The 57,671-nt window shown below is 44.6% G+C and carries 57 protein-coding genes and 1 tRNA gene (2 of these 58 cut by a window edge); 37 read left to right on the top strand and 21 right to left on the bottom strand.

Annotated elements, in window-relative coordinates; genetic code table 11:
* The 6 genes from aroB to C8D97_RS12980 form a co-directional block, all read left to right on the top strand.
* A protein-coding gene (gene aroB / locus C8D97_RS13005; RefSeq protein WP_109764222.1) for a 3-dehydroquinate synthase crosses the window boundary here: on the top strand, window positions 1-368 show its 3' end. 715 nt of this gene lie to the left of the window's left edge; only the last 368 of its 1,083 coding nucleotides appear in the window; the start codon falls outside the window, past its left edge; it ends in the stop codon at window positions 366-368.
* A complete protein-coding gene (locus tag C8D97_RS13000; protein ID WP_109764221.1) occupies window positions 368-2,104 on the top strand; it encodes an SPOR domain-containing protein in 1,737 nt (578 codons plus the stop codon). Before aroB ends, C8D97_RS13000 begins: the two co-directional genes overlap by 1 nt.
* Before the next feature lie 92 nt (window positions 2,105-2,196).
* Window positions 2,197-3,267 carry a uroporphyrinogen decarboxylase gene (hemE, locus tag C8D97_RS12995; RefSeq protein ID WP_109764220.1) on the top strand — a complete coding sequence of 357 codons (1,071 nt, stop codon included), beginning with the start codon at window positions 2,197-2,199 and terminating at the stop codon, window positions 3,265-3,267.
* A 13-nt stretch (window positions 3,268-3,280) separates the two neighbouring features.
* Window positions 3,281-4,240 (top strand): hydrolase, encoded by a 960-nt coding sequence (locus tag C8D97_RS12990; protein ID WP_109764219.1) that lies wholly within the window; start codon window positions 3,281-3,283, stop codon window positions 4,238-4,240.
* A 136-nt stretch (window positions 4,241-4,376) separates the two neighbouring features.
* A complete protein-coding gene (gene coaD, locus C8D97_RS12985) occupies window positions 4,377-4,862 on the top strand; it encodes a pantetheine-phosphate adenylyltransferase (RefSeq protein ID WP_109764218.1) in 486 nt (161 codons plus the stop codon).
* An 88-nt stretch (window positions 4,863-4,950) separates the two neighbouring features.
* Window positions 4,951-5,211, top strand: coding sequence for a YfhL family 4Fe-4S dicluster ferredoxin (locus tag C8D97_RS12980; RefSeq protein WP_109764217.1), 261 nt, complete (start codon window positions 4,951-4,953; stop codon window positions 5,209-5,211).
* Between the two features lie 166 nt (window positions 5,212-5,377).
* Here the strand turns inward: C8D97_RS12980 and C8D97_RS12975 are convergent, their stop codons facing one another.
* From C8D97_RS12975 to argE, 10 genes are all read right to left on the bottom strand, one after another.
* Window positions 5,378-5,686, bottom strand: coding sequence for a DUF3301 domain-containing protein (locus C8D97_RS12975; protein WP_109764216.1), 309 nt, complete (start codon window positions 5,684-5,686; stop codon window positions 5,378-5,380).
* Window positions 5,687-5,750: 64 nt separating this feature from the next.
* Window positions 5,751-6,164, bottom strand: coding sequence for an ExbD/TolR family protein (locus tag C8D97_RS12970; RefSeq protein WP_109764215.1), 414 nt, complete (start codon window positions 6,162-6,164; stop codon window positions 5,751-5,753).
* Between the two features lie 196 nt (window positions 6,165-6,360).
* Entirely contained in the window at window positions 6,361-7,173 is an 813-nt protein-coding gene (gene mutM, locus C8D97_RS12965) for a bifunctional DNA-formamidopyrimidine glycosylase/DNA-(apurinic or apyrimidinic site) lyase (RefSeq protein ID WP_109764214.1), read from the bottom strand.
* 52 nt (window positions 7,174-7,225) lie between these two features.
* Entirely contained in the window at window positions 7,226-7,804 is a 579-nt protein-coding gene (locus tag C8D97_RS12960; RefSeq protein ID WP_109764213.1) for a hypothetical protein, read from the bottom strand.
* Entirely contained in the window at window positions 7,783-9,864 is a 2,082-nt protein-coding gene (locus tag C8D97_RS12955) for a motility-associated ABC transporter substrate-binding family protein (protein WP_170115249.1), read from the bottom strand. The genes C8D97_RS12960 and C8D97_RS12955 overlap by 22 nt, the downstream gene beginning before the upstream one ends.
* On the bottom strand, window positions 9,858-10,724 hold the full coding sequence (locus tag C8D97_RS12950) for an ATP-binding cassette domain-containing protein (RefSeq protein WP_109764211.1): 867 nt from the start codon (window positions 10,722-10,724) through the stop codon (window positions 9,858-9,860). Before C8D97_RS12950 ends, C8D97_RS12955 begins: the two co-directional genes overlap by 7 nt.
* Before the next feature lie 166 nt (window positions 10,725-10,890).
* Entirely contained in the window at window positions 10,891-12,117 is a 1,227-nt protein-coding gene (locus tag C8D97_RS12945) for an EAL and HDOD domain-containing protein (protein ID WP_109764210.1), read from the bottom strand.
* Window positions 12,118-12,247: 130 nt separating this feature from the next.
* Window positions 12,248-12,418: a 50S ribosomal protein L33 gene (gene rpmG / locus C8D97_RS12940; RefSeq protein ID WP_109764209.1), complete on the bottom strand. Its 171-nt coding sequence runs from the start codon at window positions 12,416-12,418 to the stop codon at window positions 12,248-12,250.
* Between the two features lie 12 nt (window positions 12,419-12,430).
* Window positions 12,431-12,667: a 50S ribosomal protein L28 gene (gene rpmB, locus C8D97_RS12935; RefSeq protein WP_109764208.1), complete on the bottom strand. Its 237-nt coding sequence runs from the start codon at window positions 12,665-12,667 to the stop codon at window positions 12,431-12,433.
* Between the two features lie 279 nt (window positions 12,668-12,946).
* A complete protein-coding gene (gene argE / locus C8D97_RS12930) occupies window positions 12,947-14,143 on the bottom strand; it encodes an acetylornithine deacetylase (protein ID WP_109764207.1) in 1,197 nt (398 codons plus the stop codon).
* Between the two features lie 100 nt (window positions 14,144-14,243).
* On the opposite strand from argE, the gene C8D97_RS12925 reads away from it, so the two are divergent.
* The 8 genes from C8D97_RS12925 to C8D97_RS12890 all read left to right on the top strand — a co-directional run bounded on the left by C8D97_RS12925 (window position 14,244) and on the right by C8D97_RS12890 (window position 24,606).
* Entirely contained in the window at window positions 14,244-14,690 is a 447-nt protein-coding gene (locus C8D97_RS12925) for an arginine repressor (RefSeq protein WP_109764206.1), read from the top strand.
* 41 nt (window positions 14,691-14,731) lie between these two features.
* The gene (gene argC, locus C8D97_RS12920) at window positions 14,732-16,009 is read left to right on the top strand and encodes an N-acetyl-gamma-glutamyl-phosphate reductase (RefSeq protein WP_109764205.1); all 1,278 of its coding nucleotides are present in this window, start codon (window positions 14,732-14,734) and stop codon (window positions 16,007-16,009) included.
* Between the two features lies 1 nt (window position 16,010).
* Window positions 16,011-16,931 (top strand): acetylglutamate kinase, encoded by a 921-nt coding sequence (gene argB, locus C8D97_RS12915; RefSeq protein ID WP_170115248.1) that lies wholly within the window; start codon window positions 16,011-16,013, stop codon window positions 16,929-16,931.
* Entirely contained in the window at window positions 16,928-17,854 is a 927-nt protein-coding gene (locus C8D97_RS12910; RefSeq protein ID WP_109764203.1) for a Rossmann-fold NAD(P)-binding domain-containing protein, read from the top strand. Before argB ends, C8D97_RS12910 begins: the two co-directional genes overlap by 4 nt.
* Window positions 17,854-19,194 carry an argininosuccinate synthase gene (locus C8D97_RS12905; protein ID WP_109764202.1) on the top strand — a complete coding sequence of 447 codons (1,341 nt, stop codon included), beginning with the start codon at window positions 17,854-17,856 and terminating at the stop codon, window positions 19,192-19,194. The genes C8D97_RS12910 and C8D97_RS12905 overlap by 1 nt, the downstream gene beginning before the upstream one ends.
* Window positions 19,195-21,003 (top strand): argininosuccinate lyase, encoded by a 1,809-nt coding sequence (gene argH / locus C8D97_RS12900; RefSeq protein WP_109764201.1) that lies wholly within the window; start codon window positions 19,195-19,197, stop codon window positions 21,001-21,003. It abuts the gene before it with no gap.
* Between the two features lie 356 nt (window positions 21,004-21,359).
* Window positions 21,360-22,532 carry a hypothetical protein gene (locus C8D97_RS12895; RefSeq protein WP_146196146.1) on the top strand — a complete coding sequence of 391 codons (1,173 nt, stop codon included), beginning with the start codon at window positions 21,360-21,362 and terminating at the stop codon, window positions 22,530-22,532.
* A 202-nt stretch (window positions 22,533-22,734) separates the two neighbouring features.
* Window positions 22,735-24,606 (top strand): TonB-dependent receptor plug domain-containing protein, encoded by a 1,872-nt coding sequence (locus tag C8D97_RS12890; RefSeq protein ID WP_109764199.1) that lies wholly within the window; start codon window positions 22,735-22,737, stop codon window positions 24,604-24,606.
* 18 nt (window positions 24,607-24,624) lie between these two features.
* On the opposite strand, the gene radC is transcribed toward C8D97_RS12890, so the two are convergent.
* Window positions 24,625-25,299 (bottom strand): RadC family protein, encoded by a 675-nt coding sequence (gene radC, locus C8D97_RS12885; RefSeq protein ID WP_109764198.1) that lies wholly within the window; start codon window positions 25,297-25,299, stop codon window positions 24,625-24,627.
* Between the two features lie 266 nt (window positions 25,300-25,565).
* Here radC and coaBC point away from each other — a divergent pair, with 266 nt between their 5' ends.
* The 4 genes from coaBC to C8D97_RS12865 all read left to right on the top strand — a co-directional run bounded on the left by coaBC (window position 25,566) and on the right by C8D97_RS12865 (window position 31,112).
* Window positions 25,566-26,744 (top strand): bifunctional phosphopantothenoylcysteine decarboxylase/phosphopantothenate--cysteine ligase CoaBC, encoded by a 1,179-nt coding sequence (gene coaBC, locus C8D97_RS12880; RefSeq protein ID WP_109764197.1) that lies wholly within the window; start codon window positions 25,566-25,568, stop codon window positions 26,742-26,744.
* Window positions 26,745-26,828: 84 nt separating this feature from the next.
* Window positions 26,829-29,402 carry a phosphomannomutase/phosphoglucomutase gene (locus C8D97_RS18520; protein ID WP_280951685.1) on the top strand — a complete coding sequence of 858 codons (2,574 nt, stop codon included), beginning with the start codon at window positions 26,829-26,831 and terminating at the stop codon, window positions 29,400-29,402.
* 25 nt (window positions 29,403-29,427) lie between these two features.
* Window positions 29,428-30,012 carry a nucleoid occlusion factor SlmA gene (gene slmA, locus C8D97_RS12870; RefSeq protein WP_109764196.1) on the top strand — a complete coding sequence of 195 codons (585 nt, stop codon included), beginning with the start codon at window positions 29,428-29,430 and terminating at the stop codon, window positions 30,010-30,012.
* Between the two features lie 383 nt (window positions 30,013-30,395).
* Window positions 30,396-31,112, top strand: a complete 717-nt coding sequence (locus C8D97_RS12865) for a zinc metallopeptidase (RefSeq protein ID WP_245411448.1) — start codon at window positions 30,396-30,398, stop codon at window positions 31,110-31,112.
* A 98-nt stretch (window positions 31,113-31,210) separates the two neighbouring features.
* Here the strand turns inward: C8D97_RS12865 and yhbY are convergent, their stop codons facing one another.
* The gene (gene yhbY, locus C8D97_RS12860; protein WP_109764194.1) at window positions 31,211-31,507 is read right to left on the bottom strand and encodes a ribosome assembly RNA-binding protein YhbY; all 297 of its coding nucleotides are present in this window, start codon (window positions 31,505-31,507) and stop codon (window positions 31,211-31,213) included.
* A 136-nt stretch (window positions 31,508-31,643) separates the two neighbouring features.
* On the opposite strand from yhbY, the gene rlmE reads away from it, so the two are divergent.
* The 5 genes from rlmE (at window position 31,644) to C8D97_RS12835 (ending at window position 37,753) form a co-directional block, all read left to right on the top strand.
* Window positions 31,644-32,264 carry a 23S rRNA (uridine(2552)-2'-O)-methyltransferase RlmE gene (gene rlmE, locus C8D97_RS12855; RefSeq protein ID WP_109764193.1) on the top strand — a complete coding sequence of 207 codons (621 nt, stop codon included), beginning with the start codon at window positions 31,644-31,646 and terminating at the stop codon, window positions 32,262-32,264.
* A 114-nt stretch (window positions 32,265-32,378) separates the two neighbouring features.
* Window positions 32,379-34,298, top strand: a complete 1,920-nt coding sequence (gene ftsH / locus C8D97_RS12850; RefSeq protein WP_210204941.1) for an ATP-dependent zinc metalloprotease FtsH — start codon at window positions 32,379-32,381, stop codon at window positions 34,296-34,298.
* Window positions 34,299-34,412: 114 nt separating this feature from the next.
* Window positions 34,413-35,228, top strand: a complete 816-nt coding sequence (folP, locus tag C8D97_RS12845) for a dihydropteroate synthase (RefSeq protein ID WP_109764191.1) — start codon at window positions 34,413-34,415, stop codon at window positions 35,226-35,228.
* A gap of 105 nt (window positions 35,229-35,333) precedes the next feature.
* Complete coding sequence (gene glmM / locus C8D97_RS12840; RefSeq protein ID WP_109764190.1) at window positions 35,334-36,677, top strand: phosphoglucosamine mutase; 1,344 nt, start codon at window positions 35,334-35,336, stop codon at window positions 36,675-36,677.
* Window positions 36,678-37,345: 668 nt separating this feature from the next.
* Window positions 37,346-37,753, top strand: a complete 408-nt coding sequence (locus C8D97_RS12835) for a CBS domain-containing protein (protein WP_109764189.1) — start codon at window positions 37,346-37,348, stop codon at window positions 37,751-37,753.
* A 125-nt stretch (window positions 37,754-37,878) separates the two neighbouring features.
* On the opposite strand, the gene nqrM is transcribed toward C8D97_RS12835, so the two are convergent.
* The 9 genes from nqrM to C8D97_RS12790 all read right to left on the bottom strand — a co-directional run bounded on the left by nqrM (window position 37,879) and on the right by C8D97_RS12790 (window position 45,797).
* On the bottom strand, window positions 37,879-38,109 hold the full coding sequence (gene nqrM / locus C8D97_RS12830; protein WP_109764188.1) for a (Na+)-NQR maturation NqrM: 231 nt from the start codon (window positions 38,107-38,109) through the stop codon (window positions 37,879-37,881).
* An 11-nt stretch (window positions 38,110-38,120) separates the two neighbouring features.
* The gene (locus C8D97_RS12825; RefSeq protein ID WP_109764187.1) at window positions 38,121-39,140 is read right to left on the bottom strand and encodes an FAD:protein FMN transferase; all 1,020 of its coding nucleotides are present in this window, start codon (window positions 39,138-39,140) and stop codon (window positions 38,121-38,123) included.
* Between the two features lie 12 nt (window positions 39,141-39,152).
* Entirely contained in the window at window positions 39,153-39,737 is a 585-nt protein-coding gene (locus tag C8D97_RS12820) for a GGDEF domain-containing protein (RefSeq protein ID WP_109764186.1), read from the bottom strand.
* 266 nt (window positions 39,738-40,003) lie between these two features.
* Window positions 40,004-41,230: an NADH:ubiquinone reductase (Na(+)-transporting) subunit F gene (nqrF, locus tag C8D97_RS12815; protein WP_109764185.1), complete on the bottom strand. Its 1,227-nt coding sequence runs from the start codon at window positions 41,228-41,230 to the stop codon at window positions 40,004-40,006.
* 19 nt (window positions 41,231-41,249) lie between these two features.
* Window positions 41,250-41,858 (bottom strand): NADH:ubiquinone reductase (Na(+)-transporting) subunit E, encoded by a 609-nt coding sequence (nqrE, locus tag C8D97_RS12810; protein ID WP_109764184.1) that lies wholly within the window; start codon window positions 41,856-41,858, stop codon window positions 41,250-41,252.
* Window positions 41,858-42,490 carry an NADH:ubiquinone reductase (Na(+)-transporting) subunit D gene (locus C8D97_RS12805; RefSeq protein ID WP_109764183.1) on the bottom strand — a complete coding sequence of 211 codons (633 nt, stop codon included), beginning with the start codon at window positions 42,488-42,490 and terminating at the stop codon, window positions 41,858-41,860. Before C8D97_RS12805 ends, nqrE begins: the two co-directional genes overlap by 1 nt.
* Entirely contained in the window at window positions 42,480-43,256 is a 777-nt protein-coding gene (locus C8D97_RS12800) for a Na(+)-translocating NADH-quinone reductase subunit C (RefSeq protein ID WP_109764182.1), read from the bottom strand. The genes C8D97_RS12805 and C8D97_RS12800 overlap by 11 nt, the downstream gene beginning before the upstream one ends.
* Window positions 43,246-44,454: an NADH:ubiquinone reductase (Na(+)-transporting) subunit B gene (locus C8D97_RS12795; protein WP_109764181.1), complete on the bottom strand. Its 1,209-nt coding sequence runs from the start codon at window positions 44,452-44,454 to the stop codon at window positions 43,246-43,248. The genes C8D97_RS12800 and C8D97_RS12795 overlap by 11 nt, the downstream gene beginning before the upstream one ends.
* Window positions 44,454-45,797 carry a Na(+)-translocating NADH-quinone reductase subunit A gene (locus C8D97_RS12790; RefSeq protein ID WP_109764180.1) on the bottom strand — a complete coding sequence of 448 codons (1,344 nt, stop codon included), beginning with the start codon at window positions 45,795-45,797 and terminating at the stop codon, window positions 44,454-44,456. Before C8D97_RS12790 ends, C8D97_RS12795 begins: the two co-directional genes overlap by 1 nt.
* A 548-nt stretch (window positions 45,798-46,345) precedes the next feature.
* On the opposite strand from C8D97_RS12790, the gene C8D97_RS12785 reads away from it, so the two are divergent.
* From C8D97_RS12785 to nuoG, 14 genes are all read left to right on the top strand, one after another.
* Window positions 46,346-46,909: a YfiR family protein gene (locus tag C8D97_RS12785; RefSeq protein WP_146196145.1), complete on the top strand. Its 564-nt coding sequence runs from the start codon at window positions 46,346-46,348 to the stop codon at window positions 46,907-46,909.
* Entirely contained in the window at window positions 46,909-49,002 is a 2,094-nt protein-coding gene (locus tag C8D97_RS12780; protein ID WP_109764178.1) for an EAL domain-containing protein, read from the top strand. The genes C8D97_RS12785 and C8D97_RS12780 overlap by 1 nt, the downstream gene beginning before the upstream one ends.
* A gap of 162 nt (window positions 49,003-49,164) precedes the next feature.
* A complete protein-coding gene (gene tpiA / locus C8D97_RS12775) occupies window positions 49,165-49,917 on the top strand; it encodes a triose-phosphate isomerase (protein ID WP_109764177.1) in 753 nt (250 codons plus the stop codon).
* Window positions 49,918-49,922: 5 nt separating this feature from the next.
* The gene (gene secG / locus C8D97_RS18545) at window positions 49,923-50,381 is read left to right on the top strand and encodes a preprotein translocase subunit SecG (protein ID WP_109764176.1); all 459 of its coding nucleotides are present in this window, start codon (window positions 49,923-49,925) and stop codon (window positions 50,379-50,381) included.
* A 7-nt stretch (window positions 50,382-50,388) separates the two neighbouring features.
* Window positions 50,389-50,474, top strand: a tRNA-Leu gene (locus C8D97_RS12765).
* Between the two features lie 78 nt (window positions 50,475-50,552).
* Window positions 50,553-50,891: an MGMT family protein gene (locus tag C8D97_RS12760; RefSeq protein WP_109764319.1), complete on the top strand. Its 339-nt coding sequence runs from the start codon at window positions 50,553-50,555 to the stop codon at window positions 50,889-50,891.
* Between the two features lie 4 nt (window positions 50,892-50,895).
* Window positions 50,896-51,432 carry a retropepsin-like aspartic protease family protein gene (locus C8D97_RS12755; protein ID WP_109764175.1) on the top strand — a complete coding sequence of 179 codons (537 nt, stop codon included), beginning with the start codon at window positions 50,896-50,898 and terminating at the stop codon, window positions 51,430-51,432.
* 339 nt (window positions 51,433-51,771) lie between these two features.
* Entirely contained in the window at window positions 51,772-52,128 is a 357-nt protein-coding gene (locus tag C8D97_RS12750; RefSeq protein WP_109764174.1) for an NADH-quinone oxidoreductase subunit A, read from the top strand.
* Window positions 52,119-52,595, top strand: a complete 477-nt coding sequence (locus C8D97_RS12745) for a NuoB/complex I 20 kDa subunit family protein (protein ID WP_109764173.1) — start codon at window positions 52,119-52,121, stop codon at window positions 52,593-52,595. Before C8D97_RS12750 ends, C8D97_RS12745 begins: the two co-directional genes overlap by 10 nt.
* An 8-nt stretch (window positions 52,596-52,603) precedes the next feature.
* Window positions 52,604-53,293 carry an NADH-quinone oxidoreductase subunit C gene (locus tag C8D97_RS12740; RefSeq protein WP_109764172.1) on the top strand — a complete coding sequence of 230 codons (690 nt, stop codon included), beginning with the start codon at window positions 52,604-52,606 and terminating at the stop codon, window positions 53,291-53,293.
* Entirely contained in the window at window positions 53,293-54,546 is a 1,254-nt protein-coding gene (locus C8D97_RS12735; RefSeq protein WP_109764171.1) for an NADH-quinone oxidoreductase subunit D, read from the top strand. Before C8D97_RS12740 ends, C8D97_RS12735 begins: the two co-directional genes overlap by 1 nt.
* Window positions 54,546-55,061 (top strand): NADH-quinone oxidoreductase subunit NuoE, encoded by a 516-nt coding sequence (nuoE, locus tag C8D97_RS12730; protein WP_109764170.1) that lies wholly within the window; start codon window positions 54,546-54,548, stop codon window positions 55,059-55,061. Before C8D97_RS12735 ends, nuoE begins: the two co-directional genes overlap by 1 nt.
* A 1-nt stretch (window position 55,062) precedes the next feature.
* Complete coding sequence (gene nuoF, locus C8D97_RS12725) at window positions 55,063-56,349, top strand: NADH-quinone oxidoreductase subunit NuoF (RefSeq protein ID WP_109764169.1); 1,287 nt, start codon at window positions 55,063-55,065, stop codon at window positions 56,347-56,349.
* A gap of 96 nt (window positions 56,350-56,445) precedes the next feature.
* Window positions 56,446-57,671: the 5' portion of an NADH-quinone oxidoreductase subunit NuoG gene (nuoG, locus tag C8D97_RS12720; protein ID WP_109764168.1), read on the top strand. It continues 1,066 nt past the right edge of the window; only the first 1,226 of its 2,292 coding nucleotides appear in the window; the start codon lies at window positions 56,446-56,448; its stop codon lies beyond the right edge, outside the window.

Below are 57,671 nucleotides of genomic sequence, written 5' to 3'. Positions count from 1 at the left end.
GTATTTTAAACCTTGGGCATACATTTGGCCATGCAGTAGAAAAAGCCGGTAACTATCAACGCTTTCTACATGGAGAAGCCGTTGCTATAGGAACATGTATGGCATTTGCTTTGGCAAAAAATGACGGGCAGATATCGAATGAATACTTTAATCGTGTCATTGATTTATTTCAGCAATATGATTTACCGACATTCTTAAGCGATGATTACTCAGTGGATGCGCTGATTGAAACAATGAAGCATGATAAAAAAAATAAAACTGAGAATATAACGCTTATTATTCCACTATCAGAAGGGGCTGTTGAAATTACAGAGCGTTATTCATTGGATGCGATTCGAAACGCTATATCGTCACGGCTTAAAAAATAATGTCACAGCCAGAAAGCTTTTTTCAGACACTAATAGACGCCAGCCAACAGGCCGAGCACAAGTCGTTATTGACCCTGAAAACACAGGCCATGATGCTGGAGCGACTTGAGCATTTTTCTCTCTATTCCGATCGGTTAGTATTTATTAGCGGTGAATCAGGTTCTGGCCGCTCTACATTACTTAAACTGTTTCAACAAAGAGTTCCGGATACTATTTCGGCAGTACATGTGGATTGTACGAAGCAAGACTGGTTTTCCGATGTGTTAACAAACTGTGGCTTGCATTCCAAAGCTGGCCAGCAAAGTTTTCAGTTCGGTTTATCGCAAATTAAGTCTGATAAAGAAGTTGCTTTGCTTCTGGATAATGCAGATGAACTGACCATCGATCAAATTGAGTTGCTGGCAGAAAAAGTAAAGTCGGATCATTTTCACTGTGTGTTAAGCGTCGATCAACACAGTAAAAACTTACAATGGGGCTATGAGTATCCTAAGCGGGTCGTTTTATTAAAAGCAGAACCATTAGCGATTGACGAAAGCCGCGAGTTGTTAGCTTCCTCAATAAACTTGCCCAGTTCGCAACTGGCTTTATTACTTCCCGATGATAAATTGAATGCTTTAATTAAACAGTCAAATGGCAATCCGGGAACACTGGTGACACAGGCTACTGAACTACTCGAGCAGTCCTCACAGACACGCATAACCAAAAAGAGTGCTCACAAGCCGTTAGTGTTAATGGGTTATGGATTATTAGCACTACTACTGATTTCTGTGCTTATCTTTCAACAGGAAATCAACCAGCTTATTTTTAGTGATGAAGTATCGACTTCCACTGCCGAGACCACAAGTTCTTTCGATACCAATAAAATAGTAAAGAACACTGAACAAGATAATATTGAAGCACTGACTGATGAACAACTTGCAGAGTCGTCATCGAAGGATGATGTTTTTGCATTAACCCCAGTTATCGAATCTACTTTAGATAATACTAAAGATAGCAAAGCTGGAGATACCAAAGCAGAAGATAGTAATAAAACTGAGATAGAACAATTTGAACAAGAACTTTTATTAGAGGCTGAGTCGGCACAAGCGGAGTTAAACAACACGATTCAGCAAACAGAAACAGAGTTGACCACATCAGATGAGAATAAAGTTCAAAATGAATCAGAGTCAACAGTGACTGAGAATAATCAAACTTCACCATTAAACGATTCTGTTTTAAATCGCACTGCCGAAAATAATTCAGCAAATGATAAAAGCTCAAAAAGTATTGAAGCCGCAAGCAATAAGCAATCAGTGAATAACTCAGTTACTTCGGATGCTGAAAATATAAATCAGAAGGCTGAGCCAGAAAAAGCAGGCGATGCAAATGAAGCTGAAATTAAGTCCACTGAGCAAGTGAAAGAAGTAAGCTTGGTGTCTGGCGAGACAAAACGTAGCTTCTCCGCTGAAGAAGCCTACTTGCTGTCACTGGATTCAAGTATGTGGGTGATTCAGCTATCGGGTTTTAGTTTGCTCGATAATGCGGCGGACTTTATGCAGCAGCATTTTAAAAGTGGCGAGCTGCATTTTTACCGCACTTTAAGGGATGATAAAGACTGGTATGTGGTCATTATGGGGCCGTTTTCTGATAAGGCTGAAGCCGCTCGTCAAAGAGCACAACTGCCAGACACTCTTGCAAAAACTCAACCCTGGTTAAAACCTATGAGCAGTGTAAAACGGGAAATACAAGCCAATTAAGCGTTAATAGCGGTATAATAGCCTGTAGAATGCTTTTAAATAATCAGCAGGGATAGTGTAAAATAGCCCCAAATTTATTTTGGAGCAATTTTGTGAGCCCGTTAAAGAATGATCGTTATATCCGAGCGGCATTAAAGCAGCCTGTCGATTACACTCCCGTCTGGATGATGCGCCAAGCTGGCCGTTATCTTCCCGAATATCGGGCGTTAAGAGCAGAAGCCGGAAGCTTTATGGCATTGGCCACCAATCCTGAATTGGCCTGTGAAGTGACTCTGCAACCGTTACGTCGTTTCGAGCTGGATGCAGCAATTCTATTTTCTGATATTTTGACCATTCCTGATGCGATGGGTTTAGGGCTTCATTTTGTCACAGGAGAAGGGCCAGCATTTGAGAAGCCTGTCAGAACAGAACGAGATGTAAACAACCTTTTTGTGCCTGATCCTGCCGATCAACTTAAATACGTCACCGACGCTGTTTCTACAATTCGTAAAGCTTTGAAGGGTGATGTGCCCCTGATCGGTTTTTCAGGAAGTCCATGGACATTGGCAACCTACATGATAGAAGGTGGGCCGACTAAGAATTTCTCCATCATTAAAAGCATGATGTATCAGTCCCCAGAATTACTGCATAAAGTTTTGGATGTGCTGGCTGATTCAGTCATTGTGTATCTTAATGCCCAAGTAGAAGCCGGAGCCCAGGCGTTGATGATATTTGATACCTGGGGCGGTGTATTAACGCCACGTGATTATCAGGCCTTTTCACTGCGTTACATGCAAAAAATAGTGGATGGTTTGCATCGTGAATACAATGGTGAAACGATCCCGGTTACCCTGTTTACTAAAAATGGCGGCGACTGGCTCGATAGCATGGCGAATACAGGATGCGATGCATTGGGCGTCGACTGGACTACCAACTTAGCGGATGCCAAAGTTACAACAGGTGGTAAAGTGGCCTTGCAAGGGAATATGGATCCTTCCATTCTGTATGGTTCTGCAGAGCGCATCCGTGAGGAAGTGGCAACCATTTTGGCCAGTTACGGCTCAGGGCCGGGGCATATCTTCAATCTGGGTCATGGTATCCATCAGACGGTTGAGCCTGAAAATGCCAAAGTGTTTGTCGATGCGGTTCATGAGCTTAGTCGTCCTTATCATAAGGCTCAGTAAAGTCCGTTATTGAATGATTATCGAGTCCGAATTTCAGCCGGCAAAAATGCTGGCTAATCGACATGTTCAAACATTGATTGGCCCGTTGCTGGTCTCAGTATCTCAGCAGCCGAAAAATTGGTCTGAAATAGCGTTGCCAGACGGCGATTTCATGGAAATTGCTTGGTTTGGTTCTGATAATGGCCCTTTGTTGCTGATCCTGCACGGACTTGAGGGCAGCTATCGATCACATTATATTCAACGGGTGATTAAGCCTTTTATTATCGCTGGTTGGCGTATCGCTGTTGCTCATTTTCGAGGCTGCGGTCGTAAAATTAATGCTCGCTCGCGCAGTTATCATTCTGGATCCAGCGATGATTTAACAGCAGCCATCGAACATTTGCAGCAGAGCAGACAGTTACCAACCGCTATATTGGGCTTTTCGCTCGGCGGCAATGTGTTACTGAAATGGCTTGGTGAAAATCCCGATCAGCAAGTGGTTAAACGGGCAATGGCGGTTTCGGTACCCTTTAAATTAGACGTTTGTGCAACGTCTATAGGACGTGGATTCAGTCGTACCTATCAGAAACATCTGATTGGCATATTAAAAAAGAAAACGCGAGAAAAACTGTTACTTCAGCTGCCGGGTCATCAAATTGATGAGCCTGACTGGCGATCCATCAATAATTTCTGGCAGTTTGATCATTTGGTCACGGCACCCTTGAATGGCTTTAATGGTGTTAATGACTACTATCAACAAGCATCTAGTTACCAATTTTTGCCGATGATCAAAACGCCAACATTGATATTGCAAGCGCTTGACGATCCTTTTATGAGTCCAGAGGTACTGCCTGAAGAGGCTCAGTTAGGCCCGGGTATAACGCTGGAACTTAGCCAGTTCGGAGGCCATGTTGGCTTTTTCGATCAACTTCCTCCACACAAGCAGCCCTGTTTTCTGGGGCAAAAGGCGTTTGCGTTTTTAACCTGCCAGTGATATCCATATAAATGCATTGATATGCACTAGAGCGTGTTTATCTTTCGTTCTTTGAGATGCAGTTGAATAGCGACTGGAAACCATCTGCTGCAAGCAGCTACAATTTAAGCGAGTCGGATAAGTTGGATACAGCCAAATGAAACGTACAATTTTATACCCGGGTACCTTCGATCCAATCACCAATGGTCATACCGATCTGGTTGAGCGAGCCACACGCCTGTTCGACAAGGTTATCGTTGCGATCGCAGAAAATCCGGGCAAGAGTCCTTTATTTTCATTAGAGCAACGGGTTGATATGGTACAACGGGCAACTGCCGGTATGGGAAATATAGAGGTTGTGGGATTCGATGGATTGCTAGTGAATTTTGCGGCCAAACATAAGGCAGATGCGCTACTAAGAGGTATACGCGCGGTGTCTGACTTTGAATATGAGTTTCAGCTGGCGAGTATGAACCGGCGACTAGCCCCTGATCTGGAAAGTGTATTTTTAACACCCGACGAAACCAATACCTTTATTTCTTCAACTCTGGTTCGCGAAGTCGCGCGCTATGGCGGTGATATAAAAGACTTTGTACCGCCTTATGTAGCTGAGTTATTGGCACAAACGTTTCGGAGTGACTAGGCTGAGAGTGTACGGGAGTTGCAATACGGCGTAAGCGAGTTACAATACGCGCCCGCCGGTGGTATGAATATAAATTGAGAGGGTTCTTATGTCCTTAGTAATTACTGATGAATGCATTAATTGTGACGTTTGTGAGCCCGAGTGTCCGAACGAAGCGATTTATCAGGGTGAAGAAATCTACGAGATCGATCCTGACAAGTGCACCGAGTGTGTAGGCCATTACGATGAGCCGCAGTGTCAGCAGGTGTGCCCGGTAGACTGTATTCCGCTTGATCCTAATAACAGCGAAACCAAAGATCAGTTGGTAGCCAAGTACGAAAAGTTGACCGGTGAAACATACGCGGAGTAACTTTTGTTATTTATCTCGAGTATGGATTGTTCTTTAGGTGTTGTATTTGGCTGAATATTCGATGATAAAAACACTAAATTAATGTAAAAAAGGCGGGTTCCCGCCTTTTTTATGACTGAAATTTTTTAATGAACTGAAAAATTTAATCAGCAGTTACAGCTTACCGTCAGTTGATATGAAACGGTTCCAGCTCAATATCCACCACATGAAAACCTGCCATGGTGATTAGGCCTTTATATCGGTGCTCGCGGGTTGAGGTAAACTCAAATTGAAAGTGGCGAAACCAATGCCAGTTGCCGAGTTTGTCTTTCGTTGGTCCTTGCTTAATTAGCGCAATAGAGCCATCCAGCAGCTCTACGTCGGATTCATAACAACGATTAAGCACCGCTTGATAGGCTTTGTCTTTAATTTGTTGGCTGCGCCACCAGACATAAGCCAGTAACACTGCACCCAATATAAAAAGCAGTTTACCCATTAAATAGAATTATTCAGGAAGAGTTGAACAGAACGCCAGTAAGACCGGCGTTCTGACAGGACAATTAGCGAGAACTTTCAGGAAGACGGGCAAGAACGGGTGTTTGAAAACCACCATCTCTCACACCATCAATCACCGCCATAACAACTTCGGTATTAGCTTGCTCGTGAGCTTGTACCACCACAACGGTTTTGGCGTTAGCGGCCATTTTTGCTTCGATGTTAGCACTCACCTGACGCGGATCAATGATACGGCCTTCAAAACGGATTTCACCAATGTCGGTAATTTCAATGGCGACCGGTGCGTTTTTGGAGTCGGTATTTTGAGTATTATTATTGGATGGACGCGTCATATCGAGGCCATCTTCTTTAGTAAAGGATGTTGTAACAATAAAGAAGATCAACATGATAAATACGATATCAAGCATGGGCGTCATATCGACATTTGCATCATCATCATCGTGGCGATGTCTACGCATTGGAGTACCTTTTTGTTTAAATATTACTCAATAGGAGTTATCTGTCTTCGAACTCCGCAATATAGCGGTTCCATCTGGTTAAGTCCAGATCAATCCAGTACAGCGGAGTGTGTTCTGGTCATTAATTCCGCTGTTTAGACCAGTCAGTCTGGGCAAGAATAAAACCATAAAACTTAGCTTATAACGGTATAAACGGTCAGGTTTGGCATCTGGGGCAATAAGCGGTGGCCCGTTGCTCCTGACGAATGCCCTTAATAACGCTTTTGCAGTTCCGGCATAACTCTCCCTCACGTCCGTAAACCATTAATTTTTGGGCAAAATATCCGGGTTTACCATCACTTTGGGTAAAGTCTTTGAGCGTTGTTCCGCCCTGTTTAATCGCAGCGCTTAATACTTGCTGGATTGTTTCAGATAAATGATTGATGCGCGGCTGGCTAATTCGATTGGCGGCTCGGGTTGGGTGGATCCCGGCTAAGAATAAAGATTCGGCAGCGTAGATATTACCCACGCCTACTACAACCTTGTTGTCCATTATCACCTGTTTAATGGCGGCTTTACGGGATTTGCACTGTTGATACAAATAATGACCGGTAAAGTCTGCTGACAGAGGTTCAGGGCCCAGGTTAGCCAGTAACTTTTGGGCAACCGGCTCATCGTGCCAGAAACAGCTGCCAAAGCGACGCGGATCGGTAAACCGTAACGCTTTGCCTGAGCTTAATACCATATCGATATGATCGTGTTTTTGTGCCGGTTCATGTTGATCAATAATTCGGATGCGGCCTGACATACCAAGGTGCAGCATTAGCTGCCCATGGTCAAAATTAATAAGTAGATATTTGGCGCGTCGCTCAACACTGTTGATGGTATAAGACACTACTTTTTGCACTAATGTGTCCGATACCGGCCAACGCAAACGACTGTCTCTAACATGAAATGCGGTGACCGTTTGTTGAATTAAATGCGGTTCAATACCGCGCCGTGTGGTTTCTACTTCTGGTAACTCTGGCATAGTAACTCTAGCATAATAACTCTGACATAGTGGATTCTATTGTTTACTGATTTTATTGAGGCAACCATTTGGTCAGTAGTGCACGGGGAAACAGTAAGCTTAATTGTTTATCCGTGAGCAATATATCATTGGTCATGGCATGCCCGGCTGTCGAATTCGGACTGTGCGTTTTATTTTTTTCTGTCTCGACAGCCTGGTAGGATAACTTGGGGCGATCAGCCAATTGCAGCTGCCAAAATTGTTGGTGATTTGATGGTTCCGTTTGCCGTGACTCCTGTAATTCCAATGGTTTAGGCTGCAGAGTGATAACAATGGATAGCACTACCGGTGAGTTTTTTTTCGATAGCCAGGCCGTTGGCTTAAATGATTGCCAGTGCTGTATTAATTCAAAACATTCACTTGTGCTGAGCAGTTGTTGACTTTGTTGGCACTGTTGATTGGTTTGTTTAACGTGCCAATTACCAATGCGAAGTTCTGTTAGATCCGCAAAAGGCGTTTCCACTGTGGCTGCCGGAGATTTATCTTCCATTAATTTACCGACCACGGTAAACAATAAAATCATAAATGCTGTAGCAATGATAATGACATTAAGCCACAACCGTTGCTGATTTACCTTTTTTGTTTGCGCCATAATATGACTCCTGATAATAACAGCAGTAATGGTAAAACGAACGGAATAAACCAACTTATTAAGTGGTGCGCCAGTGGCGTCAGTTTCAGATAGCGATCAACTGGCTCTACCAGCGTTGGCATTAATTCATCCGGTGTCTGGGTTAGCCAGTAAAAGATATTCAGTGCCAGCTGTTTATTATCGTAATTATTAATCGCCATGTCTGATAAAAAGTGGCTATCACCCGCAATAACCACTTTTTGTTGCCGAACACCCTGGTTTCGCTGTAAGGCAATTAATGTTTGAAACTCACCTTGCAGCTCACCCTGTTGTTCGTTAAAAGCCATGTTTTCCTGTTCAGGCTGAAACTCCGTCCAGCTATTAGGGTGGCTGGTGAGTAGTGTTTGCTGATGCCATTTAGTAGTACCTTTCGTCAGCGGAACAAGGGCACTGCTCCAGGGAAACGCAACCAATGTTTTTAGTGATTGATTAATCGGGTGATCCGTAAACGTATCGTGCAACACAATTGCCGGATGTGGTGTACCTTGCTGATAGCCTGCCGGATCAACAATCACACCGTCAAGTTTGGTAATACCCAGATAGGATTCCAGTTGCTCAAACGATATGTCTTCCGGATCGCGCAACCACAATAAATTACCGCCAGTTTGTAAATAGGTCATTAACGATTGACTGGCCGAATTCAGCCAGTCCTGACGTGAAGAGGCAATAACCAACAACGCAGTATTGTCAGGAATAGAGCCGGCTTGTTTTAGAGACAGCTGCGACAGTTGAAAACCTCTTGATTGCAATGCTTGGTTCAGTGTTGATAAATGTCGTTGTCCCTGTTGACTGATACTGGCTTCATCTTGCCCTTCAACAAATAATACCCAGTTGTCATTTCGGTGTTGCAGTACTGCCAGTGAACGCAACAAATAACGCTGCGGATGTTCAACAAAAGGGTAGTCGAGCCAAATGGTTTGTTGGTTAACGGCTGTGTTTAATCGCTGACCAGACTTGTCATTCGGGATATTGCCAATGGTAAATAAAACGCCACGGTTACTCTGACTATTGCGCTGCTGCTCTGACTGACGATTAAGAGGCTCGTGCGTAATTTTTGTTTCAGCAAAGCGGGATAAAACAGGCTGCAGCAATCGTAAATTTACTTCACGGCGAGCCGCTTCGTCGAGGCCATAGCTGGTTATTTTAATCGTTTCGGTTTGCGCCAATTGTTCCGCTAAAACGGGATGCAAAGAGTAGCGTTGATTACTCGTGGTATCGACATAATTAAGAGGAAATAAGCGTAGCGTAAACAGCAACAACAATGTTAATCCACAGGTCAGTAAAATAAACCTTGTTTTTTGTTGACTAAAACAATAACAGAGTACAATAAAACTTAAGTTAATAATCACAAAAGCCAAAATATCCTGAGCACTTAATAAACCCAGTGATAACCGATCAAACCAGTCAAACAGATTAATAACTTGAACAACATAAAAGTAATCTGGCCATTGTTGCAGTAGTTGAATGATCCAGAACAGAAACAACACACTGTAATGGATAACTAAACTGCTCAATAGTGAATTGGTTAATTGTTGCAATAACAAAAATAAGGTCATAAAACTTAATGACATTAACACCAGTGCTAACCAGTGCGTCAGGAACAGTGGCAAGTCGATGGTGGCACTGATTAATATTGGGAGTTGAATAAAAACTAGCGCTGCATAAAAAAACAGTAATAAAACCAACATGGCGTACCAGTCAGCCAGCCACAACTTAAACGATGATACCGGATAGCTACTTAATAGCCGCTGCAGGCCAGAGGCTATTCGACTCGGTCTTAACTGCAAAACAATCAAAGGTAACATCAGGAGTAATAAAAAAACGGCCAAATTATCCAGCGGCGAAAATAAAATGCCACTTAAACTTAATTGACTGGTATTGGAAGCTTGCAGCGTTATAAATTGAAAGCTGAACTGATTGCTGAATATGGCAATAACAAAACAGTAAATACTTAACAGTATTAGCCAGCGAGGGCTTTTTAACAGTTGTTTCAGTTGTAAGCGCGCGATGGATATTACCATTGCCATTCCCCACTAGCCTGATAACGAAATAATTCAGTCAAAACGGTTAACGTTTTACCCGACAATAAAATATTAGAGTCGTTCTGCAGTAGATATTGATTGAAGTTCTGCTCTTGCTGAAAACCAATAACTTTGTCATGCAGTAAAGCATCTGTTTCGTTAATTTTCGTATTGTTTATAATGGATGTATTGACCGCCATATATTTTATCGAGTCCAGATTAAGATCCAGAACCAGTCGGTGATCATCAATAAACAGCAAGCGCTGACAATGTTCAGCCAAGTCAACTAAATGATGACTGGCAATTAATGCACAGGTGTTATTCGTTTGCTGTTTTAATATTTGCCAAAACTGTTGTTGCTGAGTGGGATCGAGTCCATTCAGGGGTTCATCCATAATCAGGCATTCGGGTTGACTCAATAAAGCCTGTACCAGTGAAAGTCGTTGTTTTTGACCAAGAGACAATTGCTGTAATGATAACGGCAGCAATTCGCCAATGTTCAGTTGAGTTAATCCTTGATCGGCTAGTAAGTCATCCAGTGAGCGGGAAATATTTTTGCACGCTAATACCAGTGTTAAAAAGTCAGTAACCCGGTAGCCTTTATCATCAGGGAACTGATCAGGCACATAGCCTAGTTTGGATAAGTACTGTTGCGGCTGTCTGGTTAACGCACTGCCATTGATTGAGACTTCACCAGATTTTGCAGACAACTCACCGGCAATCAACTTAAGTAAAGTCGACTTGCCTGCACCGTTACGACCAATTAATCCGACACGCTGACCTTTAGTGAGTCGAAAATGATAGTGGCAATGTTGAGAAGTATTGTAGTGAAACTTAAGATCGGTGACCGTTAATGACACAGCGCAGCTTTCGGTTGGTTATTTTGCATCGATTGTCCGTAACTGATGATTAAAAATCAAGCTCGAATCCAGTCAGTGATCAACCGCACATAAAAAAGTTGACACAGGTTTAAGCAAAGAGTCATAAACAGCTTTTTAAATATACCGTAAAAATATCTTAAATATATCAATGCAAAGAGGCAGTCATTTTGTCGCACCACTTAATGGCTTCAAAATAGCACCGGTTAATTTGCTGCGCCGGAATATCGGGTGAAATGTTACCCCAATCGGCGTGCTCAAACTGAATCATGGTTTTTAAAATTAAACCGGCGTCGCCCTTATATTGCAAAATGGCTTGTTTAATGGTGTTGTCGAGTGGCAGGTCTTTGATAAGAAAATCGAGATCAACACCCATTAAAGAATCGATGCCCGAGAACAAACCTGTGGTGAAGAAAAGATCAGGCGATTGTTTTTTAAGACTTTCTGCCAATAGCTCACAGCTGCGACCTCTAATTAACAGGGTGCGTAATAATTCGGGAGGAGTATCGTCGTTTGATGAAAATGCCAGCAGTGCGATCCAGCGTTTAAGTTGATTCAAGCCTAAAAACACCACGGCTTCTTTAATGGATTTTATTTTTCTCGATAGACCATAGGCTGCTGAATTGATGATCCTTAATAGCCGATAGCTGAGTTCGGCATCTTGCGAAACCAGTTCGGCAATTTTATCGGGATCGGCATCTGGAGAATAAAGCTCACTGAGTAAACGCATCACCTGTTGTTTGTTACTGGAGAGCTGTTTTCCTCTTACCAGTTGTGGTCGTTCGAAAAAGTATCCCTGGAATAAATGGAACCCCAGTTCCATGCAACGGACATAACTGTCGTAATCTTCAACTTTTTCGGCAAGCAATTTGGCCGGACAGTTCTTTAATTGCGACAATTTACGTTCAATGAGCGACATATCGTACTCAAGAACATCCACTTTAATAAAATCGGCGTGTTGCAATAGGGGTTCAAAGTCTGCGGTAAAAGGATAGTCATCGAGGGCTATTTTGAAGCCTAACGAACGATAGCGAATAATGGCATCGATTAACGATTGATCCGGCACCACATTTTCCAGAATTTCCAGTACCACCTGCTCGGGTTGCACTGGCAGCAGTTCACTGGCCTTAATCAAATTCTCAGTAATATTAATAAAGGCTGGTACACGATGGTGCTCGGTGGCTTGTGACAGACTTGCATAATTATTCAGCAGTAATAAGGAGGTTGCGGTATCGCCACAGAGAAAGCTGGCATGGTCACTGTTGCTGCCCTGTCGATACAAGAGTTCATAGCCGTAGAGCTTGAGGTTACGATCGAATATGGGTTGGCGGGCCAATAAAATATCAGGAGCTATGATGGGTTCGTTTTGTCGCACAGCTTAAGCTCTACATCAGGGAGTTAATTAAACTTTAGCACAGGCTGACAGAAACAATAGTTAAAAAATCAGTAGGCATAAAAAAGCCCGGCAAAACCGGGCTTTTTTAGAATGCTTGGAGGCAGTTCAATTACTTAATTTTTGCTTCCTTATACATCACATGCTTACGAACCACAGGATCGTATTTTTTAAACTCCAGCTTGTTAGGAGTGTTACGCTTGTTCTTGTCAGTGGTGTAGTAGTGACCAGTTCCAGCGCTTGATACTAATTTGATTTTGTCGCGTGCACCATTTTTAGCCATGATCGATGCTCCTTACACTTTAACGCCGCGTGAGCGGATTTTTTCAAGCACAGTGTCGATACCTTGCTTATCGATGATGCGCATACCTTTTGCAGAAACACGAAGTTTTACAAAACGTTTTTCACTCTCAACCCAAAAACGGTGAGCGTGAAGGTTTGGTAAAAAGCGACGCTTGGTTCTGTTTTTCGCGTGAGAAACATTGTTTCCCACTGTTGGGCCTTTGCCCGTAACTTGACATACTCGTGACATAATTGCCTCCAAAACTACAAAAATTCGTTACTCTTCGCCTAATTCAAAGCTATATAACCGGCGAGCGAGGCATGCTTTTAACTGCATACCTGAGTCGTTAGAAAACGAGGGCGCACTTTATACCAGATGAGGAGTTTTTAAGCAATAAAAAGATCGTTTTTACCGCTCACTTGCCAGCGGCTGCTGTATTTTAAATGAGTCGGTCATTGCAAGTAAACAGAATATCCTTCTCTTTAATCTGTAAGAATTGATGTTAAGCATTGATATCCGTTTGAGCCTTCATTGAAAGCAATAGTCTTGCAACAATCTATGGTAGAGCTTGCTGGCTTGGCTCAGCTGTAGCAGGTTGATCGACTCGTTTGCCTGATGCGCCTGACGAATATCGCCCGGTCCCATCACCAATGAGGGGATCCCCAACTGTTCAAAAAAGGGCGCTTCAGTCACATAATTTGCAAAAGCATAGTTTGGATAAGAATCGTCTGCACAAGCTGAGTGATAATGTTGGCAGCCGTTAAACAGTGAGTGAGTACACGCACTGCTTGAAAAACTATTGACTGGCGGATACAGCGGCGAAAGTTGGGCTGATACCTGAAAGCATGACAATGCGGTGTCTATCGCCTGTTGTAACCAGAGTTCTATTTGCTCGGATTCAACCCCTGGTAGTGGTCTTATGTCGAGTTCCAGCGTGGCACTGGCACAGATACGGTTGACGGCATCGCCTGCGTTTAAGCTGCCGAGGTTAAGGGTTGAAACGGGCACTGAAAAACGTTCATCCTGACGCATTGTTTGCAGCTGGGTAGCCAGTTGTTGCAGTTGCAGGATTATCTCTGCCATGGCGTTTATGCAATTGGCTTGTTGCTGGTTCAGGCTGGAGTGACCGCCTTTACTACTCAGCGTTATACGATAAGCGAGGTATCCCTTGTGGCTGATCACTGGCTGCAGGCTGGTGGGCTCGCCAATAATGTTTAGTTGCGGAACACAAAGTTGTTCTGCCCGAAGCGCTCTGGCACCGACCATGGTGGTTTCTTCATCGGCGGTGATCACCAGTGAAATCGGTTGATGGTTATTTTGTGGTAACTGCTCCAGTGCCGTTATGACGGCGGCAAAAAAACCTTTCATATCGGTGACGCCAAGGCCATACAAATGGTCATTATGCCGCGTCAATTGCCAGGGATCCTGTTGCCATTGAGGCAGTTCGGCAGGTACGGTATCGCTGTGACCGCTTAACATCAGGCCACCTTGTTCGGACTTATGACCCGCACGACAAGCAATCAGATTCCACTTTTGTGGTTGCGTGTCATGGTTGTGTGTGGGCACCGCATAAAGCTGGCAATTAAAATTCAGCCTGTCCAACCGATCGGCAAGCAGCTCACAGTAAGCTTTATTACTCTGGTCAATCGCCGGATCATCGCTGCTGACAGTGTTATTGGCTATCATCTCTGTGAGGAAATTATGCGGTATTTGGCTGTTAAACATGGGTATAATACTCGTATATTCGAATTAATTAGAATAAATATGCATTTGATATTGCATATTTATTCTACGTCGTGTTACTTTAATTAGCAACGGGATCCTTATGTCTGAAAAACAGTTAAGGCAAACCGCCATTAGAGAGCTGATAGGCTCATCAATTGTTCCGAATCAGGAAAAGCTGGTTGAGCTATTGGCCGAACGAGGTTTGAAAGCAACGCAAACCACGCTTTCAAGAGATTTAAATGAACTTGGGATCTGGAAAGGACCTGAAGGTTATGTACTGGGTAACGAAGCTGCGCCCGTAAGGGCAACCAAAAGTGAACTTAAAAAAGTGGTGCAATCGTTAATGGTTTCGGCCGAATTGGCGAGCAATATGCTGGTGCTTAAAACGCAACCGGGACGAGCTCAGGCCATCGGTTATGAACTGGATAATATTAAGCTGCCTCTGGTGGTGGGGAATATATCCGGTGACGATACGATTTTTATTGCCACACGAAGTGAAGAAGACGCAATGCAATTAAAGCAAGAGCTGGAACAACTTAAAGGTTAACCTTGTGGGTCGAGACTCCCGCAGGGCGGGAGTTTTCGACCATGAAAAAATGTCTGATTATTGGCGCCAGTGGCTATACCGGCGCGCAATTAACGCAACTTATACTGCAACACCCCAATCTGAGCATAGCGGCGCTGGTGGTTTCGAACCACAGTTCGTTGCGCAACCAATTATTTGCCAGCGTATACCCACAATACGCTTATGCTTTTCCTCAAAACAATCTTATATTTCAGTCGATGGAAGATACTGGACTGACGCAAACATCGATTAATCCTAATCAGTCGTCATGCCATTGGTCCGATATCGATGTGGTGTTTTTAGCCACGCCTCACCAGGTGAGTGCTTCATTAGCGGAACAGTTTTTAAGCCATAATATTCAGGTGATTGATCTCTCTGGTGCGTTTCGTTTAACACAGGCGCATCAGTTTGCAGACTATTACGGTTTTGAACACCCGGCCAGCGCATTACTGTCGCAAGCGGTGTACGGTTTGCCGGAAATAAATCGACACTTATTAGCCGGCGCGAAACTTATTGCCGTTGCTGGCTGTTACCCCACCGCTGCGATCCTGAGCTTAATGCCATTGCTGGATCCTGCAAATGGATGGGTCGAGCAATTGACAGGCTTGCCAGTGATAAATGCCATCAGCGGTGTTAGTGGGGCTGGCCGCAAAGCATCTTTAACTTCGTCTTTTTGCGAAGTCAGCTTGCAGGCTTATGGTGTTGATGGTCATCGACATACACCCGAGATAGAGCAGGCATTAAGTCATGATGTGATTTTTACGCCACATTTGGGGGCTTTTAAGCGAGGGATCTACAGCACCGTTACCGTACCTATCAAACCAAAATCGGTTAAAGAGATAGCTACCAATAAAACCCCTGACAAAATGGAATTTACACAAGCGACTCTGGTAAACCTTTATCAGCGCTATTACGCCGACTCAGCGCTGGTGCAAATCAGTGACACAGTGCCAGCTTTATCCGATGTAGAACAAACGCCCATGGTTAAAATGTTTGTCAGACTGAATGCGGACAAAGGTTATCTGCAAATTTATACGGTGATCGATAATCTGTTAAAAGGTGCCGCGGTTAATGCGATCCAATGTTTCAATTTGTCTCATGGCTACCCGGAGACTGAAGGACTTTCACCGATTAATTCTGCCAATACAGCGATAGACGACAGCAAACAATTTCACGCCGAAAAACAAGATCCTCAACAAGCAAACTCGTACAAATCCAAAATTACGAATAACAAATCGTCAGTCTCTAAACCATCAGTTAATAAAATATCAGTGACAAGCAATGTCGCGGGAGGTGTTTAACATGAAATATTGTAATCATGGCGCCGATTATCCTGACGTAACTGTTTTTAAACTGTCCGGCAAGTTACTGCAGTCAGAGTCATTGTTGAGTGAAATTTTGCTGGTGATTAAAAGTTGGTGTCAGTCGACAGGACAACAGGCTGTTTTAGTTCACGGTGGCGGTCTTTATTGTGATCACTGGTGTAATGTTTTTCAGTTACCCAACAATAAACGCAACGGTATGCGGGTGACGGATCCGCAACAGTTGCCGGTGATCGCCGGAGCGCTTGCCGGTTATGCCCACACAAAAGTATTGTCAGCCTGCAAACAGGCCATGATTGATCCTGTGGGAATGACACCCACCACTGCCGATACCTTAAGTTGTCAGTTACATCCGGATCATACCGTGTTAGGGCGTGTGGGTAACGTTAGCGCAAATGATCCAACGCTGACGTTTCAATTATTGGCGCAAGGATTCTGGCCGGTGTTTCATTCTTTGGCGACTGATCAAAATGGCGAGTGTTTAAATGTTAACGCCGATGATATTGCTGTGGCATTGGCGGACTGTTTGTCTGCCAGCAAGTTGGTGCTGTTATCCGATACCAACGGATTGCTTGATGCCAAAGGCCAAACCATTCGGGCAATCACTGTTGATCAAATCAAGTCATTAACTGAGCAGCAATGGGTTTCAAAAGGAATGATCGCCAAACTGTTGGCGATTACTGAGCTGTTTTCGACCGAAGGAGGAAAGGTTGCACAGCGTTCATCGAATGTGTCTGAAGTGATTATAGCGTCAGGGCTATCACCGCATTTATTGAAAGACGCTTTGCAGGGCAGTGGTCAGGCAACCACCATTAAAATGATGGCCAATGTTCATCAGTGGCAGCAAGCGGAGCAAGTCGAAATAAAATCGCTGATGAATATTAAGGAGGCTCAGACATGAGAAACCTGCTGAGTGTTGAGCAATTGAATGCTAATGACATACTAACGTTATTTAATATCGCTAGTGACATCAAGGCGAGCCCACAACAATATTGCGATAGTTTAACGGGCTATCACTTTGCCTTGTTATTTGAAAAGCCCAGTCTTAGAACTCGCGCCAGTTTTGTTACCGGTATTGAGCAGTTGGGTGGAAAAGCGCACTTCTATGATTTGCAAAATAATAAGCTGGGCGTGCGAGAATCATTGCAGGATTTTTCAGCCAATTTATCGCACTGGTATCAGGGCGTTGTTGCCCGTGTCGATCAGCATCAAACATTACAAACACTTGCCGCATCAAACGAATATTCTGTGATCAATGCGTTGTGTGATTTGTATCACCCCTGCCAGGCATTGGCGGACTTTTTTACCTTATATGAAATCAATCCGGTTATGAGTGAATGGTCTGTGGCGTATTTTGGTGATGCCAATAATGTTTCGCAATCACTGATGGAGGTTGCAAAAAAACTCAATGCCAAATTTTCACTGGTGTCACCGGAATGTTCAGCAGAATCTTTTTGGGTTAAGCATCAGAGTAATAATAGCTTGAATAAGGACAGCACTCTTGTGAACGATGAATATTCGTTTCGTTACTTTAATCAGCCGGATGATTTGCAATTTGCCGATGTGGTTTACACCGATGTCTGGATTTCCATGGGACAACAAAATGCTGCAAATGAACAAGTGTATAAACCCTATCAGGTTACGCCAGCTTTAATGCAGCGATTAAACGCAAATTATTTTATGCATTGCCAGCCTGTTCATCGTGACAAAGAGGTGGTGAGCGAAGTGTGTGATGGGCATTGGTCCATCATGCAACAACAGGCTGCCAACCGAATGCCGGTTCAACAAGCCATTCTGCACTCTATTTTTAATGAGGTTTTATAATGAACACACAACAAACATTTAATACAGCGGCTTCTGGGTCTGTGACGACAAAGAGTCAGTATTCCAATAACCATACAGCGAAACAAAAAACGGCAGTTGATCATTCAAACACTAAATCCAAAAAGGTTATTAACGTAACTAAAGTAGTGCTGGCTTATTCCGGTGGGCTGGATACATCAACCATTATTCCCTGGTTAAAAGAGCATTACGATTGCGAAGTTTACGCCTTTGTTGCCGATGTTGGTCAGGGTGATCAAGAACTTGAGGGGATTGAACAAAAGGCATTGCAATCGGGTGCCGCGGGATGTGTGGTGGCGGATTTAAAGCAGGCGTTTGTGAAAGATTATATTTACCCGGCGCTAAAAACCGGAGCCGTGTACGAAGATGGTTATTTGCTTGGAACGTCTCTGGCCAGACCGATTATTGCAAAAGCGCAGGTGGAGTATGCCTTATCGATAGGTGCCGATGCCTTGTGTCATGGCTGTACCGGCAAAGGCAACGATCAAGTTCGATTTGAATCAGTTTTTGCCAGTTTGGCACCACAGCTTACAGTGATCGCGCCGTGGCGAGTCTGGTCATTAAAATCGCGAGAAGATTGTCTGGATTATCTGGCAGACAAAGGGATTGTTTGCAGTGCCAGTGCGGAAAAAATTTATTCCCGTGATGCCAATGCCTGGCATATTTCACATGAAGGGGGGGAGCTGGAACAACCCTGGAATGCGCCTTCGGAAAGTGTCTGGACCTGGACAAAAGCACTCGAGCAAACGCCCGATGACGCTGAGTTAATAACATTAACCATTAATCAGGGAGAGATTACCCATATTAACGATCAAGCTTTATCACCCTTTGAATGCTTATCGTTATTGAATGATAAAGCGGCCAGTCACGGTATTGGCCGTGTCGATATTGTGGAAAATCGATTGGTCGGCATGAAATCTCGAGGTTGTTATGAAACTCCAGGTGGAACGGTGATGCTTAATGCGATTACGGCACTGGAGCAACTGGTTTATGATCGCGATGCTTTGCATTTTCGACAACAACTGGCGCTGGAATTTGCCCAGTTGGCTTATGATGGTAAATGGTTTACCGATATGACTCAGGCCATATTGCAGGCCACGGAGCAGCTATCGAAAAAGTTGACCGGTAAAGTGGTGGTGAAATTATTTAAAGGCCATGCGTTGATAATCCAGAAACAGTCTCCTTACAGTTTGTATTCGGAAGATTTTGCAACTTTTGGCGATGATGATGTTTATGATCAATCGCACGCCGAAGGATTTATTCGATTGTTTTCATTAAGCAGCCGTATCTCTGCCATGAAGCAACAGGGAGGTTTAAAGTAAATGTGGGGCGGTCGATTTCAAACACAGGCCAGTGAACTGTTTAAATCATTTAATGATTCTTTGCCAATTGATTATCAGTTAGTTAAATACGATATTGCAGGCTCGATAGCCTGGGCAAAAGCGCTTAACTCAATCGATATTATTAATGATTTTGAACTGATCCAGTTAGCCAAAGCATTAACGGATATTGAGCAGGCGGTTGAAAATAATTTGGATTCAATTTTATCCTCGAATGCTGAAGATATTCATAGCTGGGTTGAACAGGCGTTGATCCAGAAGGTGGGGGATCTGGGCAAAAAATTACATACCGGACGAAGCCGAAATGATCAGGTACTAACAGACGTTAAGCTTTGGTGCAAACAGGCGGTAAAAAAACTGACACGACAGTTAAAACAAACCCATTTGTTATTAAATGAGAAAGCGATTGTTTTTTCTGACGTGGTAATGCCGTCTTATACTCATCTGCAACGTGCACAGCCGATAACTTTTGGGTTCTGGTTGAATGCCGCAGCACAGATGATCGCAAGGGATATTAAACGTTTACAAAGCTTGTCGGATTTAAGTGATGAATGTCCACTTGGCGCTTCGGCGATTGCGGGTACGGCGTTTCATATTGATCGCGATAAACTGGCGATTGATCTTGGCTTTGCTTCGGCCACGCAAAACGCGCTGGATACGGTTTCCGACAGAGACTTTGTTCTTGACTTGCTTTATTGCAGCAGCAATTCATTATTGCATTTATCCCGATTAGCGGAAGATTTAATCTTTTTTAATTCGCAGGAAGCGGGCTTTGTGTTGCTGGATGACTCGGTTACCTCCGGTTCATCGTTGATGCCACAAAAAAAGAATCCCGATGCACTGGAGTTAATTCGAGGAAAAAGTGCAGAAGGGTTGGCGCTATTATCACAGATGCAGATCGCAACCAAAAGTTTGCCGCTTGGGTACAATAAAGATCTGCAGCAAGACAAACAGCTTCTGTTTCAGTCGGTACAGTCCTGGCAACAATCTCTGGCTATGTTTAATCAGGTTATTGATACGCTTGCGGTGAATAAAACGGCAATGCGTGCTGCCGTCGAAAACAGTTTTGCCAATGCTACTGAGCTGGCGGATTATCTTGTCGATAAAGGCATTCCATTTCGTGATGCGCACGATCAAACCGGACGTCTGGTTATGTTGGCAGAAAAAAAGCAATATTATTTGCACCAATTAACTCTACTCGATTTTAAATCGGTGAATAACGCAATCGAAGAAGATATCTTTAACTGGCTTAAAGTTGAGCAGGCCATTAGTCGACGTCAGGTTAAAGGTGGCGTTGGCAGTCATGCTGAAATGTCCCGCTCGGCACTTGCGTTTCAAATTACCGATGCAACCTTGTCAGATATTTCGACCATTCATCAACTGGTGAACTTCTGGAGTGCTCAGGGCGAAAACTTACCCAGAAATGAAGAAGACATTGGCAATCAATTGAATCTGTTTAAAGTGGTAAAAAATGAACTCGGTGAAATAGTTGCTTGCGGCAGTTTGTACATATACGATGAGCAGCTGGTTGAAATACGTTCGCTCGGTGTAAAGCCAGAGTATCACGGTCAAGGACTGGGCAAACGCCTGGTATTTGCGCTGATCGCCGCGGCAAGGTTGCTGTCGCTTAAAACCGTGTTTGTGTTAACCCGACAACCAAAGTTCTTCAGCGCCTGTGACTTTGAATATTCATCCATCGAAACCTTGCCAAAGAAGATACTGAAAGATTGTCAGTTTTGCCCACGTAAAGCCTCCTGTGATGAAATAGCCATGGTTTATGATATAGGTTAAGCAAAACTTATTAATTCATATTGTTAAGTAACACGGACGTTGTTTCTCTTTTATGGGATAAATGGTTGATTGATGTGATAGATGGTTAATGGTTGTTCAGTAACGAACTGCTCAGTAATCCTTTATCCAGTAGCTTTATATAAAGTAATTATTTATCCAGTGACAGCCTATCGAATAATTGTCTTATCTATTTTGCGTAGATATATTTCTACACGTTAAATAATTTATCGCAGAAGCATGCGACCTGTATCAATCTTTTTTTAGTTGCGATCAATATAATACTTGCTGGTTTCCGTTATACTGTGATTATGAATCAGCTAAAATGTAGTGTTGTCATTTTTGGAGTTTTCGCCTTATTGGCGTGCTCGGCTAAAAAAGAGACGGTAAATACTCAAACTTCTTCCAATCACCCAACAGTGGCTAACCAAAGTGATGCTGTTAGTGACGTGGCTTGTGATGGCACTTGCCAGAGTTATTTTGACACTTCAAATAAAACTGAAGCAAAGGTTCATTCAAATAACATTTCAACAACAACGGTTGTTCAAAACAATGATGCTTCTGATCAGAAAGACACTGATCCAAAAAACAATGCTCCAAAAGACACTGAAGCCGAGACAATACAAAACACTGGTCCATCCGAAAAAAAGCTTCAAGACAAACAGATTTCAAATAAAGTTTCAACAGCGAATAAAATAAAACAGGGACTGGCGTTAGGTGTTAAAGAAACGGCAAAGTGGATTGATTCGTTTTTTGCTGATCCCGAGTACCCCAATGAAAAAGTGGATGTACAATTTGATTTGCGTCAAGAATTTACCAAGCTTGAGTCAGATCCCTGGGATCTTAAAACTCGATTCAGTGGCCGAGTTAAGCTGCCGAATGCCGAGCGAGCAATAAGTTTAACTTTTGATGGTAACGATCGGGAAGAGGACTCTCAGGGCAGTTCCAATTTAAATGATTCGGTACAAAAGTCCAATGATCAGCCAAGCCTGGGGATTGAATATCTGGAGCAGGTAAGGCCTGGTTTTTCCAAACGTTTTAAAGTGGGTTATCGCTTTGGTCGCTCATCGGCCTATGTGGGAGGTCGTATCCGGCAAAGTATGCTGCTGGGAAAAGGTTGGCAATTTCGTTTATCGGAACGGGTGCGTTGGTATCATCAGTTTGGTTGGGAAAACAGGGCGATCTTCGATTTTGATCGATTGTTACCGAAAGATGCGTTGTTCCAGCAACGACTGCTAATGCTTTGGCAACAGGATGAAAAAGACACCCGGGGTATACAACTGAATTTGCGCAGTGCCTTAATCTATCCGATATCGGATCATTCGGCCTGGCGAGTTATCTGGTCTTCCGATTACGATACGCAACCAAATCAGCGTTGGACGGCGTCTCAGTTAGGTGTGGGGTATCGAATGAAACTCTGGCAAGACTGGGTTTTTGTTGAACTTCGCCCATTTACCCGATGGGAGGAAGAGCACAACTGGCAACCCAAGTACGGCATTAATCTGACCTTTGATTTTATCATTGAGCGCTAGTTAGCTATCTGAAGCTTTTTGATAGGCATTAATTACTGGTCAAACCGACGAATAATATTCTAGACTTAACAAGTACACTTTATTCAGGAATATTATTATTTACCGCTCAATATTTTACACAGCATGCTTATTAGCTAACTTTGCGGCGGCAGAGCCACAGTCATCCATTGATGATTTACAGCAATTAAGTTTTGAAGAACTGTTGGAAGTAACGGTTGCTTCAAGAGACAGCCAGTCTTTGTATCGCGCCCCTGCCAATGTCACCGTGTTTACACGTGACGACATCCTTAATTATGGATTTACCAGTGTGCAGCAATTGCTTAATTTTGTGCCTGGCTTTTCGGCCACTCGAGACATTGAGCAGGGCACTGCCGATCGCATTTCTGTTCGCGGACGCAGTACGGCGCTTTCCGAGTCGGTATTATTCTTATTAGATGGTCAGCGGCTAAATGATCTCTACACCGGTGGAATTTCCCTGTTAAACCGACAATTGGCATTGCAGAATATTGAGCAAATTGAAGTGATCCGTGGTCCGGGATCCGCATTGTATGGCTCGAATGCTTTTTTGGGGGTAGTGAATATGATCTCCCGAAAAAGTGGCCATGAAGTTTCTGCAACTCTGGGAACCTTTGGTCATAATTCTATCAGCTGGTTTAACAGTGGCTTGTTTGAAAACGCCGATGAATGGAGCATTTATTTAAGTCGTTTTGAAGAAGATGGCGATCAGTATTTGATAACCGATGGTTTTGGTATTGAACGCTCGACTCAGGATCCGATAGAAGGTATTGATTTTTACAGTAGCGTTAGCCTTGATTACTTTAATTTCACAGCACGATATACCGAGCGTCAACTGAAAGATTTTTTAACTTTTGGCAATCACGGTGAAAATAATGAAAATATGCAGCAATGGTCTGTTGCGGCAAATTATCAACAGCGAATGAGCGATGACTGGAAATTTAATTACCGATTATCGTTGTCCAGAGATAAGTGGAACACTCGAGCAACGCTAATACCACAAGGCATAGAGTTAGAGCCTGGTGTTGCTTTGGATGAAGACTTTTATGGCGGGCCTTTGTTAGAAACGGAAGCGGCCAGTTTTCTAATGGATCATTCGTTATTTTTAAACGACAAACAGACGTTATTGCTTGGACTGAATATTCGTGAAAGCCGAGTGCGTGACGTTGCTAATGTCACCACGCATAATCCTATCACGCTGGAATATTTTGGTGGTTTGCAAGCAAACCGCGATGCGCTCAACTTTAGTGATAGAGCATCGCGCAGTGTCGTAAGCGTCTACTTTCAGCATCAATGGGACTTAGCTCAGCAGTGGCAATTAACTTCCGGGTTACGACTCGATGATTACAGTGACTTTGGTAGTTCGAGTAATCCTAGGTTGGCGTTGGTATGGCAGCCGGATCAACATTCCAGTTTGAAGTTTTTGTACGCATCGGCATTTCGTGCGCCTAATTTTCTGGAATTGTACGATAAAAATAATCCGGTTGATTTTGGTAACCGACAGCTCGATGCTGAAACGGTTAATACTTCGGAAATAAGCTGGTTATCACAACAAGGTGATTGGCGCTACGAACTCAATGTGTTCTATAACGAGTTTAAGGATCTCATTGTATTGGGCCCCCCCGTTTCTGATCCGGATAATCCATTATTGGCGCCAACGTTTATCAATGGGGGCGAGGCCAGAACATCGGGAATTGAAGGCGCTGTTGGTTATCAATCATATCTGGGCAGCGTGCAATTCAGCTGGAGCCACTTATTTGACAGTTTGAATGCTGATATTGCCGATACACAGTGGTCCTTAACTTACTTGAAGAAATGGCAAAATTATTCCTGGTCATTCAACGGCTATACCGTTAGCGATGTAGACTCGCAAAACCGTAGCGACAGACGAATAGTGCTTGGGAGCAAATTAAAATATCAATACAATGACTCTGCCAGTTATTATCTGTTAGTGAAAAATTTACTGGATAACAGCTACCAAACACCTTCGAGTGTGTTGCCAATGGGTGTAGCAAACCGGGGCCGACAATGGATCCTCGGTGGTCAGTGGCGTTGGTAGCTAAGCCGCTTCCTATTGTTATATATACCCTTGCTCAGCCAGTGATGTAATATCAAAGTCACCGACAATTAAATGATCCAGTACCCTTACCTCCACCAGCTGTAACGCCTGCTTCAGTGTGCGGGTTATGTCGATATCCGCACGGCTCGGTTCCGATACGCCCGACGGGTGATTGTGTGCCAAAATAATCGCGGCAGCGTTATGGAACAATGCGCGCTGCACGACGACTCTTGGATGCACCGATGCTGAGCTGATAGAGCCGTGAAACAGCGTTTCGTACTGAATAACTCTATGTCGATTATCCATAAACAGACAACCAAACTGCTCATTGGGACTGTCTCTAAGCAGTGCTTTTAAATATTGCCGAGTCTGCTCTGGCGATTCCAGTGCGTCACCACGTTGGATGGTTTGCTCAAGGTAGCGCCTGGCCATTTCGAGTGCCGCCTGAATCTGGACGTATTTGGCGGTGCCTAATCCTTTATTTTGGCAAATTTGCTGTTGCGACTGGTTTAAAAGTTGACGCAGGCCGCCGCTGTTTGCAATCAGCTCTCTGGAAAGTTCTATGGCATTTTTACCTTTGATACCGGTACGCAGAAAAATAGCCAGTAATTCTGCATCTGACAGACTGGCAGCGCCTTTGGTCAGGAGCTTTTCTCGAGGCCGCTCGTTAAGTGGCCAACTGATGATGGACATTATAGGGTTCCATTTTGCAAATATAATCCAGCGGCAAAGATAATTAATCCGACAGCAATTGTCTTGCAGATATTGTCGGGGGATCTTGTCGGAAATAGTTGATTTATTCTGCAGACTCGGCTGGTTAAGTTAGTGGTTATTCGCTAACATAGTCATAATTAAAGCAAAATCAGTAAGACTAATGGCCTGTAGCCCTTCTGGAATAGTAACCCTTCTGGAATAAGGGCACAGGCATGTACCGCGGAATAGTTGGGTATAATTAGGTAATGAAAAATATTCTTTTGGGGATCACTGGCGGCATTGCAGCTTATAAAAGCGTCGAACTTTGCCGCCGACTGCGCGATGTAGGGTATCAGGTTCGGGTTGTTATGACTGCATCGGCAACAGAATTTGTCACGCCACTGACCTTTCAGGCGGTTTCCGGGTTTCCTGTGCATCGAGATATATTTGATGAAGCCGCCGAAGCGGCCATGGGTCATATAGAACTGGCTCGCTGGGCGGATCGCATCTTAATTGCACCAACCACCGCTGACTTTATTGCAAAACTGGCTCATGGTCTTGCCGATGACTTATTGTCCACCATTTGCCTTGCGTCACAGGCATCCATTTCAATTGCGCCAGCAATGAACCAGCAAATGTGGCAAGCCGAAGCAACACAAGCAAATTTACAGCAACTTATCCAACGGAAAGTACAGATAATTGGTCCTGGAGTGGGTGATCAGGCTTGTGGCGAGCAAGGGCCGGGGCGGATGCTGGAGCCGTTGGCCATTATTGATGAGTTACTGCAACCGGTCAGTCAGGCATTAGCGGGACAACACTGGTTAATTACCGCAGGGCCAACTCGAGAAGCCATTGATCCCGTACGCTTTTTGTCCAACAACAGTTCAGGCAAAATGGGCTATGCCATTGCCAAAGCGGCGCAAAGAATGGGCGCAAAAGTCACTCTGGTTAGCGGACCTGTGAGCATTGATGTACCAGCCGGTGTTAGTCGGGTGGCTGTGGTTACTGCAGAGCAAATGGAGCAAGCTGTAATGCAGCAAGTTTCCGATGCCGATGTGTTTGTCGCTTGTGCCGCTGTTGCTGATTACAAGCCTGCGGCTATTGCCGAGCAAAAAATTAAAAAGAATGCGAAAACCATGGAAATAAAGCTGATTAAGAATCCGGATATTCTGCAGCAGGTTGGCGCATTAAAAAATAAACCCCTATGCATAGGTTTTGCGGCCGAAACAGAAAATGTTGAATATTACGCCAAAGATAAGTTGCAGCGTAAAAACCTTGATATGATTTGCGCGAATAACGTGGCTAAAAAAGACATCGGTTTTGATTCAGAAGAAAATGAACTAGTACTTTATTGTAAAAATGGAGACTCAGTGGCATTGGATCAAAATGCAAAATACACCATTGCTTCGGATCTGGTTTCAGAAATAAAGAATAGGTTTTTTTAATAATATCGTCACTTTGATGAAATATTAAAGTTAGTAATAGAGTTTTAGTAAACGTTTTGGTTTTAGGACTTATAGGGATTAATCGTGAAAAGAAAAGCAAACGTCCAGTCAAAAAAAGCAAGCGAAAGTAAAGCGGAAAAACCGGCAAAAGGCAAAAAGGTAAGCCCTGCATCGGGCAGTGCCAAGTCAATTATTAAAATTGGTTCACCTTATCTGATTTTTTCTTTGTTGATCATTTGTCTTGTTGCTATTTTGCAATACTACTTGGTTGTCGCAGGACCCAGTGCACAAAAGAATAAAATGTTTATCGACACCGCTTTACGAAGTTATGTTGATTCCATTTTGGTCAAGCTCGACACCTCTCAGGATTTTATAAAGGAATTTGCAAAAAACAGACAGCTAATTACTGCGGTGATAGATAAAGACCAGTCGGTGATCCAATCGTTTGAACAGCAAATTTCAAATCAAATGCCATATTCACTTGGGGTTAAAATTATATTTCCCGATGTGCTAAAGCAAGACTTAACAGCAAAGCCGCCTATTACCAATGCGGTGCTTGATTCTGTTAGAAGCTTGGCGAAGAACAAAACCTTTCATCCGGAAGTGATATCACCTGGTAAGCCTGAGCAGTTTGTGGCGGTAATGGCGCCCATCAAAAATGGTGATCAGGTCATTGGTATTGTTTTTTTAGGTTTGGATACAAAACTGATTCAAGACACCATTCAACGAATTCATAAAACCCCCGGTTATGTTGAAATCTGGCAGACTTTTTATCAGCAACACCAATTAATTGTTACTGAAGGCAATCAAGCCTATAAACAGGGCGAGCCTTTTGCCATTGGTACCAGTGATAACTCTAACTGGCAGGTGGCTTTCTGGCCGAAAAACTTATCGGAGTTTTCCGGGCAGTCTGAACTTCTGTTCTTTATGGGAGGTGTACTGTTTATTTTGCTGGTTTCAGCGGGTGTAAACTTTTTTGGTCTTCGTGTGATCCAGCATGAAGTGAAAGCCGATACAGGCGACTTGGCGAAAAACTTTCTGGATTCCGGTGAAAACTTAAAAGGTATTACATCGAGTTTCCGTATTGATTACTTCCGTGATCTGATTGTTACTCTTGTTCGAAATGATATGCGCGTTGTTCATGCGAGTGCTTCTACGGCACCGGCCAAACCTGCAACGTCAGGAACATCGGATGAACATCAGCCCAAACCGAAAAAATCCATTACTTCAGCACTGAGTAGCGATTCTGGTTTAGAGGTACAAGAGGTCTCTGATGGGACGGAGATTGATGTGCCGAAAAGTATTTTCCGGGCCTACGATATTCGCGGCATTGTTGATAATCAGCTGACGCCCGATGTTGTGCGTGAAATAGGTAAGGCTATTGGTAGTGAAGCCTTTGATCGCGGTGAGCAAAAAGTTGTTGTTGCCAGAGATGGTCGTTTATCAGGCCCTACGTTACTTGAAGCGTTAAAAGAAGGCTTGATGGCCTCTGGCCGTGATGTCATTGATATTGGTGAAGTCCCGACACCGGTGCTTTATTTTGCTACCAACTACCTCGATACACGCAGTGGTGTTATGTTAACTGGCAGTCATAACCCGGCAAATTATAACGGATTAAAAGTCGTCATTGCCGGTGAAACCCTGTCGCAAAATGGTATACAAAAATTATATCAGCGCATTACCAAAGGTGACTTTGTTAGCGGTAAAGGCTCGGAAGATTCGCGCAATCTTACGCCGGATTACTTAGGGCAAATTACTGCAGATGTTGCATTGGCGCAGCCTCTGAAAGTGGCTGTTGATTGTGGTAACGGTGTCGCCGGAAATATTGCACCACGACTATTACAGGGCCTGGGTTGCGATGTTATCGGTTTATATTGTGATGTGGATGGCAACTTCCCAAATCATCACCCTGATCCAAGCAAACCGGATAATTTGAAAGATTTGATCAATATGGTGAAAAGTGAAAAAGCCGATATTGGTCTCGCATTTGATGGCGATGGTGACAGGCTCGGTGTGGTTGCTTCTGATGGCAGTATTATCTGGCCAGACAGACAAATGATGCTGTACGCAATTGATGTGCTGTCACGAAATCCGGGTGCTGATATTATTTTTGATGTGAAATGTACCCGTCATCTACCCAAGGTTATTTCGTCTCACGGTGGTCGACCGATCATGTGGAAAACCGGCCACTCTCTGGTTAAGGCGAAAATGAAAGAGACCGGTGCATTATTGGCAGGGGAGTGTAGCGGTCATATCTTCTTTAAAGAGCGTTGGTATGGCTTTGACGATGCGCTCTATACCGCCGCCCGGTTACTGGAAATTCTTGCGGGTGATGTTCGTTCTTCTGCTGAAGTATTCGCAGCATTACCCAACAGTGAAGCAACGCCAGAATTGAATGTCACCATTTCGGACACCCGCAAGTTTGATTTTGTTGAGAAACTTGCTAAAAACGGTACCTTTGCCAACGGTCGAATTAATACCACCGATGGTATACGGGTTGATTTTGATGATGGCTGGGGACTGGTTCGAGCGTCTAATACAACGCCGTGTTTGGTGATTCGGTTTGAAGCGGATACCCAAGAAAGTTTAAATCGCATTCAGGATCTGTTCCGGGAACAAATCCTGGCTGTGGACAGCTCATTACAAGTACCGTTTTAACGATTGCTAAGGGAGAAAAATAACAATGCCTGCAATTAAAAAAAGTGGCTCGCGCCGACAGGAAATTTTAGAGTGTCTGGCGCACATGTTGGAAACGGAACTGGGCGCTCGTATCACAACTGCAAGGCTGGCGAAAGAAGTTGGCGTTTCTGAAGCTGCGCTATATCGCCATTTTCCCAGTAAAGCAAAAATGTTTGAAGGGTTATTGGAATTTGTCGAAGACAGCGTTTTTTCACGAATAACTCTAATCAGTAAAGAAAAAAAATCCTCGGTCGACAGCATTCAGTTAATCATTAATTTGCTGCTGGGGTTTGCACAAAAAAATCCCGGTATTTGCCGTTTACTAATGGGCGATGCTCTGATTGGTGAGCAGGAACGTTTGCGCGAACGTGTGGTGCAATTTTTTGATCGCATCGAAACCCAAATAAAACAAATTATTCGGGACGCACGTATCGAGCAGCGTCGTGATCATCTGGATTCGGCCATTATTGCCAATGCCATCATGGCAACAGCGGAAGGCAAAATACAACAGTTTGTTCGCAGTGGGTTTAAGCGGATGCCAACAGAAAACTGGAATGAGCAGTGGCGTTATCTCGCCAACAGTGTTTAATGCCACACGCTTCTTTATCTGAGTTCTCGCCAATTAAAACGGTACGTCTCATCCGCGCACAACATTAGGTTGTGCGCCCATTCTAGTGATTTTTTGCTCAGACCTGTTGATTGGTCGAACGGCTCCTATGATTAAGTATTCGCCATACCTTTGTTGAATTGTTATCGAGAGGTTGCATTATCGATGTCAGGCAGTAGCGGAGTAGTTGCTGAACCTATATCAACTCGGTATTGTGATCCTATTGATGTTACTAAAAGCTAACTCAAACATGCTGCACTTGATGCTACAGGGTTAAACTTCGACTCAAAATGCTCATTTACTGCTTGTAAATTGTACTTTGTTGTCAAAATTTGCCTGTCTCAGCTTCGTTCGTTATTTTTGAGGTGGCTTCTAAATTAGCAGGACTTGTTGCCTCGGTGATTTACCTTATCCCTCTGTTATTAGTGCTTTTTATCATCCTGTTTCCGGGATGGTGGGTAAAGCACACGCTTAAAAAGTATTCCATAGAGTACGATGAGTTGCCGGGTACCGGTGGTGAGCTGGCAAAACATCTGATTGAACGATTGCAATTGCCGGTCAGTTTAGAGCAAACCGATCAGGGCGATCATTATGATCCTCAGGATAAAACCGTTCGCTTAACAGAGTCTTTTTATAATGGTCGTTCTTTGAGTGCTGTTGCGGTGGCCGCGCATGAAGTGGGGCATGCGATTCAGGATCACTCCAAATACAAGTTATTGCGCCTACGCACCCAGCTGGTAAAGGTGGCGCAACATTCCGAAAAAGTTGGCAGTTTGATGTATCTGTTGTTACCCCTGATGACGGTGTTATCCCGCTCCCCGGTTGCCAGCGGTGGTATGCTGCTTCTGGCGGTTGGTGCCATGTCGTTTTCTGTGCTGGTGCATCTGGTAACACTGCCGGTGGAGTGGGATGCAAGTTTTAAACGGGCACTACCCTTGTTGGAGCAGGGCGAGTATTTGACCGCTCCAGAGTTAAAAGTCGCAAAAAAAATACTGCTTGCGGCAGCGTTAACTTATGTCGCCGGAGCCTTGATGAGTTTGGTTAATGTTTGGCGCTGGATCCGCATTTTACGAATGCGTTAATCGACTGTCGCGCCAATACAGAAATTTTGACTTTGATTTTCAGATAATGAGGTAAATCGAAGATTATCTAGATGGTTGTTATTTGATCGCTACCACTGTTATTTAGGCAGGATTATTTTGGGTTTGGCCGGGTTGCGACGAAATAACGTCAGGTTGTGGCCAACGCGCTGAATTTTAATCGCGCCAGACTTCTGACAAATTCGATCGATCATTTGATCACGCTCTTCACGTTCTTCAGCTCGAACTTTTATCTTAATCAACTCATGCGTATTTAATGCGACATCCAGTTCTTCCAGCAGGTTTTCTGTGACGCCATTTGCGCCAACCAGAACCACTGGTTTAAGACTGTGCGCCTGACTGCGCAAAAAACGGACTTGAGAGGTGCTTAATTTCATTCATTTTTCTCCAGAGTTTGCCTGAATCGTCACAATTGAGGCGGATATATTCTACCTGAAATTCTAGATACGATATAATCTAATTTCAGGTTTACTGGTTTGGCTGCGGCCAAACGATAGATTAGCGGTAGAATGCATGGGAAAAACCAAAAGCAGTCGGGGTTGGTTAAGAGAACATTTTGACGATCCTTACGTAAAAAAGGCGCAGTTTGAAGGCCGTCGCTCGCGAGCGCTGTTTAAGCTTGAGGAAATGGATAACAAGGATAAGTTATTCAAACGAGGTGCAACCGTGGTTGATCTGGGCGCGGCACCGGGTGGCTGGTCTGAATTAGCCATTGAGAAAGTCGGCGATAAAGGAAAAGTTTTCGCTTTGGACATATTACCAATGGATGCTATTGCTGGTGTGCAGTTTATTCAGGGCGACTTTAGAGAGGAGTCAGTACTTACTCAGCTTCTAAATGAGATGGGAGAACATAAGGCAGACCTTGTTTTATCTGATATGGCCCCCAATATAAGCGGCATGAGTGCTGTGGATCAGCCACGTGCCATGTATCTGGTTGAACTGGCACTGGATTTGGCGCGTCAGGTGTTGAACAAAGGTGGCTCGCTGTTGGTCAAAATATTCCAGGGCGAAGGGTTTGACCAGTATCTGGCTGAGGTCCGAACAGCGTTTTCCAGCGTTAAAGTAAGAAAGCCGGACGCTTCTCGCGCAAGATCCCGAGAAGTGTATATTCTGGCGAAAGGATTTAAAGGGTAGCACTGCACCTTTTATGTCGCAAAGTGTTACCATTGGCGGTTTGACAGTATTACTCAGTCAGTAATAATGCCAACCTAACCCGTATTTAAAAAAGAGGTCGTTAGCTTGAACGATATGGCGAAAAATTTGTTGCTGTGGGCCATTGTAGCAGTGGTTCTTATTTCCCTGTTCAATAAATTTGGTCCGAATCAGGGGCAACAGGAAAATTACACGTACAGCGCATTACTGAAAGATATTGATGCCGGTCGCGTTGACACCATCACCATTCAAGGGCTTGAAGCCCGGGCAAAAGGTGGTGTTGATCCGGTTCGCAAGGCTATTTTGCCACCGGCGAACTCGGCCTATGAAAAGTTGCTTGAAAAGGCTGAACAAAACAATGTTGAGGTAACCAGCTTAAAGCCAGACGATGGCAGCGGTTTCTGGACAGCGGTTCTCTATTTACTGCCAACAGCTTTAATTATAGGTATCTGGATATTTATGCTGCGGCAAATGCAAGGCGGTGGCGGTAAAGGCGCCATGTCATTTGGCAAAAGCAAAGCCCGCTTGATGGGTGAAGATCAAATCAAAACCACTTTTGCCGATGTTGCTGGTGTGGAAGAAGCAAAAGAAGAAGTCGAAGAATTGGTGGACTTTTTGCGCGATCCAGGCAAGTTTCAGCGTCTTGGCGGCAAAATTCCCCGTGGTGTGTTGATGGTAGGGCCTCCCGGAACCGGTAAAACCTTGTTGGCAAAAGCCATTGCCGGTGAAGCCAAAGTGCCGTTTTTCACTATTTCCGGTTCTGACTTTGTTGAAATGTTTGTTGGTGTTGGTGCCTCCCGTGTTCGTGACATGTTTGAACAGGCGAAAAAGCACGCGCCTTGCATCATTTTTATCGATGAGATCGACGCAGTCGGTCGTCACCGTGGCGCAGGACTTGGCGGTGGCCATGATGAGCGAGAACAAACCTTGAATCAGCTTCTGGTTGAAATGGACGGTTTTGAAGGTGGTGAAGGCGTCATTGTTATTGCTGCAACCAACCGACCGGATGTGCTGGATCCCGCGTTATTACGTCCTGGCCGATTTGATCGTCAGGTGATTGTTGGCTTACCGGACATTCGTGGGCGTGAGCAAATTTTAAAAGTACACATGCGTAAAGTGCCGTTGGCTGATGATGTTGATGCATCGGTGATTGCCCGTGGTACACCTGGATTTTCAGGCGCTGATTTAGCCAATCTGGTGAACGAAGCGGCTTTATTTGCCGCCAGAGCGAATCGCCGTACTGTGTCTATGGCCGAGTTTGATAAGGCGAAAGATAAAATTATGATGGGCGCAGAGCGTAAGTCCATGGTGATGAGCGAAGAAGAAAAGCTGAATACGGCCTATCACGAAGCCGGCCATGCCATTGTTGGTCGTCTGGTACCAAAACATGATCCAGTTTATAAAGTCAGTATCATGCCACGCGGACGGGCGCTGGGTGTCACCATGTATTTGCCAGAAGAAGACAAATACAGTCAGAGTAAAGAGCAGCTGGAAAGTATGCTGAGTTCGCTCTACGGTGGCCGAATTGCCGAAGAATTGATTAACGGCAAAGAAGGGGTGACTACAGGCGCTTCAAACGATATTCAGCGAGCTACCGAGATTGCCCGTAGCATGGTAACCCACTATGGTTTATCTGATTTAGGGCCAATGAACTTCTCGGAAGATGAAGGTGAGGTATTTCTGGGTCGCTCGGTAACGCAGCATAAAAACGTCTCGGATCAGACCGCAACAGACATCGATAAAGAAGTGAAATCCATTATCGATCGTAACTATCGCCGGGCTGAACAAATACTTAAGGAAAACCGCGATAAACTCGAAATGATGGCAAAAGCATTGATGAAATACGAAACCATCGATGCGAAGCAAATCGATGACATCATGAACGGTAAAGATCCTCGTCCACCTGCGGGTTGGGATGATGGCAATGGTCCGTCGGATAATGACAAGCCTTCGGGTACAGCGCCTTCGAGCGATTCATCTTCGAAGCCGCTTGGCGATCCGGCCAGTGAACATTAGTCATTGCCGTTAAACTCAGTATCATCGAAGGGGCGGTAACGCCCCTTTTTACATAACAAGCTAATAAATTAAATTGAAATAATAACTTTAGTATTATTTCCGGTATCCAGTCTTATGCATTCGCTTTATCAATCTGACAGACCTCTGGTGATGGGCATTCTTAATGCTACCCCGGACTCGTTTTCTGATGGCGGTCAATTTAATTCGTTGCAGCGGGCCACCGAGCAGGCCAAACGGATGATTGAAGCCGGTGTCGATATTATTGATATAGGCGGCGAATCAACTCGTCCCGGAGCCGGCGCTGTATCCCTTCAGCAGGAACTGGATCGGGTCATTCCGCTGATTAGCGCGATAAAGCACTTTGGTAAACCCATTTCGATTGATACCAGTAAAGCGGAAGTGATGTCGGAAGCGGTTGCTGCCGGTGCAACCATGATCAATGATGTACGAGCATTGCAGGAGCCCGGGGCGTTAACGGCTGCGGTTTCAGCGCAGGTGCCGGTATGTTTGATGCATATGCAGGGGCAACCTCGTACCATGCAACAGACACCCCATTATGAGCAGGTAACCTCGGACGTGATATCCTTTCTGCAACAACGCATAGACGCGTGTTGCGAAGCCGGTATGGAACGAACATTGATCTCGGTTGATCCCGGTTTTGGCTTTGGCAAGTCACTGGCACATAATATCACCTTGCTGCGGGAGCTTGAGCAACTGAAGGAACTGTCACTTCCTGTACTTGTTGGCATGTCAAGAAAGTCGATGATTGGTGAGATAACCGGGAAGCCAGTAGAGCAGAGGTTGGCAGGCAGTTTGGCTGCAGTAATGATAGCTGCAGCAAAGCAGGCTAATATTATACGGGTGCACGATGTTGCAGAAACGGTTGATGCGATTAAAGTGTTTCACGCGGTTTTTAAACATTTACAATGACTCTTGTATGGCAATCAATCACGATGATTGTTTTTTACACGAATATTATTTAACAAGAGTCTGAATTAACAAGAATCTGAATTAACAAGAATATAGGTACACTCAATGAGCGAACGGAAATATTTTGGCACCGATGGTGTGCGCGGCACAGTTGGTGAGTACCCAATTACCGCCGATTTTGCCCTGAAACTTGGCTGGGCAGTGGGTAAGGTCTTGGGCAATGAGCATGGAGGCAAAGTACTGATAGGCAAGGATACCCGGATATCCGGGTATATGTTTGAATCCGCGCTCGAAGCCGGACTCATTGCCGCCGGCGTCGATGTATTACAGCTTGGGCCAATGCCAACCCCTGGCATCGCTTATTTAACTCGAACCTTTCGTGCTGACGCTGGCATTGTCATATCGGCTTCCCATAACCCGTTTAACGACAATGGCATAAAATTCTTTTCGAAAGATGGCTTTAAACTGCCGGACTCTGTGGAACTTGAAATAGAAGCGATGCTTGATCAACCGATGCAAACCGTTAGCTCCGCTGAGCTGGGTAAAGCTAGACGGGTTGAAGATGCCCGTGGGCGTTACATTGAATTTTGTAAAGCGTCCATCGCATCGTCGTTTGATTTTTCAAACCTCAAAGTAGTACTTGATTGCGCTCATGGGGCAACCTATCACATTGCGCCAGAAGTTTTTTCCGAACTAGGCGCTGAAGTAGTGACCATTGGCGATAAGCCAAATGGCCTGAATATAAACGAGGGGTGTGGGGCCACCAATACCAGTAAGTTGGCAGAAACGGTTCTGGCCGAAAAAGCCAACATTGGTATAGCGTTTGATGGTGACGGTGACCGTGTAATGATGGTGGATGAAAAAGGCGAGCAGGTGGACGGTGATCAATTGCTGTTTATTATTGCCCGTGACGCCAAGAAACGCGGCTTACTTGATGGTGGTGGCATTGTTGGAACCCTGATGACCAATCTGGGGATGGAGAAAGCTCTGGAAAAATTGGAAATACCCTTTGTGCGGGCAAAAGTGGGTGATCGCTATGTAATGGAACAGTTAAGTAAAAATAACTGGTTATACGGCGGTGAATCGTCTGGCCATATTATTTGTCTTAACGTCACCACAACCGGTGACGGTGTTGTTGCCGCACTGCAGGTCTTATCGGTTATGGCACGACTGGGATTGTCATTGCATGAACTAAAGTCTGGCATGACCAAGTTTCCTCAGAACATGATTAACGTTCGTCTGCCGTCAAAAAACAGTAAGCCTCTCGATAATGACGTTGTTAAAGCAGAAGTTAAAGAAGTCGAGCAACAGTTGGCCGATAAAGGCCGTGTGTTATTGCGCGCTTCAGGTACCGAGCCTTTGATCCGTGTAATGGTTGAAGGTGAAGACGCCGCATTGGTAAAACAATGTTCGCAGCATTTGGCCGAAGTGGTCAAAAATAACTGCTAATTTGTCTTGTCACTCTTTGGTTCTAAAGCGGTTGGTGGTTCATTGCACTGACCGCATCCTCATCTAGAGCGTGTTTATCTTTCGTTCTTTGAGATGCAGGCGTTTATTTTATGGCACAACAAGACAGAGGGAGTGATGAATAGTTATTCTCGACTTTGTCTCCTGAGTCGTTCTCCCTCCTACGTCCTGTAGTCGTATTTGAATGACCGATAACGCGGTTGTGCCATAAAAATAACCCCTGCCCGATGGGTTGAGGCTAAAACTAAGCCATTCTTTGTTGAGAATTTCTTATTTAGAATAACTAAACCTCAAAATTCACGCCGCGACTGGCTTAGTTTTAGCTCTCAACATCTCAAAGAACGAAAGATAAACACGCTCTAGTCTGTTTCAAGCACTTTGCTTTTCTCTGTATTGCATATTGCGTTATGGCGCTTTGCAGCATAAAAAAATACGCTAATTACCTAGTGAAAACGGCATCTTTGTGATTTACTTATTATTAAGTGAGTCTGATTTGGCCGGTTAGTCCAAGCCGTAAAATTTGTCATTTAACCGGCATCATAAACATGCTAATTGAAAGCTAGTTACTAAGTTAGCTATTGAAAGAAAATCACTCGCTGCATAACAAATCGAAACCTGACATTGAATCAGTGCTGCTCATAGGAGTTTTTATGCTTAAATCCGTTACCACTCGTGATTACATGACATCGGCATCCATAACGTTAAAACCGGAACTTGATATTCTAGAAGCAGCCGAAACCTTGCTTGAATACAATTTAACGGGCGCCCCTGTCGTTGATGAACATCGAGAGGTGATTGGGTTTTTGTCAGAAAAAGACTGTCTGCATGTGGTTTTGAGTGCTATTTATAACGGCGATCTGGGTGATCGCGTGATGGACAGAATGAGCAATACCGTAATGTCGGTTCATCCCGATGACAGTATTGCCGATGTCGCAGAGAAGTTTTTAAAATGTGCCTGTCGCGTCTTTCCAGTGATTGAAAAAAATGTGCTGGTGGGCATGATTTCCCGTGCTAATGTTCTGCAGGCAATGGAAAAGATCGGCGTAAACTGGAATTAGCAGATTATTTATCGGTCGTATGACCTTAATTGCACAGGTGACCTTTATTACACAGGTAATGTAAACCATTAAAAAGCCCCGCAATTGCGGGGCTTTTTAATGGTGTTTAACAAAGACTCAATAATTTAATGCTGCTGAGAAATATTAATTTCCGGTTGGTTGTGCGCGGCTTCTCGTCGCATTTTTTCCTTACGCTTCTCACAAGGTTCATCGCAATCGCATACTTTTTTTATACCTAATGTGGACATGCCGCCGCAGCTGCCGGTAATTGTTTTTCGCTGAATGATATAGCCAATGGCCATGATGGCCACCACAATTAACATGGTAAAAAAGGTAATAAGAAAAACAGTGGTCATTAAATTTCCTGTTACTGGGTTGCTGATTTTAAGTAAGGCTTAAAGGCATCATTATAATACTCTTTAAAGCCATCGTCAGATTTGATTATCATAAAAACCGGTAAGTTATGCTGCTGGGCAAAGTCTTTTCCGGCTTTTTCGCCTAATACCATTAGTGTAGTCGCCATGGCATCTGCGGTCATGGTAGACGGATGAAGTACCGTGATAGACGCCAGTTTATGCTCGATAGGGTAGCCGCTAATGGGATTTATGGTATGGGAATAACGTTTACCGTCTTTTTCAAAAAAATTGCGATAATCCCCGGATGTTGCCACGGCCATATCAATTGGTGTAATGACTTTTTGCACTGAACGGCTGCCAGGGTCGGGAGATTCTATGGCAACTGTCCAGGGCTTATTATGAGCGTTGTTGCCATTTACTCTAAGTTCACCGCCAATTTCTACCAGATAGTTTTGAATGCCGTATTGCTGTTCCAGAATAGCAATCAGTTCGTCCACAGCGTAGCCTTTGGCTATGGCTGACAAGTTTATCTGCAGCAAATCGTTGCCTTTGACAATGCAGCCCTGCTCTTGTCTTACCTGTGTGTCGGTAAAGTTTATCATCGCCTGACGCTCTTTAATCAGTTCATCTGCCGGAACTTGATTGTTGATTTGTTTTTTATCAAAGCCCCAGAGTTCTATTAAAGGTCCAAGACCGGGATCAAACGCACCGTCACTTAATTGATGAATGCGTAGGGCTTCTGAAACAACTGCCAAAGTATCCTGACTTACCTTAAAACAGCGACGGCCTACGGAGCGATTAAGAGTCGTTAAATCAGAGTCATCTATATAAGTAGAGAGGTTTTGATTCAATTGCTCCAGTCGCTGTTCCACTTGAGCTGACAATCCGTCAACGGACTGGCTCTCCGGTTTAAATTGCAAGGTGTAATAGGTGCCCATTGTCTGGCCATTAATTTTTACGTATTCCTGCTGTTGGCAGGCGGTAAGAAATACACTGAATAGTAATAGATAAATAATGTAGCTGGTGCGCATGGTAACCCTCGTTTAGTGACCAATGTAATGTATGCCGGTACCTTCTTGCCGGTTGGCTTCGTCCAGAGCGCTTTTCGCTTGCTGCATAAATTGCGTGAAGTTTTCGGTATCCAGATGCAGGTGAGTGACGCCAAGCGCAATTTTAACGGTTGCATCCTCTAGTTGGTACTGTTTCAGTGCTTGATGAATGCGTTCAAACACAGCCCGGGAATCATGGGTATTGGTGTAAGTTAGCGCGACAAGAAACACATCAAAATGGATCCTGCCGAGCAGATCGGTGGTTCTTAATTGCTGATCGAGCTCGGAAGCTACTTGTTTTAAATATCGGCTAACCGGTTCTCGCCCTAGTTTTGTTTCGGCGTCATTTAATCCGGTAAATTGAACTAATGCCACGGTTAATGGTTGATGGTAGCGCTTGGCGGTTAAAAACAGTGTTTCAAGTTGAGTAAAACAGGTGTGAGTGTTCTTTAAGCCGGTAATATCGTCAAGGGTGGTTAACTGTCGGATGGTTGCCTTGTGTCGCTGATTTTGCAGAAGCAGAGCCAGTGTTGAGATAAAGAATATCAGACTGAGGGTGATGGTGATTGTTTCTAGCACAAGATTCTCAACTAATGATGGATCTTAATTAACGTTTGGGATTGAAAAGTAACGAGCCTTAAAAAACACAGGGTTCCTGTTAGAAGCTATCTTAAAAATTAAAAGCTATCTCAAAAATGTTGCCCTTGATGGTACCGCGTTAAAATTCGACTCAAAATGCTCATATACTGCGAGTAAACAGTGCTTTCTCGTTAAAGTTTACCTTGTTCTTCCAGTTATAACACAAAAAAGGCGGCTCTCAGAGCCGCCTTTTTTGATTTTTGGAGTTAGCCACCAAAATCATCGAGGAAGATATTATCGCGTTCAACGCCTAAATCTTCGAGCATCTTAATGACTGCTGCATTCATCATGGGTGGTCCACACATGTAGTATTCACAGTCTTCAGGCGCTTTATGATCCTTCAGATAGTTTTCATACAGTACTTCGTGAATAAAGCCGGTGTAACCTTCCCAGTTATCTTCAGGCATGGGATCTGAAAGAGCGGTATGCCATTCAAAGTTATCGTTTTCGTTCGCCAGCATATCGAAATCTTCCACATAGAACATTTCTCGCTTGCTACGTGCGCCATACCAGAAAGTGATTTTACGATCGGTATTGATGCGGCGTAATTGATCGAAAATGTGAGAACGCATTGGTGCCATTCCGGCGCCACCACCAATAAACACCATTTCATTTTTGGTGTCTTTGGCAAAGAATTCACCGTATGGTCCAGAAATAGTTACCTTGTCGCCCTGCTTCAAGTTGAAAATATAAGAGGACATTTTACCCGGTGCCAGACTCCAGTTATTGGGTGGCGGGGTAGCGATACGCACATTCAACATGATCATACCTTTTTCTTCAGGGTAGTTGGCCATGGAGTAAGCGCGGATCACAGGCTCCTTAACTTCGGAAACCAGATCCCAGATTTTAAAGCGATCCCAGTCCGGGTGGTATTCCTTATCAACGTCCATTTCGCTGTATTTGGAAACATGCGGTGGACACTCGATTTGGATATAACCTCCTGCTTTAAAGGGAACAACTTCGCCTTCTGGCAGCTTCAAGCGTAATTCTTTAATAAAGGTTGCAACGTTATCATTGGAAATAACTTCACATTCCCATTTTTTCGTACCAAACACTTCGTCGGGCAGCTCAACTTTCATATCTTGCTTAACAGCAACCTGACAGGATAAGCGATAGCCTTCGGCAGCTTCACGTTTGGTAATGTGGCTTTCTTCGGTTGGCAAAATTGAGCCGCCACCGTCGAGTATTTTGCATCGACACTGGCCACAGGTGCCGCCGCCGCCACAAGCGGACGAAACAAATATGCCACTGTCTGCTAATGCGCCGAGTAATTTGCCACCGGCATTGGTTTGAATGGACTTATCAGCATCATCGTTAATGCTGATATTCACTTCACCACTGGCGACCAGTTTTGATTTGGCGAATAAAATTATCAGTACCAGCGCAAGGACAACCCCGGTAAATACTGAGACGCCTAATATGATCTCTTGCATGGGTAATACCTTCTCCTAATTACAGCTGAACACCGGTGAAGGACATGAAGCCCAACGCCATTAAACCAACAGAAATGAACGTGATGCCAAGACCACGTAACCCTTCAGGTACATCGCTGTATTTCATTTTTTCTCGAATGCCGGCCAAGGCAACTATTGCCAATGCCCAACCAAAACCACTGCCTATGCCATAGACCACAGACTCACCAAATTGGTAGTCACGTTCAACCATAAACAGGGTGCCACCTAAAATGGCGCAGTTTACCGTGATAAGTGGCAGGAAAATTCCGAGCGCGTTAAACAGGGCTGGAAAAAACTTATCCAGTGTCATTTCAAGAATTTGTACGATAGCGGCGATAACACCGATGTAGCAAATCAGACCGAGAAAACTTAAGTCCACTTCGCCAAGACCGGCCCAGGCCAGTGCGCCGTCTTTCAATACGTAGGTAAACAATAAGTTATTTACCGGTACGGTGATGGCTTGCACCACAATAACCGCTACACCAAGACCCATTGCGGTTTGTACTTTCTTTGATACCGCAAGAAAGGTACACATTCCTAAAAAGGCAGATAGCGCCAAATTTTCAATAAAAACAGCGCGAACAAATAAACTGATATAGGCTTCCATTACGCGGCCTCCACCTGATTTTTCTTCCAGGAACGCAATGCCCAGATGAGTAGTCCAATAATAAAGAAGGCACTAGGGGGTAATACCAATAAGCCATTGGTTTGATACCAACCACCATCACGAATCGGGTCTAAAATGGTGTAGCCAAATAATGTACCTGAGCCAAAAAGCTCGCGGAAAAATGCGACAACAAGCAGTAACGCTGAGTAACCCAGTCCATTACCTAAACCGTCAAGAAAACTCATGCCCGGACCATTTTTCATGGCGTAAGCTTCAGCACGTCCCATTACAATACAGTTGGTAATGATCAAGCCAACAAACACCGACAGCTCTTTCGCAATTTCATAGGCGTATGCTTTTAACAGTTGATCAACAACGATTACCAGAGACGCAATAATGGTCATCTGAACTATGATTCGAATGCTGGAAGGAATATGGTTACGGATCAAGCTTATAAGCAGGTTTGACATGGCGCATACAGTGGTCAATGCCAAACTCATGACAAAGGCTTTGTCCATTTTTCCCGTTACCGCAAGTGCACTACAAATGCCAAGTACTTGCAGAGCAATTGGGTTATTATCGAAAATCGGCGTAGTAATCACCGATTTTGCTTCTGCTTTATCAAACGCCATGTTTGCCTCCGCGTAATTTTTTCAGGAAGGGGCCGAAGGCGTTATCGCCCAGCCAATAGTTGATCAAGTTTTCAACACCCGTGCTGGTGTAAGTTGCACCGGAAAGTGCATCCACTTCGTTAGGCTGTTCGGCACCTGTTTTTACAACTTCTAAATTGGGTTTGTAATCTTCGCTGAGCACTTTTTTTCCATCCCATTGGGCTATCCATTGTGGGTTAGTAATTTCTGCTCCAAGGCCCGGTGTTTCTCCGTGCTCGTAGAATCGTATACCAGCAACAGTACGAGTATCGTTTTCAAGCGCTACAAAACCGTACATTGTTGAGAAGAGTCCGTAACCGTGTATTGGTAAAACGACTTTGGATAACTTCCCATTCTCTTTAACCAGGTAAACTTTACCGTAATTTGAGCGGCGTTTGATGCTGGCCGGGTCGTCTTTTTTCGATAACTTAACGCTGGTTGCAGGATCTTTAGCTGCTTGGCGCTGGTCAAAATCTTTTGTCGATTTGTCAGACGCGACTTCACCGGTTCCAAGCTCAATCACTTGCGCCTCAATTTTGTCAGCAAACAACTGACTAAAGTTTGCTTGCTCGTTTGGACCAACGATACCTGCGGCAATTAAAATACTGCGTTGTACATCGGCTGCTTTATTGGCCTGTTGATCTTCTTTCAACATAACTGCTGCGCCCGAAACAACGAGCGAGCAGACTAGGCAAAGCGCAACCGCAACAAAAATAGTTTTTGCGAAAGAGTCGTTACTAGCTGACATGACGACGAGCCCTCCGTACGATGTTTGACTGAACCACAAAGTGGTCGATAAAAGGAGCAAACAGGTTGGCAAAAAGAATAGCTAACATGATGCCTTCAGGGTAGGCGCTATTCACCACACGAATAAGGACGGTCATAATACCGATCAGCGCACCGTAATAATATTTACCGGTATCAGTGAGTGACGCGGATACCGGGTCGGTCGCCATAAACATCATGCCAAACGCAAAGCCGCCTGTAACCAGATGCCAGTACCAGGGCATGGCGAACATATGATTGCTTTCACTGCCGATGGCATTAAACATTAGTGTGGTTGCGATCATGCCGAGCAGGACCCCAAGGACGATTCGCCATGAAGCGATTCGGAAGTACAGCAGTGCAAGACCACCAATCATTATCATCAAGGTTGAAACGCCACCAAAGGAACCGGGGATAAAGCCGTAGAAAGCATCCCACCAGTTTTGGTCAAGTGCGTATTCCAGTTGACCGGCTGCCGCTTGTGCCAGAGGTGTTGCTCCTGAGTATGCATCGATAGCGGTCCAAATGGTTGAGCCGGACATTTCAGCAGGGTAAGCGAAGAATAAAAACGCACGACCCGCTAGCGCCGGGTTTAAGAAGTTTTTACCGGTACCGCCAAAAATTTCTTTCGCAACCACCACACCAAAGCTGATGCCCAGGGCTACTTGCCACAAAGGAGTATCGGGTGGCAGGGTTAGCGCAAACAAAACAGAAGTGACGAAGAAGCCTTCGTTAATTTCATGCTTACGCACACTGGCAAACAGAACTTCCCAAAAGCCACCGACGATAAAGGTAACGGCGTAAATAGGCACAAAATAGAGTGCGCCCAGGAACATGTTGCCGAATATCGAGTTAACATTGTACTCAATACCAAACATGCTCATGATGGCGCCGCGCCAGCCTTCAATTTCGGTCATACCAATGGACTGCATAGCCATAGTGGCTTGCGCACCAGCGTTGTACATTCCCCAGAACATCGTTGGGAAGGTACAGGCCCAGACGAATATCATAATTCGCTTGAGATCGACGTTATCTCTGACATGGGAAGTGGTGCTTGTAACATGCCCCGGTGTGTAAAAAATGGTGGTTACGGCTTCGTAAAGCGCGTACCACTTTTCGTATTTGCCGCCTTTCTCAAAATGAGGTTCGAGGTGGTCAAAAAAATGTCGTAACTTCTTCATTACCCTTCCTTCTCAATTGTGGTGAGCGCCTCACGCAAAATTGGACCGTATTCAAATTTGCCAGGACAGACGTAAGTAGCTAATGCCAAATCTTCTTCGTCGAGTTCTAGACAGCCTAATGCTTGAGCTGTATCTGTGTCTTTGCTGACCAGTGCTCTGAGTAATTGAGTGGCCAGAATATCCAGCGGCATGATGCGCTCGTAACTACCAATTGGCATAATGGCACGTTCACTGCCACCGGTTGAGGTGTTGAAGTCGAACTTTTTGCCGGGCATTAAGTGAGATATAAATGATCGGGTAACCGAAAACTTATCTTTACCGGCGTGAATCCAGCCAAAGAATTCTTTTTCACGGCCTTCTGGTAATAAGCTAACCTGATTGTGGAAACGACCAAGAAACGCACGTGCGCCTGTGGCAGAAAAGCCACTGAAAACAGAGCCTGATAAATGACGGATATCGCCTTTTTCAACTTCGCCGTCCAACACTTGTTTTAATGACGCGCCCATTTGGGTTTTAACCAGTTTGGGCTGTTTTGCGCTTGGGCCGCCAATAGCAATGATACGGTCAGTAAACAGCTTGCCTTCGGTAAACAACTTGCCTGTTGCAATCACATCTTGATAACCAATGTGCCACACAGGATGCTGATTAGATGCCCCGTGTAAGAAGTGGATATGAGTACCCACAAGACCTGCAGGGTGAACCCCATCAAACGACTCTGTGACTATTTTGTCGCTGCTGACAACGTCAAACTTGGCATCAGGTGCTGTACAGACAAACACTTTACCATCGGTTAAATGACTTAATACACTAAGACCATGGTTGAAGGCGTCGTTATTTTCGCCAATCGCGATGGCCGGATCAGCGGCTAACGGATGAGTGTCGATGGCCGTAACAAAAATAGCATCGGGCGTGCTATCTAATTCGGGCACTTTCGAGTAGGGGCGGGTTCTAAGCGCCGTCCACATGCCTGAAGCAACCAGGTTGGATACCACCTGATCGCGAGAAATAGAGTTAAGGCTGTCTGCAGAATATTGATCGAAGCTAACAGCGTCATCACCTTCAATATCAATCACTACGGACAATAGCTTTCGCTTTGCGCCTCGGTTAATCGCCGAAACTTTTCCGGCTGCGGGTGCCGTATATTGAACACCTTCGGTTTTTTTATCGGTGAACAGCACTTGGCCGCAAGCGACTTGATCGCCTTCTTCCACCATCATAGTCGGCTTCATACCGACGTAATCATCACCTAAAACAGCCACCTGAGTCACCGACTTGGTGTCCTTGATGGTTTGTTCTGGTTCTCCACTGATTGGGAGTGCTAGACCTTTCTTAATTTTAATCATACGCGTGCGCCGAAATCGTTAACATTTTGAAGTTAAAACGAATACTATAGTTCAAGCTGCCGACTTATGCCGGTGTAATGGACGTAACAAACCCGGTCTTGATGTTATATAACCCAAAACCTGAGGCTTAATACGCAAGTGATTGAACTACAAGAATTCCAAGAATAAAGTTTCACCTCATTCAGGGCGCGATATTATACTGCTTTTGATTAACGGATCGCCAGTTTCCAGCCAGATTTATTAGAATTTCTTTGCTTATCTTGATTTGACAGCGCTTAAATAGGTGCCAAACTTAAACAATAGTCGTGGCGATGGGCTGCAATTGATTGTATTTTAAGCAAATCCAGTCACCATCAAATAATAAATACGTGATCGGTTAAAGCAGTTTTTGCAAAACTGCAGGTGGAGATGCATGGGCGTATGTTAAGCCTTTGTCGTAAATTACACTTTGATGATTGAGGCTTCCCCAATCATCAAAGAGGGCTTATTATCCAGTATAGGGCTGGGTAGTGTAGATACTCCCCCACCGAATTCAATGGGCGTGCTGAGTGAATAAAGTTGTTAAAAGGATAATCTCAGGGTTTGTCATAGGTTATATGGGGCTTAGTGCTGCTCGTGAAACAGAGGAGCGGATACGCTCTACAATTCTGGTACGTATACCGCAACTGATAACCTGGAGTGAAAACAACGATTTTAACCAGCCGGATATTTCTTACCGATTATGTATTTATCGTGATCGCACCTACTTTAATTTTATTCGTGACTATCTGGGCAACGATGAAGCTACCGTAAAAGGTCAGCCTATTGAGTTATCGTTTACCCGGAAACTGTCGGATCTTCAGAACTGCCATGTTTCTTACGTAGGCAATATTTCCACCAAAGATATCAACCGAATTGTTGAGGCAAAATTATTAGAAAGCACCATTGTTGTGGCTTCCAGCGAGCAAAGTGCCGAACGTGGTTTGCATGTGCGCTTATTTGTCGGCTCCGCACAAACCATTGATATCGAGTTGAATCAGACAGCATTTATGGCACATGGCAGCGAGCCAAGGGTAAGCTTTTTAAAGCATGTGAATAAAGTTTACGGTCAATCAGCGCAGGAGAATTTATAATGCGTTGGCATGCTTCTATTCGTTCTAAGCTAACTCTGACCATTGCTGGGATATCTATGTTAACCATCAGCTTGGGTTTTGTGGTGGTCTCCATCAGTTTTTACAACAACTTAAAAGAGTCGTTGCAAAATGACGCCGTTTCACAAGGACGGCTGTTAGCGGAAAACAGTGTTCCTTATATCCTGTTCAGTCAGGCGAAACAGGTTGAGAGTCAATTATTAAGTAATACTTCGATCAACGCACCTCATAGTATTGCTATTTTCCAGGGGCTCGGCGGTGTATTTGCCAAGACAGAGTCGGGCGGCGGATATATTCATACCACCGATTACCGCGAAGGCGAGTCGATAATCTGGGATAACCGCTGGCTTCATGTTTATCAACCGATCAATGACTCTCTTGGCGAGCAAATAGGAACGCTTTATTTGCGGGTTTCTACGGCTCCGCTAGAAGAAAAGCTCGGTTCCTTTATTTTAACTCTGGCACTGTTATTGGTGGCCATGGTTGTGCTGTCTTTTTTATTGGCTCGTGGACTGCAAAAATACATTTCTCAGCCCATATTGAATCTGCAAAGCATCAGTCATCAGGTGACGGACAGTGAAAATTATTCATTACGGGTACCGGTGGTGTCGCAGGATGAAATTGGCAAGTTGTCACATACCTTTAATGACATGCTGGAAACCATTGAACGGCGGCAACGAGAGCGAGATGCCGCAGAAGAAGCCTTGCAGTTAAATAAGCGACGGCTTGAGCGTGCGGTAAAAGACTTACAGTATCTGGCTAATTATGATGCGTTAACGCAATTGCCAAACCGTGCTTTGTGTATGGATAGAATCCGATACGCACTTAAACGAGCCGGTCGAACACGGACCTATGCAGCGGTACTGTTTCTTGATCTGGATCACTTCAAGGATGTTAACGACTCGCTTGGTCACGCGGTGGGTGATGAGCTGCTAAAAGCGTCCAGTAAACGGTTGCAATCACTATTGCGAGAAGAAGACACCCTGGCCCGCCTGGGCGGTGATGAATTCGTCATAATTTTGAATGAGGTGGAAGACACCGAAGACATTATTACCGTGGTGGAGAAGATTGTTGAGAATTTCAATCAACATTTTAACCTGGCGAGCTACGTGGTGAACTCGACGGTCAGTGTGGGCGTCTGTGTATATCCGAACGATGGCAACGATGTTGATGAATTAATGAAAGCTGCCGATGCTGCCATGTATAAAGCCAAAGAAGTCGGCCGAAATACTTACGCCTTTTATGAGTCAGAAATGAATGAACTGGCGCTGAGGCGGCACCGCATTGCTAATGACCTAAGAGTGGCTATCGACAAAGGTGAGTTAAGTTTGGTGTATCAGCCTCAGGTTGATTTAAAAGAAAGTCGGGTAATCGGTGCTGAAGCCTTATTGCGATGGACGCACTCGGAGCTGGGCTTTATTTCGCCTGCCGAGTTCATTCCTATTGCCGAAAGTACTGGGTTGATAAAACAGATTGGTATGTGGGTATTGGATACCGCTTGTGCCGAAGCGCAGCGTTGGCAAGACAATGGTTTTAACGACTTAAAGCTGGCGGTTAATTTGTCACCGGTTCAATTCAGGCAGTCTGATCTGCCTGAAATGGTTGCGATGATTTTGAAAAAGTATAACCTTCCGGCAACAACATTAGAGCTCGAAATCACCGAGAGTATGTTAATGCGTGATGTTGAGCAGGCAATTAAAACACTGGAGCGAATGAAACGAATGGGGCTTCAAATTGCGATAGATGACTTTGGTACCGGTTATTCATCATTGAGTTATTTGCGCCGATTCCCGCTTGATTCATTAAAAATTGATCGCACCTTTATTGATGAGGTAAGTGTTGATCCGGATGACACGGCTATCACGCTGGCGATTATTTCGATGGCAAAAAGCTTGCGTTTAAAAGTGGTTGCAGAAGGTGTGGAAACCTTTGAACAATGGAATTTCCTGGCGCAACACGACTGCGATGAAATTCAGGGCTATTTGGTTAGTAAAGGCATTCCCGGAAAGGATTTTCTGGTCTTTATTGAAGGCTTCAGTGCCGAAAAAGTGGCTGCAACCAGCGGTCAAAACTGATCGTTTTATTTCTCTGTAAGCCAGTCCAGCAGCAGACTGGCGTCTTTATAACCAGTTTGGTTTCTATGTTGCTCATAAAATAGGTTAAAAATACGCTTTCTGCTTGTATCCCCTTGCGGCTTTGTGTAACATTTGCGCCCGCTTCAAGATGTGGGGAATAGTATGAATCGTCAGCCAATGGTTGCTGGAAACTGGAAAATGCATGGTTCGCCAAAAAGCATAAACCAGCTAATGGATGCCTTGACAGAGCAGGATCTTGAAGCGCTCACTTGTGAAGTTTTAGTTTGCCCACCAGCGTTATTTATTGAGCAAGTTAAGCGTTTGACCAATGATAAGATTAAGGTTGGTGCGCAAAATATAAGTGAGCATCACAAAGGCGCTTTTACTGGTGAAGTAGCGCCCGATATGATTAAGTCGCTGGGATGTCAGCACGCAATTGTCGGACATTCGGAGCGGCGCCAGCTGTTTCGTGAAACCAATGAACAGGTGGCACAAAAAGTAAAAGCATTGTTGGACTGTCAGCTAACACCTATTTTGTGTGTTGGTGAAACCTTGCAACAGCGTGATGCTGAGCAAACCATGACCGTGGTCATCGCTCAACTTAATGCGGTATTAGAAGTTGTTGGTATTGATGCTTTTGAACAACTGGTGATTGCTTACGAACCTGTCTGGGCAATTGGAACTGGTAAAACAGCCTCACCAGAGCAGGCACAACAAGTGCATGCCGAGGTGCGACAATGGTTATCGTCACACAGTGAAGATGTCGCATCTAAAGTAAGAATTTTATACGGTGGTAGCGTTAAGTCAGAAAACGCTGCTGAGTTATTCGGTCAGAAAGATATTGATGGCGGCCTGATTGGTGGGGCATCATTGAAAGCTGACGATTTTTATCAGATTTGTAAATCTGCAGGTTAAATAACATGCAAGACATATTATTAATAGTATTTTTGGTAGTGGCATTAGCGTTAGTGGGTGTCATTTTATTGCAACAGGGCAAAGGCGCCGGAATGGGTGCATCTTTTGGTGCTGGTGCTTCGGGAACGGTATTTGGTTCTTCAGGCTCGGGTAACGTACTCACCAAAATAACCACTGTGTTAGCCATTATATTTTTCGGCATTGCTTTAACACTGGGTTACATTGCCAATGGTACCGGCAAGGTGGCAGAAAAAGATCTGTTTGATCAAGCCGAAGAGCAGACTGCCCCAGTAGTAACGGGTAATCCTGATAGTGATATCCCGGTTGATGCTGGTAACGCAACAGGTGATTCTGAGTCGGACATCCCTGTTTCAGAAGCGCCTAAAAGTGATATTCCTGCTGTAAAAGACGCCAAGCAAGAAAAAAAGCAAAACTCCTCTAAAGACGATAGCGGTGATCAATAACAAATTTGCCCAGGTGGTGGAATTGGTAGACACGCTATCTTGAGGGGGTAGTGGCCGTAGGCCGTGCCGGTTCAAGTCCGGCTCTGGGCACCATATTATATAAAACCCGGCTTTTAAGCCGGGTTTTTTATGGCTAAATAAAGCCTCCTCTATCAATGCGTGAAACAGTATTTGAATCAGAATCAACAAAAGATCATTCAGACTATTCAGCAAATTCCCGCAGGCTGTGTTGCCAGTTATGGCCAGCTTGCGGATTTGGCTGGCTTGCCAGGCCGTGCCAGATTAGTGGGTAAAGTATTGCGCTCGGCGCCCGACGATTTGAAATTACCCTGGTACAGAATACTCCGTGCGAACGGTGCTTTGGCGTTTAGTGCCGGCAGCGAGCAGGCGATGCGGCAAATTGATAGACTGGCGGATGAAGGGGTGGAAGTTATTCGCAACAAAGTGGATATGAAAACCTATGGCTGGCAACCAAGTCTGGCCGATATTCTTTTTAAATTGGAGCAGTAGCCCTATGCAGCAAAATGATCAAAATAAAACCAGCGACGGTGTTGCAAAAATGGGCAAAGGAATGTGGTTTGCGGCGTGGATCATGGGAATTTTCTTACTCACGGTGTTTTTTAATGATCAACTGGAAAAGCAGGAAAATCCTAATCAAAATCCTGATTCCAGAATGGCCGGTGATTACACTGAAGTGATTTTACAGCGCAATCGCTTTGGTCATTATATTTCCAGTGGCGAAATTAACGGTTATCCCGTTGTCTTTATGTTGGATACCGGCGCCACAGGCGTGTCGATACCGCAAGATATTGCAAAGTCGATTGGTTTGCGCAAAGGTGCCGCATTTCAAACCTATACCGCCAATGGTATTGGCACCGGTTATCGAACGGAAATCGATTCTTTGTCGATTGGGGATATTTCGGTGGGTGCCATGGATGCTGGTATTGCTCCTAATATGCCGGGCGGGCAAGTGCTGCTCGGTATGAGTGTACTGAAGCAACTGGAGTTTACCCAGCGTGGTGATAAACTCATTTTAAGGCAATATCGTTAAGGTATTAGTTTTGTCTATGTGATTTATTTTTTCAATTACTTTCCAGTGCTAAACCGTTTGCTAACGACTGCTGTTTGTCGAACAGAGACTTTGGAAGTAATTTTTTGAACCTGAAAACCAACCTGTTTGTATCTCATTTTGAATTATTTGTAGGGCGTTCTGCTGTACTGAACTCTCAGTAAGCGGTTTCAGTTCTTTTTTCTGCCAGGAAAAGTGTGTAGACTCGAAGTGTAAGCTAAGTTATTGATGAAACATAAGTTATTGATGTGAAACGTCGAGTGCGGGTTTACAAAGCCGTCATCTGCAACTAGTCTTAAAGAAAAAAGAGCTGATAACAGCATGTTAGAGAACTACCTACCGATTCTGGTTTTTATTATGTTGGGATTAGGTCTGGGCGTTGGCCTGGAACTAGTGGGTTTTATTCTCGGCAAAAATAAACCAGACGATGCAAAAAACTCTCCCTTCGAATGTGGATTCGATGCCTTCGAAGACAGCCGCTCCAAATTTGATGTTCGCTTTTACCTGGTGGCCATTCTCTTTATTATTTTTGATCTTGAAATCGCATTTCTTTTCCCCTGGGCCGTGGTTTTTAATGAACTGGGTTGGTTTGGCGTAACCACGATGGCGGTTTTTCTTGCGTTGCTGGTGGTTGGTTTTATTTACGAGTGGAAGAAAGGGGCATTGGAATGGGAGTAAATGACGGTAAAGGTTTTTTTGTCACTTCCGCTGATAATCTGATCAATTGGGCGCGTACGGGGAGTATGTGGCCGGTTACTTTTGGCCTGGCTTGTTGTGCTGTTGAAATGATGCACACAGGGGCCTCGCGCTACGATATGGATCGCTTTGGTGTTGTTTTTCGACCTTCGCCCAGACAGTCGGATGTGATGATTGTGGCAGGCACCTTGACCAATAAAATGGCGCCAGCATTGCGCCGGGTTTATGACCAGATGCCAGAGCCACGCTGGGTTATTTCGATGGGATCCTGCGCTAATGGTGGCGGTTATTATCATTATTCCTATGCCGTGACTCGCGGCTGTGATCGCATTATTCCGGTTGATATTTATGTACCGGGTTGTCCACCGACGGCCGAAGCTTTGTTATACGGCATTATTCAATTACAAAATAAAATTAAACGCACTAGTACAATTGCGCGAACCACTTAGGAGTGTCTGTGGAGTCAAACGCCCTTGAGCAATGGAAACAACGATTACAACGACAGTTAGCAGACGATATTTCTGACTGTTGGTTGGTTAACGGTGAAGTGACGATTGAAGTAAAGACTGAAAACTTAATTGCCGTGGCACGACGTTTACGCGATGAAGACGGTTTGCACTTCGAGCAATTGATGGATCTATGCGGAGTGGATTATCTTGCTTATGGTAAAGGTGAGTGGGAAACCGAGCATGCCTCCAGCGCTGGCTTTTCCAGAGCCGTTGAGCAGGGGCAACAGGATGCCGAAATTAAATGGACGAAGACCCGCTTTGTGGTGGTTTACCACCTGTTATCGATCACCAATAACCAGCGACTCAGAGTGCGATGCAATGTGCCTGACAAATCGTTAATGATCCCATCGGTGACCAGTGTATGGGCCGCGGCCAACTGGTACGAACGAGAGGCGTTTGATCTGTTTGGGATCCGGTTTGAAAATCACGACGATCTGCGACGGTTATTAACCGACTATGGTTTTTCGGGGCACCCGTTTCGAAAGGATTTTCCTTTGATAGGTCAGGTTGAAATACGTTACGACGCCACAGAAAAACGCTGCGTCTACGAACCGGTATCGATTGAACCAAGAACTCTGGTGCCGAAAGTGATTCGGCACGATTCACGCTATCAGAGCGAACAGGAGGAGTCGAACTGATGGCTGAAATCCGCAATTACACCATGAATTTTGGCCCGGTACATCCGGCAGCGCACGGTGTGCTTCGGTTAGTGCTTGAACTCGATGGCGAAGTGATTCAACGGGCTGATCCACACATCGGATTGCTGCACCGGGCAACCGAAAAGCTGGCTGAAAGCAAACCCTATAATCAGAGCATTGGTTATATGGATCGACTCGATTACGTCTCGATGATGTGTAACGAACACGGCTATGTGTTGGCGATGGAAAAACTGCTGGGCATCGAGGTGCCAAAACGTGCGCAATACATTCGCGTTATGTTTTCCGAAGTAACGCGAATTTTAAATCACTTATTATGGCTTGGAGCACACGGTCTCGATATTGGTGCCATGACCATGTTTCTGTATTGTTTTCGTGATCGCGAACCTTTAATGGATGCTTACGAGGCTGTTTCTGGCGCGCGAATGCACGCCACTTATTTCAGACCGGGCGGTGTTTACCGCGATCTGCCGGATACCATGCCGCAGTATCAGGCGTCAAAATGGCGCAGTGAAAAAAATGCGGAACAATTGAATCAGGCGCGCAGCGGCTCTTTGCTTGATTTTCTGTGGGACTTTACTGAAACCTTCCCAGATCACATTGACGATTACGAAACCTTGTTAACGGAGAACCGTATCTGGAAACAACGCACGGTTGGTGTCGGTGTGGTGTCGCCCGAACGAGCGTTTCAACTTGGTTTTTCTGGTCCAATGTTAAGAGGTTCCGGTGTAGCCTGGGACCTACGCAAAACCCAGCCTTATGAAGTTTATGATGAGCTGGATTTTGATATTCCTATCGGGCGAAATGGTGATTGTTACGATCGATATCTGGTACGAATGGAAGAGTTACGCCAGTCAAATAAAATTATTAAACAGTGCATTCAGTGGCTTAAAAATAATCCCGGTCCCGTGATTGCCGAAAATTATAAAGTGGTACCGCCCAGCCGCGCTGCCATGAAAGACGATATGGAAGCGTTAATTCATCACTTTAAATTATTCACCGAAGGTTTTTGTGTGCCGGAAGGCGAAGCTTACGCCGCCGTTGAACACCCTAAAGGTGAGTTCGGTGTTTATCTGGTTTCTGACGGTGCCAACAAACCTTATCGGGTAAAAATTCGTGCCCCCGGCTTTGCGCATTTGGCGGCAATGGATGAGGTTGCTCGCGGTCATATGCTGGCCGATGTGGTGGCGCTCATTGGTACCATGGATATTGTGTTTGGGGAGATTGATCGCTGATGAGTTCAGAAGATCCTAAACGATTAACAACCATGATTTCTGCGAAGGCAATTGAAGAGATTGAACATTGGCGCAGTAAATACCCTGCTGATCGAAAACGGCCACCTATTATTGCGGCATTAAAAGTGGTTCAGGCAGAAAATGAAAACTGGCTCAGTGAAGAACATATGAAAGCCGTCGCCGATTATCTTGATGTTCCTCATATAGCGGTTTTTGAAGTTGCTACTTTTTACACCATGTTCCATTTAAAACCGGTGGGCAAAAACGTAATTTCTGTGTGTACTAATTTATCCTGCATGATGTGCGGTTCAGATAAAATTGTTGAACACCTGCAATCACGTCTTGGTATTAAACTCGGAGAAACCACTTCCGATGGCCAGTTTTCATTAAAAGAAGTGGAGTGCATGGCCGCTTGCGGTGGCGCTCCTATGTTAGAAGCCAGTGAAATCTATCACGAAAATTTAACGCCCGAAAAAGTGGATTCAATTTTAAATGACTTAGGGTGGGAGGCATAAGATGGCAAACGAAGTGTGTTTCCGAACCATGCATCTTGATGAACCCTGGACATTAGAGGCTTATAAAAGCGTCGGTGGTTACAAGGTCTGGCGAGATATTTTAAAAAATAAAACTCCAGCGAATGACATTATTGAGCAATTAAAAACATCTGCTCTTCGTGGGCGAGGTGGTGCAGGTTTTCCAACCGGTTTGAAATGGAGCTTTATGCCTCGCGGAATGCCAGGACAAAAATACGTGGTATGTAATTCCGATGAAGGTGAGCCGGGTACTTTTAAAGACAGAGATATTTTGCGTTTTAACCCACATCAGTTGATCGAAGGTATGGCTATTGGCGGCTATGTTATGACAGCAACAGTGGGTTACAACTATATGCGCGGCGAATTTTATGAACCGTTTGCACGAATGGAACAGGCGTTAAAAGAAGCTTATGATGAAGGGTTGCTCGGTAAAAATATTCTGGACTCCGGCATCGACTTTGATCTTTACAATCATATGGGCGCTGGCGCATATATTTGTGGCGAAGAAACCGCATTAATTGAATCCCTTGAAGGTAAAAAAGGTCAGCCCAGATTTAAACCGCCTTTTCCGGCGAATTACGGAGTGTTTGGTCGACCGACAAATGTGAACAACACGGAAAGCTATGCTTCGGTGCCGGTTATTTTACAACACGGTGGGCAGTGGTTTCTCGATTTGGGCATTCCCAATAATGGTGGAACAAAAATATTTTCCGTGTCTGGTCATATTAAACAGCCCGGCAATTATGAAGTGGCGATGGGTATGCCGTTTAAAGATTTACTGCAGCAGTGCGGTGGCATGCGCGGTGATAAACCGCTGAAAGCCGTGATCCCCGGCGGCTCTTCGTCGCCTGTATTGCCCGCATCAGTAATGATGGATATTACGATGGATTACGACGCCATAGGAAAGGCCGGATCCATGGTTGGCTCAGGAGCGGTCATGGTGATTGAAGAAGGCACTTGCATGGTTGAGCTGGCTGCCCGTACCGCCCACTTTTATTACGAAGAATCTTGCGGTCAATGCACACCCTGTCGAGAAGGTACTGGCTGGATGTCCAGGGTATTGCACCGAATTCTCGACGGCGAAGGAAAAATAGAAGATTTAGATAACCTTCAAGACATTGCAGACAATATTATGGGGCGAACCATTTGCGCCTTAGGCGATGCTGCTGCCATGCCGATGGGGGGCTTTTTAAAACATTACAAACACGAATTTGAACATATGATCCGCACCGGTCGACGTTGGGTCGACGATCAGCAAAATGCAGCATAAGTGTGGATCAAGCATTAAAAAGTTGAGTGTCATCACTCAGGTATTTTCTGTTGAATGGCATTAGATTAATTAACGTTACATAACCAAGAGATAACTATGGGTACAGTCACGATCGAAATTGATGGTGTTTCGCTTGAAGCGGAAACCGGATCGATGATCATTGAAATTGCTGATGATGCAGGCATGCATATTCCGCGATTCTGTTACCACAAAAAATTATCGGTAGCGGCCAACTGTCGCATGTGTCTGGTGGATGTGTCGAATTCTCCAAAAGCAGTGCCCGCGTGTGCAACGCCTGTCGCAGATGGCATGAAGGTGTTAACCAACTCAACCAAGGCGCGAATTGCACAAAAGTCGGTGATGGAATTTTTGCTTATAAATCATCCTTTAGATTGTCCCATTTGTGATCAGGGTGGTGAGTGTGAGTTGCAAGATGTTGCATTAGGATTTGGTAACGATGTGTCGCGATTTACCGAAGGTAAACGAGTGGTACAGGATAAAAATATTGGTCCACTGATAGAAACGGATATGACACGTTGTATTCACTGTACTCGTTGCGTACGTTTTGGAACCGAAGTGGTTGGTATGCGAGAAATGGGCGCAACCGGTCGCGGCGAACATATGGAAATTGGCACTTATATCGAAAAGTCCATTGAGTCGGAAGTGTCGGGCAATATTATCGATTTATGCCCGGTGGGTGCTTTAACCGCAAAACCATCGCGTTATAAAGCACGAGCCTGGGAGATGCAGTCGACCGCCGGAGTTTCTCCGCACGATTGTTTGGGCACTAACATCGAGATACATCATCGTCGTGGTGAAGTGATTCGGGTTGTGCCTCGAGAAAATGAAAAAATTAACGAAGTCTGGATCAGTGATCGTGACCGATTTTCCTATCAATCGGTTACCGATAGCGAGCGACTGACACAGCCTAAAATAAAGAAAGATGGGCAATGGCAAACTTGTGACTGGGAAACGGCATTAACGCATGTTTGTGACCAGTTAAATAATATCAAGCAATCTGAAGGCGTTGAAAATATTGGGGCGTTAATTTCACCCTCTGCAACTCTGGAAGAAATGTATTTAACGCAAAAATTAATGCGAGGATTAGGCAGTCACAATATCGATCATCGCTTAAGGCAAGTGGATTTTTCATCACAGTTTGAAGCGCCGATGTTTCCCGGAATGGAGTTTGATATTGATGCGCTTGAAGACATGGATGCCACATTATTAATCGATGCCGATTTAAGGCGTGAACAACCATTACTTGCCTTGAGACTTCGAAAATCTACGCGGCATGGTCGTGTGATGTCGGTTCACTCAGG

Origin of the sequence: Pleionea mediterranea (genome assembly GCF_003148745.1) — a bacterium.
Lineage (GTDB): Bacteria > Pseudomonadota > Gammaproteobacteria > Enterobacterales > Kangiellaceae > Pleionea > Pleionea mediterranea.
This window is presented reverse-complemented; position numbering and strand designations above follow the sequence as displayed.

Bases quoted from the DNA above. Each gene is read 5' to 3' on its own strand.
- C8D97_RS12990 (WP_109764219.1), top strand. From the start codon at position 3,281: ATGATTATCGAGTCCGAATTTCAGCCGGCAAAAATGCTGGCTAATCGA.
- C8D97_RS12980 (WP_109764217.1), top strand. From the start codon at position 4,951: ATGTCCTTAGTAATTACTGATGAATGCATTAATTGTGACGTTTGTGAG.
- C8D97_RS12800 (WP_109764182.1), bottom strand. From the start codon at position 43,256: ATGTCAGCTAGTAACGACTCTTTCGCAAAAACTATTTTTGTTGCGGTT.
- nqrE (WP_109764184.1), bottom strand. From the start codon at position 41,858: ATGGAAGCCTATATCAGTTTATTTGTTCGCGCTGTTTTTATTGAAAAT.
- C8D97_RS12975 (WP_109764216.1), bottom strand. From the start codon at position 5,686: ATGGGTAAACTGCTTTTTATATTGGGTGCAGTGTTACTGGCTTATGTC.
- tpiA (WP_109764177.1), top strand. From the start codon at position 49,165: ATGAATCGTCAGCCAATGGTTGCTGGAAACTGGAAAATGCATGGTTCG.
- coaD (WP_109764218.1), top strand. From the start codon at position 4,377: ATGAAACGTACAATTTTATACCCGGGTACCTTCGATCCAATCACCAAT.
- C8D97_RS12750 (WP_109764174.1), top strand. From the start codon at position 51,772: ATGTTAGAGAACTACCTACCGATTCTGGTTTTTATTATGTTGGGATTA.
- C8D97_RS12835 (WP_109764189.1), top strand. From the start codon at position 37,346: ATGCTTAAATCCGTTACCACTCGTGATTACATGACATCGGCATCCATA.
- coaBC (WP_109764197.1), top strand. From the start codon at position 25,566: ATGAAAAATATTCTTTTGGGGATCACTGGCGGCATTGCAGCTTATAAA.
- argC (WP_109764205.1), top strand. From the start codon at position 14,732: ATGAAAAAATGTCTGATTATTGGCGCCAGTGGCTATACCGGCGCGCAA.
- C8D97_RS12805 (WP_109764183.1), bottom strand. From the start codon at position 42,490: ATGGCGTTTGATAAAGCAGAAGCAAAATCGGTGATTACTACGCCGATT.
- mutM (WP_109764214.1), bottom strand. From the start codon at position 7,173: ATGCCAGAGTTACCAGAAGTAGAAACCACACGGCGCGGTATTGAACCG.
- ftsH (WP_210204941.1), top strand. From the start codon at position 32,379: ATGGCGAAAAATTTGTTGCTGTGGGCCATTGTAGCAGTGGTTCTTATT.
- argB (WP_170115248.1), top strand. From the start codon at position 16,011: ATGAAATATTGTAATCATGGCGCCGATTATCCTGACGTAACTGTTTTT.
- nqrM (WP_109764188.1), bottom strand. From the start codon at position 38,109: ATGACCACTGTTTTTCTTATTACCTTTTTTACCATGTTAATTGTGGTG.
- nqrF (WP_109764185.1), bottom strand. From the start codon at position 41,230: ATGCAAGAGATCATATTAGGCGTCTCAGTATTTACCGGGGTTGTCCTT.
- secG (WP_109764176.1), top strand. From the start codon at position 49,923: ATGCAAGACATATTATTAATAGTATTTTTGGTAGTGGCATTAGCGTTA.
- yhbY (WP_109764194.1), bottom strand. From the start codon at position 31,507: ATGAAATTAAGCACCTCTCAAGTCCGTTTTTTGCGCAGTCAGGCGCAC.
- C8D97_RS12960 (WP_109764213.1), bottom strand. From the start codon at position 7,804: ATGGCGCAAACAAAAAAGGTAAATCAGCAACGGTTGTGGCTTAATGTC.
- C8D97_RS12910 (WP_109764203.1), top strand. From the start codon at position 16,928: ATGAGAAACCTGCTGAGTGTTGAGCAATTGAATGCTAATGACATACTA.
- folP (WP_109764191.1), top strand. From the start codon at position 34,413: ATGCATTCGCTTTATCAATCTGACAGACCTCTGGTGATGGGCATTCTT.
- argH (WP_109764201.1), top strand. From the start codon at position 19,195: ATGTGGGGCGGTCGATTTCAAACACAGGCCAGTGAACTGTTTAAATCA.
- C8D97_RS12905 (WP_109764202.1), top strand. From the start codon at position 17,854: ATGAACACACAACAAACATTTAATACAGCGGCTTCTGGGTCTGTGACG.
- C8D97_RS12825 (WP_109764187.1), bottom strand. From the start codon at position 39,140: ATGCGCACCAGCTACATTATTTATCTATTACTATTCAGTGTATTTCTT.
- rlmE (WP_109764193.1), top strand. From the start codon at position 31,644: ATGGGAAAAACCAAAAGCAGTCGGGGTTGGTTAAGAGAACATTTTGAC.
- C8D97_RS12925 (WP_109764206.1), top strand. From the start codon at position 14,244: ATGTCTGAAAAACAGTTAAGGCAAACCGCCATTAGAGAGCTGATAGGC.
- C8D97_RS12745 (WP_109764173.1), top strand. From the start codon at position 52,119: ATGGGAGTAAATGACGGTAAAGGTTTTTTTGTCACTTCCGCTGATAAT.
- glmM (WP_109764190.1), top strand. From the start codon at position 35,334: ATGAGCGAACGGAAATATTTTGGCACCGATGGTGTGCGCGGCACAGTT.
- rpmG (WP_109764209.1), bottom strand. From the start codon at position 12,418: ATGGCTAAAAATGGTGCACGCGACAAAATCAAATTAGTATCAAGCGCT.
- C8D97_RS12955 (WP_170115249.1), bottom strand. From the start codon at position 9,864: ATGGTAATATCCATCGCGCGCTTACAACTGAAACAACTGTTAAAAAGC.
- nuoF (WP_109764169.1), top strand. From the start codon at position 55,063: ATGGCAAACGAAGTGTGTTTCCGAACCATGCATCTTGATGAACCCTGG.
- C8D97_RS12780 (WP_109764178.1), top strand. From the start codon at position 46,909: ATGCGTTGGCATGCTTCTATTCGTTCTAAGCTAACTCTGACCATTGCT.
- C8D97_RS12795 (WP_109764181.1), bottom strand. From the start codon at position 44,454: ATGAAGAAGTTACGACATTTTTTTGACCACCTCGAACCTCATTTTGAG.
- rpmB (WP_109764208.1), bottom strand. From the start codon at position 12,667: ATGTCACGAGTATGTCAAGTTACGGGCAAAGGCCCAACAGTGGGAAAC.
- nuoE (WP_109764170.1), top strand. From the start codon at position 54,546: ATGAGTTCAGAAGATCCTAAACGATTAACAACCATGATTTCTGCGAAG.
- C8D97_RS12755 (WP_109764175.1), top strand. From the start codon at position 50,896: ATGCAGCAAAATGATCAAAATAAAACCAGCGACGGTGTTGCAAAAATG.
- C8D97_RS12735 (WP_109764171.1), top strand. From the start codon at position 53,293: ATGGCTGAAATCCGCAATTACACCATGAATTTTGGCCCGGTACATCCG.
- C8D97_RS12970 (WP_109764215.1), bottom strand. From the start codon at position 6,164: ATGCGTAGACATCGCCACGATGATGATGATGCAAATGTCGATATGACG.
- argE (WP_109764207.1), bottom strand. From the start codon at position 14,143: ATGTTTAACAGCCAAATACCGCATAATTTCCTCACAGAGATGATAGCC.
- C8D97_RS12790 (WP_109764180.1), bottom strand. From the start codon at position 45,797: ATGATTAAAATTAAGAAAGGTCTAGCACTCCCAATCAGTGGAGAACCA.
- radC (WP_109764198.1), bottom strand. From the start codon at position 25,299: ATGTCCATCATCAGTTGGCCACTTAACGAGCGGCCTCGAGAAAAGCTC.
- slmA (WP_109764196.1), top strand. From the start codon at position 29,428: ATGCCTGCAATTAAAAAAAGTGGCTCGCGCCGACAGGAAATTTTAGAG.
- C8D97_RS13000 (WP_109764221.1), top strand. From the start codon at position 368: ATGTCACAGCCAGAAAGCTTTTTTCAGACACTAATAGACGCCAGCCAA.